Below are 57,671 nucleotides of genomic sequence, written 5' to 3' on the forward strand. Positions count from 1 at the left end.
TGACCTGAGAGTTTATGCACATTGGTTATGGTGGTGGGGGGCTCCAGCTAGTGGCGCTCTCTTGGTGGCGTTACTGGGACTGTGGCGTTGCCGCAGATTATTGAATAAATCATGTAGCGACTTATTAAGACTCGAATAAATATAAGGGAAGTGGGCAATTTTTCGCCAGCTGGCAATTGCCATACGGCGAAGTTTTTCCACCGATATAATAACTAGCCCCTCTTTAAATCTGTGGTGTTTATTAATTTTAAGCAATAAAAAGGGGAGCCTTAGCTCCCTTTTTCTTTTTAACCATACTATTTAATTCCACCAACCCTTTGCGGTGACAACTTCTAAGTGCTGCAACCCTGCAGGCAGTTGTTCTTTTTTGCGTTGAGGCTTGGAAAAACCCAGTACTTTTTTGATTGAGTTGATCATAGTCTTTTACCTCTTAGGCTACAGCTGTTTCAATTGTTTTCAGTTTGATGTATGGAACGCCAGCAACTTCAGTTGGTTTAAGTTTGATGTATGGAACGCCAGCAACTTCAGTTGGTTTAAGTTTGATGTATGGAACGCCAGCAACTTCGGTTGGTTTAAGTTTGATGTATGGAACGCCAGCAACTTCAGTTGGTTTAAGTTTGATGTATGGAACGCCAGCAACTTCAGTTGGTTTAAGTTTGATGTATGGAACGCCAGCAACTTCAGTTGGTTTGAGTTTTATATATGGAACACCAGCAACTTCAATTGGTTTGAGTTTGATGTACGGAACGCCAGCGACTTCAGTTGGTTTGAGTTTGATGTATGGAACACCAGCAACTTCAGTTGGTTTCAGTTTGATGTAGGGTACCCCTGTAAGTTCCGCTGTTTCTGCTGACTGAGAGCTAGTGACAGCAAAGGCAGAAACGCTGACAAACGCCAAAGCAGTTAAAAATATTCTTTTCATCATCTCTTTATCTCTCTTATTCAGTAAGTTACTCGGCTAGCGGTCAAGTTTTGACGCTGTACAAGAGAGATAAAGCAGATGTTATGCCAACTTTAATTTGACAGTTAAATCAACAATTAATTGGTTCCATTTTGTTGATCGGCGGCTTCGATACTATCAAGGCGTAGATATTCAGTAAAATCACTTTCCGAAATCGCTTTGCTGTATATAAATCCTTGTATTTCCTCACAATTAAGCGCTCGTAGGATATTAAGCTGAGCTGTTTGTTCGACACCCTCACCAACCACTGAAAGCCCCATGTTATGTGCAATTGTGATAATTGAGTCGACCATTTTTAAGTCACGATCCGATTTGTCGATATCATCCACAAAGGCTTTGTCAATTTTAAGTGTATGAATTGGAAAGCGTTTTAGATAAGAAAGCGATGAGTATCCGGTACCGAAGTCGTCTAGAGCCAAGCTGATACCCATTCGAGTCAATTGTTGCATAACTTTTATCGCTTTCTCAGGTTGTTTAATTACTGTCCCTTCAGTAATCTCCAATTCCAAATTTGCAGCCGGTAAGCGTGTTAGTCGTAAAATTGACTCTATTCGCGTTTGAAGATCAGGTAATGCAAATTGCCGTGACGATAAATTGACGGCCACCCGACCAGAAAATAGATTTTGCTCTCGCCATTTCTGCGCTGCGAAGCATGCTTTCTTAAGTACAAGATCACCTATCTCAACAATCAGGCCAGTTTCCTCTGCTAAAGGAATAAACTCTCCTGGTGGGATCATGCCATGTAGTGGGTGATTTAATCTTACTAACGCTTCCATTCCGGCGAGCTTGCCAGTACGTAAACTAATTTTAGGCTGGAAGTAAACTTCAAATAGATCGTCCTTTAATCCTTCTCGGATCAAGCTTTCGACTTCTAATTGCCTTAGCGCATTGCGGTTGAGCGATTCGGAATAAAACTGATAGCGGTTACCACCGGCTGATTTTGCATGATACATCGCGATATCGGCTTTTCTAAGCAACGCTTGCTCATTTTGTTCATCTTCAGGATACAGCACAATTCCAATGCTGACGCCAACGACAAGGCTTTCATCTGCGATAATAAAGGGTTCGTTGAATGCTTCAATTACGTCATTAGCAATTAATGCGCTGGAGCCAATATCCGGGTTTTTATCTACTAAAATTGCAAATTCATCGCCACCTAATCGATAGAGACTTGTATGTTTAGGAATAATATTAGCGATTCGTGAGGCAACCAAACAAAGCAATTCATCCCCAACTTGATGGCCAAGTGAGTCATTAATCTTCTTAAAGTTGTCCAAATCAAGGATCATTAATGTGTGGTGATGGTCTTTTTTCACCAAGTTTTCGAGTGTCACTTGCAGGTTTGAACGGTTAGGTAATCCAGTGAGCAGATCATTGTTAGTGAGACGTCGTAATTCCTCTTCTTGTTGTTTTCGATGCGAGATGTCAGAAAATACCCCAACATAATGAGTTAATACCCCTTGCTCATCATAAATCGCGTCAATGGTCAACTCCATCAGGAATATCGAATTGTCTCCTCGAATAGCTTCAATTTCGGTGTTCCACTGTCCCTGTTGTCTTAAAAGTTGCTTTATTTGTTTATTATATTCATCCGAATAGCGGCTAAAGTGTATAGTTGTACCGACAGTTTTTTCTCTTGTACTACGAGTAATATCACAGGCGGCTTCGTTAAGCTCTACAAATTGAAATTCAGTATCTAAAATAAACACGCCTTCAGAGATATTTTCTATTGCTCTTTCAAAAAGTCTTAACTGTTCTTCAGCTGTTTTAAAACTACTGATATTTTTGATGGTTCCGGTCATACGCGTAGCATGATCTTTATCGTCACGCTCAACAATTTTGGCTCTATCGAGGATCCATAACCATTCACCTGTTTTGCTTCTTACTCGGTAAGTTGCTTCGAAATGATCGGTTTCTCCGTAAAAGTGTTTATTCAGTGCTTCACGTACACGTTCTTGATCCTGAGGATGAATATTACTTTCTTCACCTTCTTTACCTGAGCGTTGGCCATCTCGCGGAAATTCTAATGCTCCCCAGATATTAGACCGGAAAATTTTACCGGATTCTATATCCCAGTCCCACATCTCGTCGCCGCTTCCCCACAACGAAAGTTTCAGACGTTCTTCACTTAATGCGATTTGTCTTTGAGTCTCTCTTTTCTTTAGGAATGCTTTTAGTAACATAAATAAAATTAGAGATGCTGTAAGAAAGTAAGCTGCTTTGGAATAGATTGAAAGCCACCACGGGGGGGTTACTTCGATATTTAATGAAGTAATATTACCTTTTTCAAGAGTTAAAGGATTTGTGGCATAGATGCTAAATACATAATTACCAGGTGATAAATTTGTATATGTTGCTGAATTGATGCCTTTTGATGATATCCAAGTGTCAGATAGACCATCCAGTTTGTAATTATATTCTATATCTTTTTTGTTAATATCTATATTGGGAGAGCTAAAGGTTAATGTGAAAGGGTAATCTGTATATTTTAGTTTTATTTTTTTTGTTTTTGATATTGAAGCGGTTAATATCCCATTTCCAACTTTCTCAGGGGCGTTAAATATCATTAGTTCATCGATTACTGTTGTGAGTATGGATTCCTTTTGCTTTTTGATGTAATCAAAAATCTGAGGGATGTTAATATAACTAATTCCTTCATTTCCCCCTAAGAGGAATCCGTTGTTATAGCCAATTATTCCCTGGGTATTATACTCTACTTGTGCGCCATAGTTAGTGTTTAATAATATTGAAGATTTATTTTTGGTGTCTAGTAAAACAATTTCTTTTATTGATGATGCTATAAGGAGATCATTTCTTATCATCATAGAGAAGATAGGTTTTTTGTTTAGATCAAATATTTTTTTTATGGTTCCATTGTCTTCTTTGTTATAAATTCCTGAACGCGTACCAAAGAAAAGTCCAGAATTATTATTTGCCAAGCAAAATATAATATCCTTGTCAAAAATATTTTTAACTAAACCATTTTTTAAAATAAATAGGCCAGCCTGGCTAGCGATATATATATCTTGTTTTTCTGGCAATATGTCAAATATTGGATTTAGTTTATATATTTCTGTTTTTTCCTCAATTTCTCCATTTGCAATATTTAATTTATATAAAACGCCATATGCTGTTCCTACATAGAGATAATCTGAAAAAACCTTTATCGCAGATATTGGTTCATTAATTATTATTTTTTTTTGGTTATCATCTATATTTATTTTAATTAATCCACTTTTTTCGCCAATATATAAATAGTTTTTTGTAAAAACAGCGGACTTTGCTCCAACATCATCTGCATTGTAGGCAGTGTTGATATTTAAGTTTTTATCATAGACATTAATGAGTTTTGAATTTCCTGCAATTACGATTTTTTCATCATTATCTTTTAATGACCAAACTTGACTTGGAGTATTTTTTAACATTTTAACAAGGTTTTTCGATTCTCTAATGTATATAAACCCGTTGCTGACGTTGGATATTAAAATTCCGTTAGACAGTTTTTTATATAAAATTAAATTAGATGAAGGAACGTTAGTTAAAGAGCCAATCAAGACTAATGATTGTCCATTATGTACTTTGTAAAAAGTATTGTCACGAGTTAAATAGACTTCATTTTTATCACTAAAAATGTGGTCAAATTTTTTATCCAATAATTTTTTTATGTGATTATCGCTAACGCTGTATAATAAATTGTTTTTTAATATAAAAATATTGTTTTTAGTCCAGGATATACTTGAGACATCGTTTGCAATAATTTCACCATTATAGATTAGTTTGTTTTCATATGTTGTGATATAAATATCATTGTTATGGAGTATTATATTTTTTATATCGGAATTTTTTACATTTATATCGAGTTTATTTTTTTTATATTCTTTATCTATTTTGTATTTAGAAGTGTCTGTTATAATTATTATGCTGTTGTAGAATTTATTTATACTTAATATGTTTTCATTTATTCCGAGGCCAGTAAATTTCTCTGTGTTTTTGTCAAAAAAATATAAGTCTTCATCTGTCGCTATAAATAATTTATCAAAATCACTTGAATATAAAACAGCTTTTATATAGGAACTCTTTAATCCAGAGTCTTCACTAGCGTAGTATCCCTTGAAGTCCTTACCATCAAAACGATTTAGTCCGTTCAATGTTCCGATCCAGATGTAGCCATCATCATCTTCTGTAATTGAGGTAACTGTACTTTGTGATAATCCATCAGTAACACCATAACTGTCATAATTAAGCAATACGTCAGCTTGGAATGACATTTCTTCCAAATTTTCGTCGGCGCGGCACGTTGCTGTCAGAAACAATGAGATCAGGGTGAATAGACACAGCAACTTTGAAAGTGAATTTTCAGGCATAATGTAATCTTTTATAGTGGATGCCAAGTCTCTGAAAGTTAACTCTTTCAGAAAGTAAAGTGTTTGTCAAAGTTTAACTTTTTCATGACACTATTTTGATGCTATCGTCGATACTAGCATTACTCGCAATACCGCTGATACTAAGCACACTGTTGTTGGATTAATTTTAATCACATTGCTTCAGTTGATGATCTTGTTCATCTAATCAATCACTTCCATTTCTCATTAACACGCACTAATTAACGTGGTTTTTAAGTGTTGAACTTATGGGCACCCAATTTGAATGATCTTAGATCTGTGATTATCTCTCCAGCCATCAACGGTTCATGTTGTTGATGTTGTTCCCCGGTGCTGAATAACACTAATCGGTCGCTGTGCTTAGTGCGCATTTTCTTCATCATGAATTTGATTAAATCCGCACGAGTTAGGCGTTGTAACTCTAAGACAACCTGTTCACGCTGATCGAAGTGATAGTCCTTATTGCCAACACTCACCCAATAGCGCTGGCTGCGAGTCTTGAGATTTGCATCATGTTCCATGACTTGATTGATCAGACCCTCTTTTGTGGATTCCCACTGTTCATTGGTAATCTGCATCACGGCGTAGTTGAAATCGGCAATGAACTGATCAATGGTTTCGAGCAGTTGTAAAGGTCCCGCAACCGGTGACTGAACGTAAAAAATCATACCTGGATGCCTGTTTAAAGGCAGATATCCGGTACCTACCATGTAACCTAATTGCTTTTGTGTCCGCAATTCATGGAAAAAGGGCGATGACATCGCGTGATTGAGCAAACTAAACAATGCCATTTGCGAAGGTTCAGCGGCTTCCGACTGGTAATACACAATGATTGCACTGTCGGGATGCGCAATATCAAGCTCCCGCAGCAGGGTTCCCGTGCCCTGTAAATTAATCAACTCACGCGCAGATTCCTGACTCGGCTTAGAGACCAACGATAAAATATGCTGCAGTCTTTTCGCTAATGCTCTGGCCTCATTTTCTAGCCAATCACCGTAAACCAACCCCTCAAGATAAATGCGCTGGTAAAAAGCGGTGATATGTTGATTAAGATCTTCTAGCGTACAGTCTTCAAGGGCTTCTGCCATTTTTAACGGCTCGTAACTGCGACGTTGCAAGGTAACGGTCAGACTGGTGAACAGCTGTGAGATGGGTTTCGCTCTGGCACTGTTGTACCAACTGCGCAGTACCTGTCGCTTTATATTGTGGAACTGTTGCTGAGTAAAATTGCTGTCCTTAGCTTTATCAATCAATAGACTTAGTAAGGTTTCCTGTTTACCGGTATAACCTGTCAGATGCAGTGTTATTCCACCTTGATGGGGATAGATGTTGTAGCTAAGTCCGGCCACTTCAGCTTGATAGGTATATTCAGTCAGATAATCCAGTAACATCTCGACATAAAGCCGTGTCAGCGCAGCATGTCTTACTGTCATGCTCGCTTGCTCTGAATCTAAAGAAAGGTATAAGTGTCCCTTAGGAACGTTAAATTCATCATCCTTGCGATGCCAAATGCGATAGCCTGCACCTTCGGCAACAATGATGGGAACGTCTGCGGTGGATTTTTCAGCGCGCGCTAAACTGTCTGCAACGATAAAGGGGTTAGGAGCAGGTAAATGAATTCCCTCTAATTTGTTTACATCTCGCCAGTTAGCCAATCGAGACAGAGAAATAGCCGACATACTATAAGGCGTGAAGTACCAAGCAGCCTGCTTATTCGTATCCAAATCTGGCGCAACGAGTTGTATCCGCATGTTTTGAGGTGTCATCAATGCCAACAATTCATCCATCTGTTGCAGGTGGTTTCCGTCCATGCGGTAATCCCCAAAGATGATATCCTCGGCCGGATAGTGCTGCATATTAATGCTGAGATGACTCGCGAGATCTAGCGGCTTTATCTGTTCTTGGTAGCGGAAGGCCAGTTTTAATAAATTGGCACGTTCTTGATAGCGCCAATTATCGCGGCCCTCTTGATGGATCAATTTTAGATATGAAAAGCAGGCAGCGATCACATCGTCCAGCGCAATCAAGCCAGCATCGGTTAATTGGATGCTGATGTTATATTCTTTAAAGTTGTAGCCGTTAATGCCGCCCCCAGCTGAAAGATTGCTGGCTAGTCCTTTATCCTTAAGCCAGGCCAGCAGACTGCCCGCACCCTCATTGCCTAACAGGTGACTGATGTAGGTCAGGGGTTTACTACGATAATATTCTTCAATTGCCGGCAAGCTGAAACTGATAGTGACCCGCTTTTGTTCTTTCAGTGGCAGGATTTGGATCTGGCTACTCAGCTGTTCATCATTAAAAAGCGGTGTATCTGGATAATCTTTTTGTAGTCGCTGATTGGCGATGTCACTGAAGTATTTATGTACATGAAACTCCAGTTCTTCAAGTGACAAGGGGGCTACCAGACATAACGTCATGAGATTGGCACTGTAGTGTGTCTGATAGAATGTCAACAATTCTTGCCGCAGAACTTCTTCATCACCCGCCAGCGTTTCAAGATTGCCCACGGAAAATTTGGCAAATGGATGAGCAGGATTAACGGTTTCTTTTAGGACTTGATAAATGCGTCTGATATCGTCTTTCTGTTTTAAGCGGAATTCAGATTCAATTGCGTGGCGTTCTCTATCAACTAACTCCTTATTAAATAAGGGAGCTATAAAAAACTGACTGAACCGATCTAATGATTCAGGGAATACTTGGGGCGGTACCGTGTAGAAAAAATTAGTCAGTTCAGTACCGGTCCAGGCATTGTTATTGCCACCGTTCTGGTTGATAAACGACAAAAAGCTTCCCGCATCTGGATACTTCGCTGTCCCCAGAAATAGCATATGCTCCAAAAAGTGCGCCATACCTGGACGGTTGACAGGATCGTCAAAGTGGCCCACATTGACCGCCATGGATGCAGCAGCCTGGGTGGCCAGAGGATCACTGACCATAAGGACCCTGAGGCTGTTTGTCAGTTCCAGATATCGGTAATCCCGGTGATCGTTAAGGCTGACAGTGATGGATTGCATTGAGGTCAAGCGTAAGCTTCCTTGGAGGATGATTCATTATATATTGATGGCCATTAGCTTTTTTGGCAAATACCTGAAGTAGTTTTCGCATAAAGATTGCGGACATGCGGTTTTTCTGCCAACAGAGAACAGGCTACAATAGAGAAATAATCAGAATAATATCTTCTGTAGTGAGTGATGTATGCAGCTATATTTGATGCGCCATGGGGAAGCTGGCCATGAAGCAAGGTACGACAGGGAACGGTCATTAACAGAAACGGGTTTTCATCATACTGCTTTAATGAGCGAGTGGTTGAAGTCTTCCGGGGTTAAATTTCAGTTGGTGTTGGTCAGCCCTTATGTTCGCGCCCAACAAACCTGGCAGGAAGTTTCAAGCCATTTTCCGACACCGCGGAAGAGTAAAGTATTAGATGAACTGGTGCCAGCTGCCGACCCTGAGATGGCGGCGCGGCTGGTGCTGGCGTATGCCGAGCAGTATCAGGCAGAAAACGTATTGGTGATCTCACATATGCCGTTGCTGGGTTATATGGTAAGTGAACTGGTTCCAGGTATTGAACCACCGCTGTTTGCGACATCCTCAGTCGCGATGGTTGATATTATTGGACACCATTCAGAACTGATGTGGCAGCAGACTGCACATAGCATCAGCTAACCTCAGAAATAGCACTGTAGCGCCGAAAGGCGCTTTTTTATCACAAAATCAGCAGTTAACGTCGATGTGGTTGGTCACCAATATCAACTAATATCAATAACGCTGCATCTCCACCCCATTCGCGCGGCGCTTGGTGAAATGCTTTTACCTGCGGATGCTGTGCTAACCATAAGGGAACTTGTTGTTTTAGAATTCCCGTGCCATGTCCATGCATCACACTGCAACATAATTGACACTCCTGGACACAGGCTTGAATTAGCGCTGCGAGCTCCAATTTTGCTTCAGTTTGTCGGTAGCCATGTAAATCCAGCAATAATTCGGGAATGTAATCTCCCCGACGTAATCGCTTGAGTTCCATCGTATTAACATCTTCCCGACGCCAGCGCATAGGGCCGGTTATCGGCAGTAACGGCTGATATATATCGGAAAAATAGCTGTCGGCTTGGTTGTGAACTTCTTTTTCAATCAGCTGCTTACGACTTTTTACTGGCGGTTTAAAGTGGCGCTTATCTTGAGAGAATGGGGTGATCCCCTCAACGAGCTGTTGAAATTCAGTCAGTCCATCTTTGTCATATTTAATGTTCATCAATGCATTTTATTCAATTCTGTTTTTTCTGAACAGAGTTCAGTTACAATGGGATAGTTTTGATTAAGCCGGAGTGCAATTTTGGATAAGATCTTTGTTGACGAAGCGGTTACAGAATTAAGAACCGTAGGCGACATGTTGCGCTGGGCCGTCAGCCGTTTCAACGATGCAGGTATCTATTACGGTCACGGTACCGATAATGCGTGGGATGAAGCAATTTCTCTAGTTTTTCATGCGTTACATCTGCCAGATGAGATTGGGCAGCAAGTTATTCATGCAAACCTTACCAGCAGTGAAAAGCACAAGATTGTCGAGCTGATCATTCGTCGCGTGCGTGAACGCTTACCTGTGCCATATCTGACTCATAGAGCAACATTTGCAGGATTGGATTTCTATGTGGATGAGCGCGTACTGGTACCGCGTTCGCCGATCGCGGAAATGATTGAAAATCGATTTAGTCCTTGGCTGTACAACAAGCCGGTAAATCGAGTGTTGGATTTGTGTACCGGTAGTGGATGTATTGCGGTAGCTTGTGCTTACGCGTTTGAAGATGCAGAAGTTGATGCGCTGGACATCAGTAGCGATGCTCTGGAAGTGGCACAAATCAATATTGAAACTTTAGGGGTCATGGATCGTGTGTATCCGATGCAGTCTGATTTATTCAGTTCCATTCCCGAAGGCCCTCAATACGATTTGATTGTGTCAAATCCACCTTATGTAGACGCGGTCGATTTGGCCAATATGCCGGAAGAATACCATCACGAGCCAAAGTTGGGCTTAGCTTCAGGCAATGATGGTCTGGATATCACTCGCCGCATTCTCGCCCAGGCGGCCGATTATATGACCGATACGGGTCTGCTGGTGATAGAAGTGGGTAATTCCATGGTGCATTTGGTTGAGCAATTCCCAGAAGTCCCGTTCACTTGGGTCAGTTTTGAGCGGGGTGGCGATGGTGTGTTTGTGCTCACCAAAGATCAGTTAATGGAATATCAAGATACGTTTTCTCCCTGGAGAGATAACGCTAAATAATTATTTGTAATTCAGCATATCAGGGGTAGAGCAGTTCGATGTCGGGAAACAGCATAGGTCAGAATTTTGTTGTCACTAGTTTTGGCGAGAGCCACGGTCCGGCACTGGGCTGTATCGTAGATGGTTGCCCGCCAGGGCTGGAATTAACGGAAGCCGATATGCAGCGCGATCTTGATCGCCGTCGCCCAGGCACTTCCCGTTACACTACGGCTCGGCGTGAGCCTGATGAAGTGAAAATTCTCTCGGGTGTATTTGAAGGTAAAACTACCGGGACTTCCATTGGCTTACTGATCCAGAATACTGATCAACGCAGTCAGGATTATTCCAACATCAAGGATCTATTCCGTCCCGGGCATGCTGACTACACCTATCAACAAAAATATGGTACCCGCGATTACCGCGGGGGTGGTCGTTCTTCTGCAAGAGAAACGGCTATGCGCGTTGCGGCAGGCGCTATCGCCAAAAAATATCTGTTCCAACATTTCGGAATCGAGATCCGTGGTTATCTATCCCAACTCGGTCCAGTCATTGCTGAGCAGGTGGATTGGGATGAGATTGAACGTAATGATTTCTTTTTCCCGGATGCCAGTAAAATCCCGGCACTTGATGAGTATATGCGTGAGCTGAAAAAATCAGGTGATTCTATTGGGGCTAAAGTGAGTGTGGTTGCCACTAATGTTCCTGTTGGTCTCGGAGAGCCTGTATTTGATCGTCTGGATGCCGACATTGCCCATGCATTAATGGGAATTAATGCCGTTAAGGGCGTTGAGATCGGTGATGGTTTCGCGGTGGTGACTCAGCATGGCTCAGAGCATAGAGATTTGATGTCGCCTGCTGGATTTGAATCCAATCACGCGGGCGGTGTGCTAGGCGGCATTTCTTCCGGGCAACCCGTCGTGGCTCATATTGCCATGAAGCCCACATCCAGTATCAGTGTTCCGGGTAAGAGTATGACGGTGCAGGGTGACGAAGTGGAAATGGTGACTAAAGGCCGTCATGACCCCTGTGTCGGTATTCGAGCAGTGCCCATCGCAGAAGCGATGCTCGCAATTGTGCTTATGGATCATCTGTTGCGTCACCGAGCACAGAATCTGGATGTTGTTAGTCCCACCCCTGTGTTGGGCATGCGATAAACACCATGATGAATTCTTTTCTCCCAGAGGGCCAACTGCGTTGGCTCTCGGGATGTTATTTTTTCTTTTTCGCCATTCTTGGCGCATTAATTCCGTATTTAGGCCTGTTTCTGGAACATCGCGGTTTTAACGCCGCTGAGATCGGTTTCCTGATGGCGATATTTATGGGTACTCGTATTATTGCACCCAATATTTGGGCCATGGTCGCTGATCGCACCGGACGTCGTTCGGAGTTAGTTAAGCTTGGGAGCCTCACTGCGGCTGTAGGATATCTGAGCTTTTTCTATAACGGCGGTTTTATCTATCTGGCGCTTAGTCTGACGTTTTATACTTTTTTCTGGAATGCCATTCTGGCACAGATGGAAGTGATCACGCTTGAGACGCTTGGTGATAAATCCAATCGTTACGGCAGTATCCGCAGTTATGGTAGCGTCGGTTACATTATCTGGGTGATAGCGACCGGTGCCATTGTCAATTGGTTTGGACCCGAAGCGGTGCTCTATGTCGGCTTGGTGTTGTTTGCCGGATTGTTTTTTTGCTCAATGCCGTTGACTGCAAGCGCCTCAACGGCGGTTAGAGACGACAAGAGTTCGCCGTTGAAATTAACCAAACCCATCATCTGGTTCCTGCTTTCGGCGATGCTATTGCAAGCCAGTGTCGGGCCTTTTTATGGCTTCTTTGTGTTGTATCTCAAACAGGTGGGATATTCCGAGGCGTTAGCCGGCATCTTTGTCGCGATGGGTGCCTTTGCCGAGATTTTTATGTTTGCCATAGCGCCCAAATTATTGGGTCGCTTTTCGGTTCGGACACTACTGATGACAGGAATGGCCGTTACGGCGATACGCTGGGTGCTGGTGGCTTTTCTTCCAGAAAAAATGCCGATTTTGGCACTTAGTCAGGTCATGCATGCTTTTACCTTTGGCTTGGTCCATGCGTCATCTATTCAGTTTGTGCACCGCCATTTTGAGAAAGCGCATCGTAGTAAAGGGCAGGCGTTATACGCCAGCCTCAGCTTTGGTGTGGGTGGCGCATTAGGCAACTGGATCAGTGGTCATATCTGGGGCGACGGTAGCAGTGCTTGGATGGTTTGGATATTTGCCGCAATATGTGCGGTTGCTGCGATGTTAGTTGTGCTGGCGCTCCCCCCAGAAGATCAGAATTCTTCGGATAATCGTAAGCTCGCAGTTGCCGCCTAAGCAGGAGAATCATTGATGCAACCAACATTCCGCTTAGGACTGATTATTAATCCCCTTGCCGGGCTTGGCGGCAGTGTCGCGCTTAAAGGCAGTGATAATGTTGCTGAGGAAGCGTTGCGGCTTGGGGCAATCCCTAAAGCGACTGACAGGATGCGGCAGGCGCTAGACGTCATTATGCCTTATGCAGAAAAACTACAGATCATCACTGCCGCCGGCAGTATGGGACAGACATTAGTTGAGGAAATGGGTTTTCCTGTCAGCTGTTGTTACCAACCGGCTGAAAATACGACGGCTGAAGATACCTGTAAGGTGGCATCTATCATTCTTGCGCAAAAACCAGATTTGCTGTTATTTGCGGGGGGCGATGGCACTGCTCGGGATATCTTCCGCGTAGTTGACGATGGTTTTCCGGTACTCGGGGTTCCTGCGGGAGTGAAAATTCATTCCGGCGTCTATGGCATCACTCCACATGCGTCAGGCATGGTACTGAAAATGCTGTTAGATGGGCAGCTGGTGAGCCTGATGCAAGCCGATGTAATGGATATTGATGAAGTCGCGTTTCGAGCTGGAACCGTTCGCGCCAAACGCTATGGTGAAATGACTGTTCCTGCGGCACCCCGTTATATTCAGTCTGTGAAGATGGGCGGGCGTGAGGTTGATGAACTGGTGCTGGCTGACATTGCCGCTGAAGTCATCGAGCATATGGAAGATGAGCGTTACATCATGGGGTCTGGGTCGACCGTTGCAGCCATTATGGAAGAACTTGGATTAGATAATACATTGCTTGGTGTCGATCTTGTCCAAGATAGGCAGTTAATTGGCCGTGACCTCAATGCGTCAGAGCTATTGGCCGCGACTGATGGCTTTCCGGTTAAGCTGGTGATCACACTTATCGGTGGCCAGGGGCATATTCTCGGACGGGGTAACCAGCAATTATCTCCCGAACTTATCCGGCGAATTGGTAAAGACAATATCATTATTGTTGCCACCAAAACCAAGTTGAAAGCACTTGCAGGAAAACCGCTAATCGTGGATAGTGGCGACCCGGCGCTGGATGCTGAACTCAGTGGCTATTTTCGAATCATTACCGGCTATCGTGATTATGTGATGTATCAGGTAGCTAACCCGGATCTTGCGGAGTAAAACATGCTGGAAAAATATGAACAGGCACTGGAACACTGGCTGGCGGACATTGTAGCCAACGGCGACGACGATGCGTTGTTTGCCAGCGGTTATTTGCAGGGGCATTTTGCTGTGGTATTGGCAGAACTGGAAGCTGAGTCAGAGCAGGGCACAGAGGCTTTGGCGATTAAAATGCAACACTGTTTAAAGCAAGCCGCAAAAGAGCTGGAAGATCCCGATTATCGGTTAGTCGAACATGCCTGGCTTGAGTTACAACGCCGCATTGATGATTAAAACAATAACCCCCGTATTACACGGGGGTTATTGTTTTAATACGTTATAATGTTTTTCCTTTCAATAACTTTCTCAGCCACATGCGATTAGCACTAAGGCGTTCAAGCTCCGATAATGATAATGGCAGAGGCTGATGAGTTAATTCTGCCGCCAGCATTTCTGCTGCTAAAGGCCCACTGCATAATCCTCGTGAACCGAGCGCTCCCAAAACATAGAGTCCGTTGTGTATCGGTGCTGCTGTTTCTCGCCAGAAGTTGATGTCATTGGCTTGTTTTATCGCTAAAGACTGAATTAACTTAACGTCCGGCACGACGCTTGCCATCGGCAGGTGGTCACGAGTCACCATGCGCACGCCTACGCGTGCTTGGCTTCCAACATTGATGCCGAAAGGCCATTCAGCATCTGCATAACTCTGCTGAATTTTCTCGAGATTCTCCTGCTGCTCGATTTCACTATAAGCCAGCGTTTGCGGATCCTTGATATAACTGGCGCCCAAACAATGGGTGTTTTGCCAAGCGGGCGTCAGGTAGCCTTTGGCACACAGTACCGTCTTGATTTTAGCCAGTCCGGCTTGAGTCGGCACCTCGCTGACTTGTCCGCGAAATGGCGTGGCTTGTAGCTCGGAGGTTTGTGAAAATTGCGCCATATTACTCCCGCTGGCGACCACCACAGCGGTAAATGGCCCGTAGCAGATATCATGTTTATCGGTGAGCATCCATTGACCGGCGTTATTCGGCATAAGCTTACAGATCTCACTATCAAATGTGAGGTTGGCAAATCCAAGTTCCTGAGCCTGTTGCAGGCTTGCCTGTGTCAGCTTTTTCGGATTGACCCAACCGCCAAGCGGATAATAGATCCCTGCTTCATTAACATCGACGCCCGCTTGTGCATTGGCTGCCTCAGTGGATAACCACTGCAACAATTGTGTCGGCCAAGGCTGGCCTTCTGCTATTTTGCGAAGTCTCGCGCGACTACGCGCATCAAAACCGGTAACCAGCACACCGCAAAAATCGTGTGGCACATCCATCCCCATCTGTGCCAGTTGGATAATTCGTTGGCGGCTGAACAAAAAGCCTTTTTGGAAAAAGGTGTTTAATGGATCTGCTTCTGGTGTCAGTAGCGGGTAGAGTGCGCCCTGTCGGTTGCCACTGGCACTATCTCCCGCCTCTTGGTCACTACAGAAAACGTGAGTTCGCATACCTCTTTCCGCTAAAGACAAAGCTAACGACGCGCCAGCAATGCCGGCCCCAATAATTGCTACCTGCTGATCACGTGCGAGGGGTTGCCAGCAATAGCGGGGAAAGGGTAAAAGTTGCGCCAAAGCTTGGTGTCGAAGCGCTTGTCGTTCCGAGATTGCGATATCATCTGCAGCGAGCTTTGTGGTGACTTCCTTATCGCCGTGGAAATATTGAAATCCGGCGGTAACAAAATGTTGTTTCAATGTGGTATCGGGTTCCGATAGCCGAATCACACAATGATCTTGGCTTAATCGTGCCAACTGCCATACCAGTGCCATCTCCGGCAAAAATGAGGTATGCCAGAACCATTGTGAGATCCACGTAGCTGGTACAACGATATCTTTTAGGGTGTGAGTGTTGCAGCTTAGATAAAGGTCGATAGTTATACGACCACGTTCCAGTGCTAATCTTTGACAACCAGAAATGGGAAGTATCGTCAGCTGCAATAATTCAGCAATAAGTGTAGCTGGCTGCATGTTTTGTAGCAGCGTTTGCAGTGTTTGCCAATGTTGTGCTGGCGCATCCGCGTTATCATCTGCCGCAAATACCAGCAGATGAAACTTTTGTGTCGGATGGTGCTGCATTTCTTTGCCACAATATTGCAGTAGCGCAGGTAATGCCTTGCTACCACAGCCGCCGAGATAGCTTATGGAGTGAGTTATAATTGTTTGTAACGATAGATTTGCAGCAGGCAAGGGCAGATAAATCTCCTGTAACAACCACAAGGATGTTATATAGGTTCTGAAATTGGCATTATTTTATCTATATTTATGGAAAGCTGACCACTTAAGCGTGTTAAAACAGCTAACATTGCGTCAGCAAATCGAAAGTACTTACAGTACGGAATGGATAGTAAAACATGAAAAGAGTTGTGATCACCGGTATCGGCATTGTTTCCAGCATCGGCAATAACAAGCAGGAAGTTACCGATTCCCTGCGTGCCGGTCGCAGTGGGATTACCCACTCTGCACAGTTTGAAGAAATGCAACTGCGCAGTCAGGTATGGGGCAATGTCAAACTTGATCCAAGTGAATTGATCGATCGTAAAGCATTGCGTTTTATGGGTGATGCCGCCGCATATGCTTATCTGGCGATGAAAGAAGCCATTGAGGACGCTAATCTCACCGAAGAGCAATATTCAAATCCTCGTGTAGGTTTGATTGCCGGAACCGGTGGTGCTTCATCTGCGAATCAGGTACAGGCTGCGGATACTTTGCGTACCAAAGGTGTCAAGCGTGTCGGGCCCTATATTGTCCCGCGGATTATGTCCAGCACAGCCAGTGCGTGTTTGGCAACCCCATTCAAAATTAAAGGCATGAACTATTCTATTAGCTCAGCCTGTGCGACCAGCGCGCATTGTATTGGCCATGCCGTGGAACTGATCCAGATGGGCAAACAGGACATGGTATTTGCCGGTGGTGCCGAAGAGATTGACTGGACGCTGACCATGGGCTTTGATGCGATGGGCGCGTTGTCTACTAAATACAACGATACGCCAGAAAAAGCCTCTCGTACCTATGATGCGGATCGCGATGGTTTTGTGATCTCCGGTGGTGGCGGCATTGTGGTGGTTGAAGAGCTGGAACATGCGCTGGCGCGTGGTGCCAAGATTTATGCGGAAGTTATCGGCTACGGTGCATCATCAGATGGTTATGACATGGTGGCTCCAAGTGGTGAAGGTGCGGTTCGGTGTATGAAAATGGCGCTGGAAACTGTTGATACGCCTATTGATTACCTCAACACCCATGGTACTTCTACCCCGGTTGGCGATGTGCGCGAGTTGGAAGCCATTCGTGAAGTGTTTACTGATCACGTACCACCTATTGCTTCAACTAAATCATTGACTGGTCACGCCTTGGGCGCGGCTGGTGTGCATGAAGCGATTTACAGTTTGTTGATGTTGCAGAATGGTTTTATTGCCCCTTCTATCAACATCGAAACGTTGGATGAGAAAGCTGAAGGCTTGCCAATTGTGCGTGAATATCGCGATGCTGATCTGAAAACTGTAATGAGCAACAGTTTCGGTTTCGGTGGCACCAACGCTACGCTGGTGATGCGTAAATATCAGGGATAATTCCCGTTTAATGAATAATCAAAAAGGAGGCTGCGGCTTCCTTTTTTGTTTTTGAGTCTTGGGATGACAACGGACGCTATCCCGGATTTAAGGTAAACTAATCCTTCCCCAGGATCCTGTACTGGAAAGAACGAGATAATGAAACTGGTCGTAGATGAGAATATGCCCTACGTGCAGCAATTATTTGCACCTATGGGCGACATCGTTGCTGTCAACGGTCGGAAGCTTGATGCCGCGACAGTTGCCGATGCTGATGTACTGTTAGTTCGCTCCGTTACCCGTGTAAACGAAGCCCTGCTGCGCGATAACCACCAACTCCAATTTGTCGGTAGTGCAACGATAGGTACCGATCACATCGATATGGCTTATCTGGCTTCCAGGAATATCCCCTTCACTAATGCTCCTGGCTGTAATGCCACTTCTGTAGGGGAATATGTGTTTATTGCACTGTTGGAACTGGCGGCTAAATTTGGCACATCACTGAAACAGCGTAAGGTTGGCATTGTTGGCGCAGGTAATACCGGTAGCGCTGTTGCCAAATGCCTTAAGGCCTACGGCGTTTCGACTGTATTGTGTGACCCACCTAAAGCACGAAATGGCGACTCTCGCGAGTTTGCTTCACTGGAAACGTTATTGGCTGATTGTGATGTCATTACGCTGCATGTGCCGCTGACGGTTGATGGCCAAGACGCCACGTTTCATCTTCTGGATGAAACACGTTTGCGCAGTTTAAGGCCCGACACGTGGCTCATAAACGCGTGTCGCGGTGAGGTGATTGATAATCACGCCCTTATCAGCGTAAAAAGCGAGCGCTCCGATTTGGCATTGGTCATGGATGTTTGGGAAGGGGAACCAAATCCTATCAAAGCGCTGGTTGATATGGCCGATATCGCGACACCGCATATCGCCGGCTACAGTTTGGAAGGCCGTGCTAGAGGCACATTGATGCTGTATCAGCAATTGCAGCAGATGATGGGCATGCCAGCCAGCAAATCACTTGATGATCTGTTACCAAAGCGTTGGAATCCTCGGTTGCTGATGAATGCTGCGCCCACCGAAAAAGAGTTGCTATCGCTTTGCCGCTTCATTTATGACCTGCGTGATGATGATCGGCAATTCAGGAAAATTCATCAAATTCCTGGGGAATTTGACAATATGAGAAAAAATCACCGTCATCGGCGGGAATTCAGCGCTTTGGCTCTGGAAAACCTGAGTGGTTATGGGGTAGATTGGTTGTCCGAATTAGGTTTTTCTGGAGTCCATCGGTAAATGTCGCAAAAATATAATGTCGTTGTGTTAGGTGCATCGGGTGCTGTGGGTCAAACCATGATTGAGATCCTCGAAGAGCGTAACTTCCCGGTCGCTAACCTGTATCCACTCGCCAGCAGCCGCAGTGCCGGCAAAACCGTTACGTTTCACGGTAAAAATCTGGACATTCTTGATGTGGAAACCTTCGACTGGAGTAAGGCCCAGATTGGTTTCTTCTCTGCTGGTGGCGATGTTTCTGCTAAGTGGGCACCAATTGCCGCTGACGCTGGTTGTGTGGTGATCGATAACACCTCACATTTCCGTTACGAAGCGGATATTCCATTGGTCGTGCCGGAAGTGAACCCTCAGGCAATTGCGGATTTTCGTAACCGTAATATTATCGCCAATCCTAACTGTTCCACCATTCAGATGCTGGTTGCCCTGAAACCGATTTATGATAACTTCGGGATCTCTCGCATTAACGTAGCGACCTATCAGTCTGTTTCTGGTACTGGTAAAAAAGCCATTGAAGAATTGGCGCAGCAGAGCGCTAAGCTATTGTCTGGCACCCCATCTGAGCCAAAAGTTTACCCTAAGCAGATTGCGTTTAACGTGCTACCGCATATCGATAAGTTTATGGATAACGGTTACACCAAAGAAGAGATGAAAATGGTCTGGGAAACCCGCAAAATTTTGGGTGATGACAGCATTTTGGTCAATCCGACTGCGGTGCGTGTGCCAGTGTTTTATAGCCATTCTGAAGCCGTTCACATTGAGACTGTACAGCCCACTGATGCCGCATCTGTGAAAGCGGTATTGCGTGATGCCCCGGGGATTGTGTTGTTTGAAGATGACGATGATTACCCAACTGCGGTGACAGAAGGTGCCGGGACTGATCCGGTTTATGTCGGACGAGTGCGCAAGGACATTTCCCATGAACAGGGTATCAATTTATGGGTGGTATCGGACAATATCCGTAAAGGTGCGGCATTAAACAGTGTGCAAATCGGTGAATTATTGATTCGCGATTATCTGTAACGGCTTAGTTACCGTTCGGTTTATGTTAAAAAGCCTGCGCTGCCGCAGGCTTTTTTTGTTTTGCAAATGTGAACAGTAGCAGCTACTACATTTCTAGTTTATAGTAATCCCAATAAATACAAATGCCTAAAGCCAGTCATTTACAGGCGAATATCAGCGCTTGGAAGGGAATAGTTGATGAACTTTCGCACTTCATATCTCGTAGGCCTCACGGCCGCTTTTTTGGCCCTTAGCTCGCAGTTTGTAACTCCGTCGGTGCACGGGCAAGATTTGAAAGTTACCGGTCCCGACGGGCAAAGCAGGGAACAACCTCGGCAATATGGCCCGACGTCCACAAAAGATACCTTTTGGAGTATCGCAAATCAGGTTCGACCTGACAGCTCAGTCAGTATTTATCAGGTAATGGCCGCCATTTACGACGCAAATCCACAGGCCTTTACCAGTAATAATTACAACAGCCTTGAAAAAGGCATGTACCTGTTAATTCCCTCAAAAGAGGTGATGCTGGCTATCCCCAGAAGTCTTGCCCAGCAGCGAGCTGAAGCAGACGATAATGCGTGGAAACGGCATACATCCACATCTGCCCATGGCGCCGCTCCAGTGGCAAAATCTGCGCCTGTTGCTGCGGTAGCCACACCTAAAAAGACAACCACTAAATCTTTACCCGCTCTTGATGTTGATAATCTGCAGACAGAAAATCTGAAACTCACTAATGAACTGAGCCAGGTCAAAAGTCAGTTAACAGCGGCTGGTGTTGAGAAAACACAGCTGCAATCGCAACTTGAGGAACTGCAACAACGCGTCACAGTGTTGGAAGCGTCATTAAAAGCCGCCAGATCGCAGGTGGAGCAGTTACAAAGTGATTTAGCTGCTGCGAAGACAGTTAATGAAAATGTGGCGCCAGCAGCTCCTGTGGCGGCGAAACAAGATACCCCCGCAGTAACTGACAGTGCCAAAGCAGAAGCGACTGCTGAGAATGCTGAAGTTGCATCCGCTCCAGCACCTAAGCCTGTTGCTGCAAAAATTGCTGAAGCAGCAGTTAAGCAGCCACAACAACCGCAAGTTGCTCAAAGTGAACAGCCAGGAACGTTGTGGCGTACCATCATGGGGAATCCGTTGTATCTGGCGGTTGTTGCACTCATCCCTGCCGGATTATTGGGCTTCCTTGGCTGGTTCTTCTTCGGAAGACGTAAGGTCAGTACTGCTGCACCTGCCGCGCAAGGGAATTTGACCGCAGAGGACAGCATTCCGTCCCTGAATGCCCATGACGATGCAGCTGATTTGGATAGTGAAGATATTAGTGCCATTCACTTAGATGAACAAAATGAGCTGGATGAACAACTTAAAGATTTAGCGCAGTTACAGCCTGAACCTAAGACTTTGGATGAAGTTTCTTTTACCGGTGATATGCCTGAACATGAAATGTTCATTGACGAGGGAAGTGAGAAAGCTGAAGCGGAATTCAGTAGCGATGATGCGCAGTCGCTAGATGATTTGTGGGCGGAAGCGATGGGTGAGCAGGCTGAAGATACTGACACATCGCTTAAAGATGATGATTTTGAGTCGTTGTTAGAAGGACTGGAAGACACTGAAGAAAGTAAACCTGTGTCCCAAGAAGATATTTCTTTGGCGGATACGTTGCCAGAAGATGTGACTGCTGCACTGGAGCAAGAGTTTGGTGAGCAGGAAGTCGTGACTGCAACAGACTCTTTCGCTGAAACTGCAGAACCAGAGCCAGAGCCAGAGCCAGAGCCAGAGCAAGAGCCAGAGGCAAAAGCTAAAGATAATTTTGTGATTGATTTCGAGCCTGATCCGGCGTTTGCACCTAAGGCTTCAGCGGTCGATGAAAATGCGGCTACCGCGCTGACGAAATCTACTGAAGAAGATCTTGATGCCGTCATCGCCGCTGAATTGGGGCTGGACGATGACAATGAACCGGAAGATACCGATGTAGATGCGCTGCTGGCAGCGCTGGAAACTAAACCACCGATTGAACCCCAATCCGCGCCTGATGACAGTTTGCAAGATGAGATCGCGGCTGAATTAGCGCAAGACCTGGCGGCTAGTGATGACGATGAACAAGATGCGGACGTGCTGTTAGCCGAACTTGAACGCGATGCTGAAACTGAAGATGACACCGACGATTTGTTGAAGGCTGCGCCAACGATTGCCGCCACTGTCGATGAAGAAGAGACAGAACTTTCGTTGGAAGACGAATTGTCAAAATCCACTACAGCGAGGGATGACGATTTGGATGCGCTGCTGGCAGAACTCAGCGCCGTTGAAAAGAAAAAGCCAGTTGCCGATAGCCGTCGACTCAAGGAAAAGGATGCTGGCTTTTTTGATGATCTTAAAGCTCCAAAATCAGCTCAGGAAGAGGAGATTGAAGACTATGACTTGTCATTGGATGCCGAACCGCTGGATGTCAGTGATGACGAACTATTAAAGCGTTTTGCCAAAGAAGAACCGTCATTACCGGAAGATGATGGCTATGACCTGCATTTTGATGATGAGCAAGACAGTAAGTTAACCGTGGACGAAGCCCTTGCGGCGTTGGATGCAGATGAAATTGCTAAAAGGCCTCTTAAATCGGTATCTGATGCCGATCTATCTGCATTTCAAAAAGAGAACGGTTTTATCGATATTGATAAGTTGTTGAACGATGCCAGCGACGAACCGCAGGAATCTGATCCTTACAAGGCATTAGATGTCGATATGGGTGATTTAAATGCTTTGGTAAACGAACAAGATCTCGTTGATGTCGATGACGAAGAAAATTCTGTCAATGCCAAATTGGACCTCGCCAGAGCCTATATCGAAATTGATGACCGCGATGCCGCCATGGCACTATTGAAAGAGGTGCAGATGGACGGCAATGAACGGCAGCAAGAGGAAGCGGAATCCCTAATGAAGGAAATTGAGTAGATCCGCAAGTTAACTGACGGCACCTGCGGGTGCCGTTTTTGTATACAAATGATAAAGGTAATGCTTATTCGGATACTCGCGAGGTCTTTTTGCAGCGGTTTCCGATTAGCGGATATGGTAGAATCCGCGGCCTTGAAAGTAAGGAGAAAATGATGCGGATTGCGCTAGGCGTAGAGTATGACGGCAGTGGGTATTTTGGCTGGCAGAAACAAGCTGAAGTGGATTCAGTACAAGGGCAGTTAGAACGCGCATTATCGATAGTGGCCAACGAACCTATTGAATTACAATGTGCTGGTCGCACTGATGCCGGTGTCCATGCTACCGGGCAGGTGGTCCATTTTGACACTACGGCTATCCGTAACGATGGCGCTTGGACCTTAGGTGTAAACGCTAATCTGCCTGATAATATCGCGGTGCGTTGGATGAAGGTGGTGCCAGAAGATTTTCATGCGCGATTCTCCGCGACTGCCAGACGTTATCGTTACATTATCTACAATCATAATTTTCGTCCTGGTATTTTGCGTCTTGGGGTGAGTCATTACCACGGTGAACTGGATGTCGCTAAGATGCATGAAGCTGCGCAATATCTGCTTGGCGAAAACGATTTCACCAGTTTTCGGGCGGTACAGTGCCAGTCAAAAACTCCGTTTCGTAACCTGCACCGGATCAGTGTCAGTCGCCAAGGAATGTATGTCATCGTTGACGTTGAGGCGAACGCTTTTCTTCATCATATGGTGCGGAATATTGTGGGTTCCCTGTTGGAGGTGGGCTTGGGCAATCAACCCGTTGATTGGCTTGGTCAATTGCTGGCACTTAAAGATCGTACTAAAGCGGCTGCCACTGCCAAACCTCACGGTTTATATTTGGTGCATGTGACTTATCCTGAACATTTTAACCTGCCTACTGTTGCTGCTGGCCCGTTATTTTTGGCGGATTGATTCAATTTTTTGTTAAATTTTAGCTAATACAACAGGTTATAAGAGTATAAAATGAACTCATCTGATTCCGTTAATGTCATTACCCCTCCCGCTGAAGACGCAGCTTTGCAGTGTTGGCTAGACTACTTGTTAGCCATCCATCCGCAGGAAATTGAGATGGGATTGGACCGTGTGGCGACGGTTGCTGGTCGCATGCAGCTGTTGGATTTAGCGCCAGCTAAAGTGATTACCGTTGGTGGGACCAATGGTAAGGGCACCACTTGTCGGATGCTGGAGCTGATCTTGCAAAATGCCGGATATCGGGTAGGGGTTTACAGTTCCCCCCATCTGCTGCGTTACAACGAACGGGTGAGAATACAAGGTAAAGATGCCTGCGATGAAGCATTTATCGCCGCCTTTAGCGAAATTGAAAAAGCCCGTGGCGAGGTATCACTGAGTTTTTTCGAATATGGCACGCTCGCCGCATTTAAGCTGTTTAAGCAAGCCGCTCTGGATGTCGTAATTCTCGAAGTTGGACTGGGTGGCCGTTTGGATGCCACCAATATTATTGATGCGGATGTCAGCGTCATTACTGCGGTTGACTTGGATCATCAGGCATTTTTGGGTAGTACCCGCGAACAGATTGGCTACGAAAAAGCGGGTATTTTCCGTCACCAACGCCCCGCGATAGTGGGTGAGCCCGATATGCCCATCACGGTGGCTGACGTAGCAGCAGCAAAAGGTGCCATCCTCAAACGCGTCGGACAACAATTTGACTGGCAACAAACCAGTTCACAACATTGGTGTTTTAAGGGGGAGCATTGGCACCTGACTGATCTGCCAGTCCCTCAGTTACCGTTACCAAACGCTGCGACCGCATTGGCAGCATTGGAGTCACTGTTTGGGCAGATACCGCTAAAAGCGATAGTGCAGGGCTTGCAACAAGCCACACTGACGGGGCGCATGGAACATTTCCGCGAGCATCCATTGATCTTATTGGACGTTGCACACAATCCCCATGCCGCTCGCTATCTGGCCTCGCAACTTAACCAGTTACCTCGCCAAGGAAAACTTTATGGACTCTGTGGCATGTTGAAGGATAAAGATATTCACGGGGTTCTAAGTGTGCTGTCGCCGGTTGTTGATGAATGGTTTCTGGTCAGCTTACATAATGCTCGTGGCGCGACTGCTACAACTTTACATGAGGCTTTGCCTGCCACAACGCTCAGTCATCAATATAAGGACATGATGTCCGCCTGGCACGATTTATCATCACGCTTGCAACACTCTGATGTGGTAATTGTCTTTGGCTCCTTTTACACTGTTTCAGGATTCAAAGAAGTTGTCCAAGCTATTGGAAAGGAATAAGGATTTGTCGTCTCAATTTCACAACCGTTTGGTAGGCACAGTGGTGCTGATGGCGTTAGGGGTAATTTTTTTGCCGGATATTCTGGACGGTAAAAAGGAGCACCAGCAGGAGCAATTTACCGAAATTCCATTGCGGCCTCAGACAGACGTCGTGACGTCAGACGCAGCCAACAATAAAGTGTTGGATGAGCCCAAGTCGGCGCCAGCAGTTGTAGAACAAACTGTTGTTGATGAGTCGCCCAAAATTGCACCATCGCAGACAGCTGCAGTGGTAGAGACCAAAGTAACCCAAACAGAAAACAGTGTTCCAAAGGATGCACAACCTGCTCCAGAGGTGCAAAAGCAGCCGCAACCTCAGCCTAAAAAAGCAACGCAAGTGAGCTGGACAATTCAGCTCGGGGCCTTTAGTAATGCAGCTAATGTGAAAGGCTTAGTCCAACGGCTGCGCAGCAGTGGATATGCCGCTTACACGCTGCCTGACAAGCCGGTTGATGGCAAATTAACGCGGGTTTTTGTTGGTCCAGAAATATCGCTTGATAGGCTAAAGGAGCAGCAAGGCAAGATTGAAGCGCAGACTAAATTAAAGGGAAAAATCATTCAGTTTAATCCGCTAGAGCGCTGATGTTGGACTGCAAATATTTGTGTTACCGGGGGTGAGAATCAACTCACTCTCTGGTAAAATCCTCGCGAAATTAATCACTGCTGGACACTTCTACCCATGGTTTGGATAGATTACGCCATCATCTTTGTTATTGGGCTTTCGACCCTAGTGAGCCTGATCCGCGGTTTTGCCAAGGAAGCGATGTCACTGGTCGTCTGGTTTGCGGCATTTTTTATCGCCAGCCAGTTTTACTTAGATCTCGCAAAACACATCACCCAAATTAACGATGAAATGCTGCGAAATGGGGTGGCGGTAGCCATTCTGTTTGTGGTTACGCTGATCATCGGTGCCATGGTGAATTACCTGCTGGGGCAATTAGTATCAAAAACAGGATTGTCTGGAACCGACCGCGTCTTAGGCGCGTGTTTTGGTATCTTGCGTGGCGTACTGATCGTCAGTGCAATACTGTTTTTCCTGGATGCTTTTACCGGCGCGCCTAATACCACTTGGTGGAAAAGTTCACAGTTGGTTCCGGAATTTGGCGTGGTGATCCAGTGGTTCTTTGATTATATGGAGCATGCCTCCAGCTTTGTACCCAAAATATAAAAATACTGTTATCAAAACATCTTACAGTGAGGAACCTTACCCATGTGTGGTATCGTCGGAATAGTTGGCCGCTCATCGGTTAATCAAACCATTTATGATGCACTTACCGTGCTTCAACATCGTGGCCAGGATGCGGCGGGTATAGTGACCGTTGATGGACAGGCATTTCGTCTGCGTAAGGCAAATGGTCTGGTGAAGGATGTGTTTGAACCCAAACACATGCAGCGGTTGCAGGGTAATGCCGGTATCGGACATTGCCGTTATCCAACGGCTGGTAGTTCCAGTGCCTCAGAAGCACAACCCTTTTATGTGAATTCTCCATTTGGTCTGGCGTTAGCTCATAACGGCAACCTGACCAATACCGTGGAACTGAGAGAAACGCTGTTAAAGAAACGTCGCCATGTCAACACAACGTCAGACTCTGAAGTGTTGCTGAACTTGCTGGCAGACGAATTGGATAAGACTGACAGCCTGATTCTGTCGGCAGATGAAGTTTTTGATGCCGTGACTCGGTTACACAATCAAACTCGTGGCGCTTATGCCGTTGCTGCGATGATTATCGGTAACGGCCTACTGGCATTTCGTGATCCTTTTGGCATTCGCCCGCTGATCCTAGGTAAGCATGAAACTGCTACTGGTACCGAATATATGGTTGCTTCTGAAAGCGTAGCATTGGATGCGGTCGGCTTTGAAGTGATGCGCGATGTGGCACCTGGTGAAGCGGTTTACATCACCTTAGATGGTGAGCTCTACACCCGTCAGTGTGCTGAAGCGCCGGTGTATTCTCCATGTATTTTTGAGTTTGTGTATTTTGCTCGCCCGGATTCCACCATCGATAAGATTTCTGTGTATGCCAGTCGTGTACATATGGGAACTAAGCTTGGCGAAAAAATTAAGAAGGAATGGTACGACCATGACATCGACGTGGTTATCCCGATCCCAGAGACTTCTGTTGACGTAGCGCTTGAAATTGCACGTTGCATGAACCTGCCGTACCGCCAAGGTTTTGTGAAAAACCGCTATATCGGTCGTACCTTCATCATGCCTGGGCAGCAACAACGTAAGAAATCTGTACGTCGCAAGCTCAATGCTATCAATGCAGAATTCAAAGATAAGAATGTATTGCTGGTAGATGACTCGATTGTGCGTGGCACTACTTCAGAACAGATCATCGAGATGGCTCGTGAAGCTGGCGCTAAAAAGGTTTATTTTGCGTCTGCTGCCCCAGAGATCCGCTTCCCGAACGTCTATGGTATTGATATGCCGACGTCAAATGAGCTGATTGCGTACGGGCGTGATGCGGATGAAATTGCCAAAATCATTGGTGCCGATGGCATCATTTTCCAGGATCTGCAGGACTTGGTCGATGCGGTGCGTATGGAAAATCCGGATATCAAACGCTTTGAAACATCAGTATTCGATGGTCATTACATCACTAAGGATGTGGATCAGGCTTATTTGGACCACCTCACTCAGCTTCGCAATGATGATGCTAAGGCAAACCGTAACCACGATATCGGCACTAATTTAGAGCTGCACAACGTTTGCCACCCATAACGTTAGTGTGTTAGCGGGTTAATTTACCAACATCAAGTCCCTGTATCTGTCCGGATACGGGGATTTTTTATGCAACATTTTTATAACTTGTATGTTATAACCCTTGTTCTGTTCACTTAATGCACACGCTTTGACCCGGAATGGATTATTTCTACGCAATGCTGCTGTTTGCTGTGTCGTCGTCCGTGACGCCGGGCCCTAATAACCTGATGGTCATGGCCTCGGGTGTCAATTTGGGTGTGCGGCGCAGCTTACCGCTATTAACCGGCATTTGTCTTGGCTTTACCTTGATGTTACTGCTAGTCAGTTTCGGTTTTTACCGGCTATTCATCATATTTCCAGTATTGCAGGTGGGGTTAAAACTTATCGGCTGTCTCTATCTACTTTATCTTTCATGGCTTATTGCCAGTAGTCATCGTGAGGTTTCATCTGATAGAGAAAATCAGCCATTCGGATTTATTAAGGGATTGCTGTTTCAGTGGGTCAATGCCAAAGCATGGATAGTCGCTGTAGGTGCTATTGCTGCTTTTACTGGCGGACAAGACGCAGGCATGACGCCCCAATTGCTGTTGGCGAGTGTTTTTCTGGTGGTTTCATTTCCCTGCGTTGGCGTTTGGCTACTGTTCGGAACTGTATTGGAAAAATGGTTGGATAATGATGTACGTCGCAGAGGATTTAATGTAGCGATGGGGAGCCTGTTAGCACTATCCGTATTGCCAGTGTTGCGTGAACTTATCACCATGGAGTTTACTCACGGATGACGCCAAGATATCGTATGGCAAATGTGGCAAAATGGTTACTCATATCTGCTTTGATATTATTGGTCGTTATTGCCGCATTATTTCTTGTATCGCGCTCACGGAATTATCAGTTATTTGGAGATCTGGTATCTCATGTTGATACTGATAAGCCTCTAGTAGCACTCACATTTGATGATGGACCTTCGAAACGTTATACCGCAGAGATATTAGCGGTATTAAATCAATATCAGGTACATGCCACTTTCTTCGTGACCGGACGCGAAGCGTCACGGCATAGCGCTGAAGCCCACGCAATTGTCGATGCTGGACACGACTTGGGAAATCATTCATGGTCACATTCACGGATGTTGTTACGCTCACCATCGTTTATCGCCACGGAAATTGAACTGACAGACGCGGTTATTCGACAAGCGGGGTACTCGGGTGACATTTATTTTCGGCCACCCTATGGCAAGAAGTTGTTTTTGTTACCTTGGTATTTGGCGTCGCATCACCGCACAACCGTTACCTGGAATATGGAACCTGACTCAGATTTAAATGCCAATGCCCAAACGATTGCACAGAAGGTATTGGCAGAGGTCACTCCGGGCAGCATTATTCTACTTCATGTGATGTATGCGAGTAGGGATGCTTCCAGAGGTGCATTACCTTTGATTATTGAGGGTATTCAGGGCAAAGGTTATCAGCTGGTAACGCTTTCCCAATTGTTGATGTCAGCTCAATAAAAAACGGCGCCAGATTGACGCCGTTTTATCGCAGGAATTACTTACATCGATCGTTAATTGCTGCTTTGTGCTTGGTTATGAATTTCGATTACACCATAGGCTTTGCCTTCAGCATGGCAGTAATAGCAGGTTTCATCTCCGGCATTGTAGATACGGCCGCCACTGGCATCAGCCTCATAAACACCACCAAATTCTCTGGCGTGACCGGCCCAGTCAGCAACGTTGGTATGACAACCGGCACAAGTCGCAACTGTTGGCGATAATTCAGCGACTTGACCATCTGCTGTTGCATCTGGAGTGGCCACAATCTCTGAATTTTCGGTCTTCAACCCGGCAAAGTCCAACTGTCCTTCGTCATGACACGCACGGCAATTAGTTGCTGGTTGCGGATAAGTTGCTTCTTCACGCGTTGCGCCCATAGCCTTCACTGTGCGAGTTCCAGCATGCAGCGAGTGCACCATTTCGCGATAGTTAAGAGTATTGTTGACCGTACGGATCGATTTGATGTGATCAATACCAGCGGTGTGGTACATGTTGGCACCCATGTACGCCACGGTGTCGTTGTTGTGACAACTATTACAACTGCCATCAGTCAGTGAAGTTGCACTGACAGGGTTGTGACATGAACCACAGCTGTCATTGCCAGCAGCAAAGTTTGTGGCCAAAGTATGCGCATCCACAATCCGTTGCTGCATTTCACTGTCGTGACAGGATTTACACAGTGCTTCATCAGCCACTGCGGTGCGACTAGAAGCGGCACCAGTTAAATCCAGTCCATTATCGGAAATCACTTCAACATCAGTGTCTGCATCATCTGAACTACAGGCGACTGATGTGCGGCTGCTGCGATCAGCACAAACAACCATCTTCGCTTTAACCACGGCAGATGCTGTATCACCAAAATCAGCAGGAGTAATCCCAGAAATGGTAGCAGTTAATATATTAGCACTGCTGCTTACTGTAACGTTGTCACTGTTTTTGCTGATATCCCACAACTTATGTTGACCGTTGTTTTCTGGTCGTACTAATACATCGGGATTGCCATTGACTACCAACCACAATGCACTAATAGCAGTATCAGTGGTTGGCAACACGTTGCTCTTGGCAAAATTAACGGTCACGGTGAGCGAATCAACGCCTAAACTCACAGTTCCCATTGTCATGGCATACTCTGCTTTCACCGCGCTGCGGGTCTCAAATAATTGGTCATGAATGAGACCGGCACCTTTAGGATTGGTGTCGTCAGGGTGACATCCGGCACAGCTATTTGCCCAAGCATTCGGGAACAAATCCCTATCGTGGAATAATGACGCTGCTGTACCGTCCCAGTCACTCGGTGCTTCGCTGATTTTATCTTTATGACAGCTCAGACAACTGTTATTGGTTGGGATGTAGTACTGGCTAGCTTGTGCGGTGGCATCGCTAATATGACAGCTCTGGCAGTCCGCAATTTCACCTGGGTAGTGCACACCACTGAAATTGTTAACGCTGGCGTTATGTCCCACGATTTTATAGTCAGCTTGATGGATCTTATGTACCAAGGTCGCCATATCAATGGGATTACCTGTCTCAGGATCAGCTGAATAGGTAGTGTGGCACATTACACAGCCTTCAAACGCATAACGTTTACCACCATGCATCAGCAGACGTTTTTCTGTGTCACTACGATCGGCAGTATGACAACGATAACAGGCTTGCTCCGGATCAATCACTTGTCTGTCTTCATCTGCCTCAGCAACCGCGCCGGTAGCTGGAATAAAGTCATAAGTCGTATTGATCAACATAGTGCTGGGATCGCTATCACTGCTTGGCAACAGTTCCAGATAAACACGTGTTGTCGCGTTGGCATCATAGCTGGTATCCAAGCCGTCAAACTGAGAATAGTCACCCAGCGCTTTACTGAATGTATAGCGATAATGGCCACTGCCAAGGTTTTCAATACAATCCAGTTTGCAGCTGGTTTCTATTCCGGCTTGCCATTCAGTAGCCGCTTTAGTGCCAGCACCAGTTCCTGGTTCAACTTCATTATTGATGTAGCTGATCCATTCCTTGCTCTCTGCCATCTCATCTTTAGTATTGTAATCGGCCACTGCATCTTTGTTGGTACGCAGAGGTTGTGGTGTCCCGAGTTTGGCGATACCTACACCTAAAGAGGCAATGCTATCGAGCTTATCTAAGCCTATAACTGCCACACCATTTGCATTGCTCAAGTAAAAGTCCACACTGACGTTTTTACTATCATCAATGCTGACAGATTCAATCTGAGCACTTAATGTTGTGGCGTCGCTGATATCAACTCCAACATCTGTGACGGGGGTTGTAGTATCAGTATCCGTTTGGTCATTATTACTATCATTATTATTGTCATCGGAACAACCTGCTAATATTCCAAAACCTAATGATAATAATGCCAACCACAAAATATGGTATTTGGTCTTCATATATTCCATTCCTTTTATAGAAATTTGTCGGGCTCTAAATAGGAATGCATCCGCGAATATACTCTATTAATTTATATGGGTATGTGTGTGATGAATCTCAGGTATTTTACTTGTTGATTTTATGTAATGCTTATTTCATAACATATTCGTTTTGTGGAAAAAGGATTTGCAATATATGCAAAACATAAAAAATAAATTTGAGGACCGCTGCAAAGGTTTTTATTAAAGCGCATATATTACGTTAAGTGTGACTTTGGTAAGAAAAAAGTAACTTTTTATTTAATTATTATGACTCGTCGGGAATATATCAGGATGCATATTTTTATTATATTTCTTTAGCTAATAAAGGGAAATAAGATGATCACCAGACGAGGAATGCTGAAAGGTAGTATGGGAGTAGCTGTAGGTACAGTATACAGCGGCACTCTCATCAGCTTTTTAACAGGCTGTAACAGCGATAACAACGATACCACTAAAGATAACACAGGTAACGGTGACTCCGTAACTGTAACCCCCGGCGGCTTAATGGTCGTAAATCCAATACTTTGCGTCGGCTGTCGTCGTTGCGAAGCTGCATGTGGATGGAACCATGAGGGCGATGTCGGCCCAGTGATTTCAAGGGTAAAAGTTGCACATAATATGAACTATGGACCATTGGGTGTACAAGCTGATTATTATGAACAATGTGGCGATGCGGGTAATTTTGCATGTGTTCCGCAGACTTGTCACCAATGTAACGTATGTATGGAAGTTTGTCCGCAAGGGGCAATTTCTGTTAATGAAACAACCGGTGCAAGAGTAGTTGACGAATCACTTTGTGTGGGTTGTGGCTATTGTGCTGATAAATGTCCGCAACAAACTATTAAAGTTGTTAAAAGTAAAATGAAATCTGTTAAATGCGATCTCTGCGGAGGCGATCCTAATTGCGCACAAGTTTGTGCAACTGGTGCGATTAAATTTTATACCTGGGATGAAGCAGAGGAAGCATTAGAAATTTATAACAACTATACCGGTTTGGTCGAATAAGAGGTAAAACAAATGACTATTAATTACGGCGGATGGGCGGGTAAAATTTTATGGGTAAATTTAACTACCAATGAAATTTGGACTGAGTCCACTGAAAATTATCTCGATTATCTTGGGGGTTCAGGTATTGGTTATAAAATCCTGTGGGATCACCATGTGGATGGCCAATTAGGAACCGATCCTGAAAACGTTATTGTATATTCCGTAGGTCCATTAACCGGTTCAGGGGCTATTTGCTCCGGTCGTATGACGGTAACTTCTCGTAGTCCTGCAGTACCTGGTCATCTGATCACCGATGGTCACATCGGTGGTCATATCGGTCCTGAACTGAAATATGCTGGTTATGATGCGTTAGCTGTTGTTGGCGCCGCGAGTGAACCTGTCTGGATCAGTATCGCGGATGATAAGGTCAGTATTGAGTCAGCTTCTGGTATTTGGGGCAAAGGCATTTTTGACAGCTTAGCTGCTATCACCAAGGCGATGGGGGCTGCTTCACAGTGCTTCGCGATTGGGCAAGCTGGTGAAAACCTGGTTCCTATGTCTGGGTTTATGTGCCCAGGCGGCCACGCTGCAGGTGGTCACGGTGCCGTAATGGGTTCTAAAAACCTGAAAGGTGTCGGTATCTTGGGTACTGGAACCTGTAAGATTAACGCTACTCGTGATGAAATGCGTGATTTGGATGATCATATTCTCGGCATCATTGGTTCTAACAACAACAACGTCGTGCCTTCTACTCCGCAATCTTGGACTGAATATTACAGCTCTGGCAGCCGTTGGAAAGCCCGTGATGAAATCACCTGGGGGGCAGCGGATGAGCCTGTTGAATTAGGTGAAGTTGCCTGGGATGAACGTAACCGCATCGGTTATCGCTGTTCAATGGCAGAAATGTATGTTGGGGTTGAATATACCAACAAGTGGCTGAAACGTATGGGTGGCTGCCACGCTTGTCCTATCCGCTGCTACTGTGAACTGAAAGTGCCAGAACTCAAGAGCCGTTTCAATTTCAAAACTGAATACTACACCAATACTTGCGGTGGCTTTATTTGGGGTAACTACCTGATGCCAACCACCAGCGGTACTGAAGAATACGCGTTAACCGCAACAGTAGGTGGTTATCTGCGTGATGACTACGGTATCTTCAGTGGTTACGGGTTGACTCACCACATGTTTAAAGACATGAAGAAAGCTGATCTGTTCAAGAATCTGCTGTCAGCTGAAGAGTATGCCGACGTACCATGGGAACTTTGGGATAATAATGAACCTGAATTCCTGGTGGATCTGTATCCACGTATCGCGTTCCCGGACAATTATGCTCATGAAAATATCCTGGGTCGTATGATGGGCGACCCGGCAACCTATATTGATGTGCTGAAGCTGGATGGAACTAACCCTGCAATCGATAACTGGAATATTTATGCAGAGTCCGGTGTGCATCTGTTTAACCGCAGCATGAAACATGCACTGCACCATGCCAGTGAATGTGCCGGACAGGTGGGTTCTTTGATCAACGTGATCTTTAACCGTGACCCAATGTGCCACTCTCATATCAATATTGTGAACGCCGGTTTGCCGCATGACTTAATTGCAGAAATTTGCGCTGAACAGTTTGGTGAAGGGGCTTTTGACCCGGTTAAAGCCTACACCCCAATCAATGAAGCCAAGGTGAAGTTTGCCAAGTGGTGTATTGTGAAGAATATGCTGCATGACTCTCTGACCATCTGTAACTGGGTATTCCCATTAGTAACCTCACCTGATGTCAACAAGAACTATCGCGGTGATACTACTATTGAAGCACAGATGTATAGCTTGATTACTGGTGATGAAGTTACTGAAGCCGAATTAGACACAATGGCTGAACGCACCGTACAGTTGCACCGAGCATTTACCGCATTGGAAATGAATTCTACCAACTTACGTACTGATCACGATGTCTTGTCCGACTGGGTGTATGACATAAATCCAGACTTGGCATTCGGCGATGCCGGGACCATTAAGATGGACCGTGATGATATGCAGACTGCATTGACCATGTTCTATGAAGCTTGGGGCTGGGATAGTGAAACAGGTATTCCAACCCGTGCTACTCTGGAATCATTCGGCCTGGGTTATGCGGCTGACAAACTGGAATCCAAAGGTCTGTTACCGGGGTAAACGATGATGCAGGATCTGGTGAAATACATCAGACTCTTCAGTCAACACGGTCGGCTGGTGACGCTGCCACAAGTGGTAGCGGTCATCGGTCAGTCGGACGATGAAGAAGAGACCGAAGATGTTGTAGGACAGTACATTCAGTTGGTACTGGCACCGGAATATGCAGATATCTGTATGCGGCAGTCAGCGGACGAGTATTATTTCTTTTCGAGGAAACATATCGTTGAGAGTTATGCGAACCGTTGGCTGGCCATCCGGCGAGGTGAAGTGCTTCAGACGTTAGTCAATCAGGTACGAGATTTCAGTTGTCGACATAAAGCGGTTGTCGAGGAAATTGTGCTACGTAGTAAGCCATATGAGCTCGACAACGAGAGTCAGCAAGCTTTACGCGAACAACTGGATGCAGACCCTGAATGTTGTGATATCGCTTATGCGATTAATGCTAAAGGCGAGGGCTACTACTACTCCACCCGAGGCTTAACGGCAAGATATGCTAAAGTGCTCGCAAACTATGATCCCTATGAGTGGTCATGTTGAAATTGCTGGTAAATATTACTCATCATTGCTAACTATGCTATTAAGAGCATAAGTCCCAGTTATTGGCCACTCCTTCACCAGAGTGGCCTTTTTTATTACGGATTCTTACTGTAATTTTTCCACTAAATCCAACTGCGCCTGTTGAGGATCTGCTACTGCTGCGGTCGCAGATTTACCTTGTGGTGCCACCCAGAGGATCTCGTCAGCCGCGGTGTTATATTTTGGCCACAAGGGTAAATCAGCACCATTGGGATTACCGGTTTTCGCAAAATTGACCCAGTAGGCTTGCATCATGCTGGCCACGGCTTTGTCATCCGTTGATGTTTGAGCACCATAAACAGCATCAAGCGTATTAAAAATATAAGGAATTTCGCTGGCATGTGGCGCTCCTTGCCAAGCGTTTCGGCGACTGCTAGCCACATAACCGAAACGATATTGCCATACTGGTGTGCCGCGTTCGGCAAATGCGCGAGCGACAAAACGGGCAGGTTCCAGCATCAATTTTTGCATAGCGATATGCTGTGCCAAGGCGTCTGTGTCTGCAATTTCTTGATAAGCACTTGTGGCTGCAGCTGTCTTAGCAGCGAACTGCGCTAATACCGTCTCCCGATGGTCAGGCTTTTGCAATACAAACCCTAAATCAGCACTGTTGGCACCGATCAGTAACGGGACTCTGGCAAAATCGCCTTTGAGATAAGCTTCTTGCGGCTCTTTTTCAACGACCTGTCCATCGGTCATCGGCCCTGAGTAAGTTTGGCGATTTTGCGACATGGTCTGAAGGTTTAGATCCCTCGTGACGTCTGCTGCCGGTAATGCGCGCAATTTTTCTAACGCCGCCTTATCTGTGCCCATTACCCCGTGCGCTTGAGCAAACGCCATTCCCATCGCGGCTGCTTGTGACCAGCTTTGCTCTCCGTTGAGACTATGGCGCCCGTTACCGGATTGAATGATCGCTTTTTGGAATAAATCTCGTCCGAAACGGCTGCTAAGCAGGGCATTGATGGCATAACCCCCGGCTGATTCACCAAACAGCGTCACATTGCGTGGATCGCCGCCAAACTGGATGATATTGTCCTGTACCCATCGTAATGCTTTGATTTGATCAGTAAGTCCGAAATTGCCAACAAACATGTTGCCGTCCATTGCTGGATGGGCAAAAAATCCCAGTCGTCCAAGACGATAATTGAAACTGACAAATATCACCCCAGCTCTGGCAAACGCCGCACCATCATATACAGGAGATGCACTTCCTCCATTGACGAAGCCTCCGCCGTGAACCCACACCATGACCGGTGTCGGTCCCCTAAACTGGCTGGGACGCCAGATATTGAGCGTCAGACAGTCTTCGCTGTAATTGTCAGGCAAGGGCGCTGCATCACCAAGAAATGTTGCCTGCATACAACTTGGGCCAAACGCGTCGGCTTTACGGATCCCACGCCACGACGGTGCGGTAAGCGGTCGCTGCCAGCGTAATTCGCCTAACGGGGGTTTTGCATAAGGAATACCTAAAAAGACATCAATGCCCTGTTGCTGTATACCTTCTAAACGTCCTGATTGAATTTGCACGATAGGACCGGACTGTGCGTTTGCCAATATTGCAAAACACAAACAGCCGCAGGCTGCCATCCATTTCACCAGATTCATGCCATCCCCTTATGTTGTCTTAGCTTATGGCGGTAATAAACCGCCACATGATACCGCAAAGCTGACATAAATGTGGTGTGGACGCGAGGAGGATTATTTGAGTTGTTGGCTTAACTGCGACTAGCAAGCGCCAGTTTTATCCCTAGAGATATAAATAGGGTGCCGACGACTTTGTTGATAAGCATTCCAATCTGTTGGTGGCTTTTCAAACGCTTTCCCGCAGTGGCAGCCAACAGCGCCAATAGCAGGCAATAAATCATGCTGTTGAATTCAAAAATGAGTCCTAACAACAAAAATGCCCAGGCTTTATGATCGGCATCATGGCTGATAAATTGCGGTACAAATGCCAGGAAAAACAACGCTACTTTTGGATTCAAGGCGTTGGTAAAGAAACCTTGTACATAGATCTGTCGCAAAGATTCTGTTCTGTGCGGTGCCGCTTGGTCTACCGCTTCATGGCTAACTTTGGGTCGGTGCCACAGTGCTTTGATACCGATGTAGATCAGGTAAGCGGCCCCGATGATTTTCACAATGGTGAAGGCGGTAGCTGAGCTGGCTAAAATGGCGGAGAGTCCCAGTGCAGCAGCAAAAATATGCACCAATAAGCCACTGCCAATCCCTATCGCCGCAATACAGCCAGCACGCCATCCTTGTGCGGCACTTTTGGTGACAATCAACAGCGAATCTGGCCCAGGAGTGAGATTGAGCAGAAAACCGGACAAAATGAAGATAGCAAGATCGTGTGTCCCTAGCATAAGTGCCGTATTCCTATGTTAATCATTGTTGACTGGCGATTCGGTAACTGCGAAGGCAACCGCCTTTTCGGCGTGAATTGCGGTAGTATCAAGCAGTTTTACCTCGGTATCCTGTTGCTGCACTAACAAACCGATTTCAGTGCAGCCAAGGATCACGGCCTGCGCTCCTCGCTGTGCCAAGTCATGAATGATATCGAGATAGGCGGCTTTGGACTCAGACAGAATTTTCCCGGCACAAAGCTCGTCGTAAATGATCCGGTGCACAGTTTGCCGAGCCTCAGTGTCTGGCACCAATACTTCCAGTCCAAATTTTTGCTGCAGACGCTCGCGATAAAATTCCTGCTCCATGGTAAAAGCGGTTCCCAGCAAACCAACGGTGTGGATCCCTTGTTGCTGTAATACTTCACCGGTGGCGTCAGCAATATGCAGCAGCGGAATATCGATTTCTGCGGCGACCTGATCGGCGACCTTATGCATGGTGTTGGTACAGATCAGCAGTGCGTCAGCCCCAGCTTTTTCAATAGATTGTGCGGCATTTATCAGAATCTTTGCCATCGCATCCCAGTCGCCCAGTTTTTGCAACTGTTCAATTGGGGCAAAGTCGATGCTGTACAGCACCATTTCTGCTGAATGCAGGCCGCCCAGTTTGGCATTTACGCCTTGATTGATTATTCGATAATAACTTTGGGTACTTTCCCAACTCATGCCGCCGAGTAAACCTATCTTATTCATACCGTTCCTGGACTGATTGGTTGTCTTATTTTAGGTCTTTGCGCAGCAGATAGTCGGTTTGTGGATCATCACCCATGTTAAATATATGCTGCCCAATACGATAAAACCCATTTCGCTGATAAAAGGCAAGTGCTTTCTGGTTATGTTCCCAGACCCCTAAAAATAACCACTGCTTTTGCTGCTCGTTGGCGATATTAATGACAGCGTTCAGTAGTTGCTGACCGAGTCCTTGCCCTTGATATCGACGTAAAACATAAATGCGTTCTAATTCGAGCGCGTTGGGGTCATTGAATTCCGTTTGCGCAGATCCGTTATTAATTTTGAAATAGCCTGTGACTTGGTCGTGCTTATATGCCAGAAAAAATTGGCTGTGCGGCTCGGCCAATTCATCGCTGAGTCTTTGTGTATTAAATGCCTGTTGCAAATAGCTTTGCATATTGGCAGGCGTATTAGCTGCCTCAAAGGTTTCGACGTAGGTTGCAAGGCTAATTTGGCGCAGTAATGTAAGGTCTTTGGGGTGGCAGGGATTAAGTATCACTGGGTTAAATCCTTAGCGACTGCGGGCAATGTTGATAAAGGATTGAAATCGATACGATATATCGCCATTGGGACTCGCAGATCCTGACTGTTATGGCGCATTTCTTCGGCAATCTTCTTCATCCCCACATGTTGCATGACTTTACCTGACGCGGGATTACTCACAAGGTGAACTGCACTGACGGCAGTCAGTTGGTAAATGCGCTGAGCGTTCTCTAACAGAGCTTGGAGTGCTTCAGAACAGTATCCTTGATTACGATAAAGCTTACCGATCCAGTAGCCGGTTTCTGCCTGATTATCTTCAGTCGCGGTCAGACTGATGGCACCAATTAAGGTGCCTGAACTTCTCAAGCTAATCGCCCAGGCATAACTGTCATAACATTGTGCCAGTTGTTGCTGAAGTTCCAACCACACTCTGGCATCGTCTTCGTCATAGGGGGATGGAATGTTTAAGGTGTTTTCGGCAATCACGGGGTCATTTGCCAACTGCGTTATCGCCGGAATATCACTGAATGAAAAAGGCCGTAACAGCAGCCGTTCGCTACTGATAAAGGCGTGTTGCTTAGCCCTAAACATTTTAAATATCTCAAATATGCGGTTTTGGTGTGTTCTGCACAGCTGAATTATGCCAACTTACCATCGTGACAGATAACAAATTGTAACTCTTCACAGGTTTCTCCTTTGTATTGAGCCTGGCGACATAACTCAAGTTGCATGCCGGCATGTTGTAGCGCTTTTATACACGCACGGTTGCGACGGTCAGTACAAGCAATGACGCGAGTGACCGGCGTCGTGCTAAAGATCAATTCGAGTAGCGAGCCACAAACTTCACGGCCATAACCTTGTCCTTGGGCATCATGGGTAATGCTTAAGCCGAATTCTGCTTCATCAAGCGCCTCGGAAAGCCAGATCCCGACATCACCAATCAGTTGTTGGTCCGAAAGTCTGACAACAGCCAATTGTTGCCATTGACCCGCCACCGGGAATGATAATTGGCTTTGCGCGTCTACAAATTGTTGGCTCTGTTCAAGTGTATGTGGTTCCCAGCCCTGAAGTTGTGCCACTCTGGGATCACTGCGATACCCGTGAAAATGATGTAGGTCCTCAGGACAAAACGAACGCAACATGACCCGTTGTGCACGCCAAGGGAGCGGGGAGGTGTTCACGATTTACGAAATCCCGTCAGCAAGAACACCGGATAATCACCATAGGGTTTACGCGCCACGCTGGCATTGATCACTTGAACCTGTTCAAAACCTGCCCTACGGGCTGCTGCGGCAATCTCTTCGTGTTCAAAACCAAAATGAAAAACACCGGTATCATCCGTATGGAAACTGCCATCTTCTTTATCCAAATCAGCGATGGCGATAAAGCCACCTGGATGTACCATTCGCTCAAATTTGGAAAACATGGCATCAATGTTTTGGATGTGGTGCATGGTCATGGAGGAAATAATGCCATCGAACTGCCCGTCAATGTCTGTCTGCTCCAGATTGGCCTGGATCATTTCAAGCTCACAGGGCAAATTCGCCTGCTTTTCCGCGAGTTGTTGATTCATTGAGGCAGAGATATCTACGGCAGTAATTTTGCGCACATTGGGTGCAATACGTTCCAGCAATAAACCTGTGCCTGAGCCAAAATCCACCAGATGCATCTCGTCGCTGAGGGCTACCTGACGCCGAATCGCATCTGCAATATTGCCAACGTTGTCCACTCGGTTGTTATCTTGTTCGTATATATGTGCTTTGTGGGAAAAGTAATCTTTACTCATGTTGTCTATCCGTTGTTCAGAATTCCGGTCAACAAAACCGCAGCAGGATGTCCGCTGTTATAGCAGGCGTCTTTATCGACAATCAAGGCAATCAGCCCGAAATCGCTCTTTTTAATCGGTAATAGGCGGCAGTTGTGAAAACGCAGGGATTGACGCGCATTCTTGCGCCCAGTTGGCTTGACTGGCGGTAAAAATATGCGCTTGGGGCTTTATGGGGACTTTACCGTCGATACATCCGGCAGGCACCATGAGCAAATTTTGCTGGGACAATACTGTCGGTACCGCTGCCCCACAAATACTGCAAAAGCTTTTTTGGTGTCGTGTCAGCGGGTGTTGATAGAACGAAATTTTTTCAGCACCTGACAACCATTTTAGCTGTGCTTGCGTTGAAAACAGATTGGCGGCATGCACTGAGCCGGTGTCTTTTTGGCAACGATGACAATGACACAACAGAAATTGTTCGAAATCACCTGAGATTTCAAAGGTAATGGCACCACACAGACAAGATCCGCGGGTTATTTGCATGATGTCTTACTCCGTGTTGCCACAAAAAAGCGTCAGTTCACCGATGCTTTTTATAAAACAGAACTCTGTTTATAAAGAAATCGGTAACTGGAACCATTCAGTCCATTAAAAATAACACTTTGCTGTACAGCATCCCAAAGATATGGCTGATCAGTGTAGGGATTATGCAGTGTGGATTGCGACAGTTGCTGTTGTAGTTCGGAGGCACTTAAGCCGCGGCTACGAAATTCTGCCAACATCACTGACATGCGGCGCAGACCCTCAAGATCGGCAACTTTTGCGGCATAACTTCCCAGTGCGACATGATTTCCCGCCAACATGAGTTCTCCTACGGGGTTGTATAGCTTGAATGGCACGCCTGCGGCAATTTTGTTGGGAGGCAGATTATTCAAATGCTCAATCGCCGCGGGTAGCTGTTCATAAGTCACTTGTAAGGTATCGTTGATTGACAATACGAGGTCAGCGTAGCGATTGGCGGATTCTTGCTTTTGTATCAAGGGTTTGAGCAGCAGTATGCTTAAGTCATTAGCAATGGAACTGTCCATTTGCTGTGAGCGTAAATCGTGCTTAATGGTGTTATTAAAAAGTGCCCATTCGCCTGCCAGCGCAGGCAACATCGCGCGTTCTTCATCATTGAATGGCAATGCCCAGATTTGCGGTGTCGCGGCGGCAACATTGTCGGGGGTTAATTGTTGTAAGATCAAATTAGCCCAACCCAAGTCATTCTTAATCAAACCGGTAATCACTAATTTACTCAGCAGGGTATCTGCGTCAGCCAATGCTTTACGCCAGAAATGGATATCGGCAGTCAACAACCGATTTACGGCAATTGCGTCCTGCTGGGTTGCTAATAACCAAGCGTGAGTCATCAGCAGCGTCTGTGCTTTGGTAATCAGTCGATAATCAGGCATCGGTGTTTGCGTGCTTACAGGCACATTTTCGTGCCATTCGTTGAATGCCAGCAATTTCTGGTAGCGCGCTAATAGCCAATCTTGTTGCTGTAGCAATGATGTTAGCTGATCCTGCTCTGCGATAAGCTGTTGCTGGCAGGTCAAATTCTGGAATTGGCAGGTAGTGGCAAGTTGGGTGAAGACCTCTGGAAACATAGGCGTTGGGCTATAAATGGTTTTATCAGCCTCACGGACGTTGCCATCAGTATTAAATGTCTGATTAATTACTTTGATACGGTCATTGCCAAAGTGGAGCGGATCGATATCCGATGCGGCAGCAAAGCCCATGACATAGGCATAGGCATTATTGCCTGTTGCCGCTTGCATGCGTTGTTCGGTAAATCTTTGGAGTTGGAGGGCGGAAGCTGAAGGCTCGCTATCTCGCATATTGGCAGCAAGTAGGAGCAGATAAGCACAAACGACAAATGCCAGCAACGACAGTAAAATCCACGAGAGTCCTTTCATAACGCCTTTAATCATTTTCATCATATCTCCCTGATGATGATGTCGTAGCGGGTGTAAATTCTGTACCACGACAATATAACGGCTCTGACCAAAATTTATACACAAATTCTTATTAAATAGCAATCTAACAAAATATTAACCATATGAAAATGCAATAGATTTAGAAGCACGATAATTAACAGATTTATGCGGGTGGCCAAGGATATTGGCGCTAAATTTAACGCTATAATAGCGCCGTGGTAATTCAAGATATAAAGATGAGCAAAGATGATGACAGAAGTAAAAGTGGAAGAGCTAGCACTAGGTCAAGGTAAAACTGCTGTAAAAGGAGCATTGATCACCGCGCATTACCGTGGTTGGCTCGAAGATGGCACCGAGTTTGACTCCTCCTATAAGCGCGGTCAGCCTTTTCAAACAGTCCTGAGCAATAAGAAAGTGATCGCCGGATGGGTAGAAGGGATCACCGGGATGCAAGCGGGGGGAAAGCGACGGCTATGGGTGCCAGCGCATCTGGCCTATGGTGAACGCCAGATGGGCAACATGATCCCGGCAAACAGCAATTTGAATTTTGAAATTGAACTGTTAGAAGTCCTGACTCGGGATGATTAGTGTTGATAATCAGAGGGATTTATATCCCTCTGATCCTCTCACATCAGGCAAAACTGAACTTAAGTTCAAAATTCACATTGGCCATCTGCTTTTGTTCCCGTTGCAGATCTTTGACAAAAAGACTGATGCGATGCTTGGGCTCTTTTAAGGCAAGTGTTAAGCCTCGTTCCGTGCAACTGACATTGCTGATGTGCACACTGCTGGCAATGCGACCAAGATTGAGCAGCACCGCCAGGCGTAATAACGAAATCAGGCGGATTGACAGCAGCTTTTCTGACGGTTCCAGTAACGTTAGACGCTCCAGATCCAGCTTTTTACGCTGATTACCAATCAATCGAGCCAGTAACTGTTGCTGCTGCTCGCCAAACCCCGGCATATCACTGTTTGCAATGATATAGGCGCCATGTTTGTGATGCGCGCGGGAGCTGATATGAATACCGGTTTCATGCAGAATTGCCGCATATTCCAGGGTATGACGATGATTTTGTAAGCCCCAGCTTTCCGCAACGCCATTAAATAGTGTGATCGCTGTATTACGGACTTTCTCCGCATGTTGATGGTCGATATGGTAAAGCTGCGCCAAGCTATCAACGGTTCGTTGGCGCACGTCACTGTAAGTGCCGATCCCCGCTAATTCATACAGCACACCTTCTCTTAGTGCGCCATTGGCAAACTCCAGCGAGATGACGGGCAACCGACGGAAAAAGCTGATCAGTATTGCCAGCCCGGCTGGCAGTAGTGGTGTTCGTTTGCTATCCACATTATCCAGCTGAATTTTATTGATATGTCCCCACGCAATCAGTTTTTGTTTTAACTGTTTCAACCGCGCCATGGTAACCGTGTCATCGCCGAAAAATTGCAATAACGCTTCGCAGATGGCTTTGACACTGCCGGAACTACCGAGCGTGAGGTCCCAGTTACCCGTAAAGTATTCCTTAGAGAGTGAAGCAAACTGTTTATCTGCGGCACTGAGCGCGGCATTAAATGCTGCAGCACTGATAACGCCATCTTTAAAAAACCGCTGATTATAACTGACACAGCCGCAACGCAGACTGGACAACGAACTGGCTCGAGTGCGACTGCCTACCACAACCTCGGTGGAACCACCTCCAATATCAATTATCAGATTCCTGGCCGCTAATACTTGAGTGTGGGCAATACCGCTGTATATGAGTCGTGCTTCCTCATGACCGGATACTACTTCAATTGGGTAGGGCAGTACTTGTTGCGCAGCCTGAAGAAATGCGTCGCGATTTTTGGCAACCCTCAAGGTGTAAGTAGCAACCATGCGGACCTGCGGAATGGGTAAACTGGAAAAGCGCTGTTTGAATTCTTGCAGACAGGCAATGCCGCGGGTAATTGCGGCATCACTAAGAACATTGTCATTATCCAAGCCGTCGGCTAGTTGTACCAGTTGTTTCTCTTTATGCAGTATCTGAATACTACCGTCTTGTTCTCTGGCAATCACCAGATGAAAACTGTTGGAACCCATGTCGATGGCAACAAAGTGTTTGGCAACCTCGCTCAAATGACTCCTCTCCCGTTACGCTTTTGGTTCACTAGCGTTTTGTTGATTGATCAATTGCTGACATTTTTTTTCATAATTGACCAGATATTGGTATACCGCAATTTGCGATCTTACCTTACGCCGGTTACCGCGTTCACGGTAGGGGTTAGATTGATCTTTGTTGATGATGCGAGCCTTGGTGTTGTCACTAAACTGAATGGTCAAAATATCCATCAACATCTTTTTCAGTTGTGGATCTCGAATGGGTACGCCTACTTCAACACGATTATCAATATTACGCGCCATCCAGTCGGCAGAAGACAGGTAGAGATTATTCTGTCCTCCAGCATAAAACAGCATTACCCGGGCGTGTTCTAAAAAGCGGTCAACAATACTGATAACCGAGATATTGTCACTAATCCCCGGGATTTGAGGGATCAACGAACACATCCCACGAATAAGTAAACGAATTTTGACACCGGCTGCAGATGCTTCATACAACTTCTGTATCAGCAGTTCATCTACCAGATTATTGAGCTTGAGTGTAATCGCTGCCTTACGTTTGGCTTTAGCACGTTTAATCTCTTCATCCATCAGCGCCATCAACTTGCTACGCGCGTTATAGGGAGAGACCAGTAGCTGGTTAAAGTCGAAACGGCGGTATGGATGTTCTATCAGCTCGAACACCTGATCGACTTCTCGGCCAATTTCCTGGTCGGCGGTAAACAGTGACATATCGGTATAGATTTTCGCCGTGCTTTCGTTGAAATTTCCTGAGCCGATATGACTGTAGATTTTTAATTCACCCTGTTCTTCACGCCCGACCATAAATAGTTTTGAGTGAATTTTCAGGCTGGGAATACCGTGATGCACTCGTACACCGGCTTCGGCCAAAACCCGGCTCCACTCAATATTGGCCTGTTCATCAAAACGCGCCCGAAGCTCAATAACTACGGTCACTTGTTTGCCATTTTTGACTGCATCGATCAGTGACTGGATCACTCGCGATTTTTTGGCCGCCCGGTAGAGACTGATTTTGATAAATTTTACTGCCGGATCGTAGGCTGCCTGCCGCACCAGCTCTGTAAAATGGGAGAATTTGTGGTAGGGATAATACAGCAGGATATCCTGTTGGCGGATCGCCTCAAAATAGTTATGGCTGCGATTGAATAGCACGCTGTCGAGGGCGGTAATTTTGGTGTTTTCCAGATATTTCCGACCGGGATTCGGAAAACCGATGAAATCTTTAAAGCTGTGGTAACGTCCACCGGGAATAATGCATTCGGTATTTGAGATGTTGAGCTGCTCAGTCAACATTGCCAACATATGTTCGGGCATGTCGCGATCATAAACTAACCGCACCGGTTCCGCTGTCAGACGTTGTTTTAGCCCTTTGGTGAGTTTTTCTAGCTGGCTTTGTTCTAATTCATCGTTCAGGTCAAAGTCGGCATCACGGGTAAATTTCATCGAATACACATCCATGCTTTCGTATTCGAAAAACGGCGAGAACAGTGAATCCATACAATGACGAATTATATTGTCAAGTAAAATCAGATATTTACGTGATTTTGTTTTCTCTGGGGGTAACAGTACAAAGCGTTCGACATTTTTAGTCGGCACTTCTACTAACGCATATTGCCGATGTTCTTTGGTGTAAAAGCATACCGCTAAGTAGGTGGTATCGTCGTTGATGTGTTTTACCAGATCGGAATTTTTGTGCACGATCAGTGGCGTAATATGACGTTTAAGATGGTCTTTGAAGTAGTTTTTTAGCCATTGGCTGTGAAATTCACTGAGCTGCTGTTCATTGATCAGAAAAATATTACGTCGTGCCAGCTCGCGCATCAGCTCAACATAGATCGCATCAAAGCGGTCCTGCAGCACTAATACTTTGGTCTGGATTTTTGCCATCAGGTGGCGACTGTAGTTACGACCTTCTTTGAGACTGGAAAGCAGGGTAGAGCGCCGGACTTCAGCCACTCTTACGCGGAAGAATTCGTCCATGTTATTAGAGTAAATTCCCAGAAATCGCACGCGTTCCACCAACGGCACTGAACTATCAGCAGCTTCCTGCAGTACGCGCTCATTGAATGACAACCAGGATAACTCTTTATCCAGAGAAAACTTTTCAGTGGAAGGGGACACCGCACTCTCCTTACGGGCATATTTTTCAGCACAGAACGGCTAAGTTGCATTACTGTGCTGAATTAACATATAGCAGATGTTATCTGGGAAAAGGCGTCATAAATCACAGATATGCAGCACCTAGCGAGTCCGCAGATATAAAGCTATGAGGCTAGCAATTTTTTATGAATGAAAGATGACAAATTCACTGGAAATGACATTTTTGTTGCAACAGTATGACGGCCTAAACTCTGGCGTGCAGTGTCCACAAGTCTGACGCCGGTTGGCGGTACCAATATGCAGGAATGAATCAATGAAAACGATAGTGTGTGGTGGAATTGGCTTGTTAGTCGGATTGCTGACGGGCTGTGGCGATGATGTTGGCAAGGTAAGTCTCGGCTGGTTTACTACCAAGGACGTGGTTATTGACGCAATTACCGATCCTAAGATCGCTGGCGTAACCTGCCATGTGAGCCGTATAGAGGCTAATCTGAATTTGGCCGATCCTTCTGATATGAGCATTGCCTGTCGGCAAACCGGTCCGATTACTAAGGCGGATATTGCGACCATAGATAAAAGTAAGTCGGGTGAAGTGGTGTTCAGTGAATCGCTAAGTGTGCTGTTTAAAAGCCTCAAAGTAAGGCGAATTTATGACAGTGAACACCAGACGCTGCTGTATCTTTCATACTCTACCAAAGAAACCAATGGCAGCCATAAACATGCGTTGTCCAGTGTGCCGCTATGGCGTACTCAAGCGTGGGAAGAGCGCCCCCATACGGTGATGCAGCCGGATAAATCCTGAGTGGGGATTTGCAATCGTCAAAAAATGGAATAATCTGTATTTCTGATAAATCCTTACACAATTTATAATAAATGGAAGTTTTGACTAATGATAAGCCACGTTTTAAGTGGCAGATTACTGCAATTAATGCATTGCTAATCGTATTACCTCCACTGTTCTGGGCCGGTAATTTTATTGCGGCTCGTGGTATTCGTAACGACTTGCCGCCGGTGACCTTGGCTTTCTACCGTTGGATTATCGCGGTGATAGTATTATTGCCGTTTTCGATAGCCGCTTTTCGGCGAGATTGGCGCAAATATCGTGAACATCCCTGGTTGATTCTGGGGCTATCTATCACCGGCATTACTGCATTTAACACCTTAATTTATGTCGGCTTGCAAACCACCGCCGCAGCTAATGGTCTGATCATCAATGCCTGTCTTCCCTTAATGATTTTATTGCTGGGGGCATTGTTTTATGGACAACCACTGCGTTTGCGGCAGAGTTTGGGGATGTTACTTTCCTTTGGCGGAGTCCTGACGATTGTTACCCGAGGTGATCTGCATGTGCTGACCGCAATGGGTTTTGGTCATGGTGATATTTATATTCTCAGTGGCTTACTTTGCTGGGCGTTTTATACCCACTGGCTTAAGTATGTTCCCGCGGAGGTGAGCCGCGTCGGGTTGATGTCAGTACAAATGATTGTCGGTTTGGTGTTTTTAGCCCCCTTTTACGGTTGGGAAGTGGAGGGTGGCGGGGTTGCTAACTGGAATATGCATGCTTTTCTAGCGTTAGCCTATGTCGGCATCATTCCTTCGGTAATGGCATATCTGCTCTATAACGCCTGCGTTGACCGTATGGGACCTGCACCGGCCGGCATGTCTATCTACCTCATGCCGGTGTTCGGCGTGATGTTGTCAGTGTTCGTGCTGGGGGAAATGCTCCACTGGTATCAGTTGCTTGGTGTGGCACTTATTTTCTTTGGTATCTTTGTTGCGGGGATGATGCCGACATGGCGTCGTGACAAGGTCTAGTCACGAAACTTTGAGCCATCGTAAAGTAAACTCCGGGAATTTCGCGACTTAAGGCATCAATCAGCGGGTTTGTGACTCAGGTTGTATTCTTGCAAGTTAATGCAGATACCGCGGTCGCTTATGGATGACGACAGTCATGGCTGAGTGCTATCGTGTATTACGAATTTTATTTTTGTAATATCGACGCTGCTCGTCGCCGATGCAACTTCCCGGAGTTTCTGATGTTGCGATATCTGCTATTGACGTTATCTTCCGCCATCTGTTTATGCTCGTTTAGTGCCAGTGCCCATTTTCAAGAACTGATCCCATCTCACGATATTGTTTCCACTCCGGCTGAGAGTCAGTTATCGCTATCGTTAAAATTTACCCACCCGATGTCTCGTGGTCCGTTAATGAATATGGCCACCCCATTACAATTTGGTGTCGTTGGACCTCAAGGACGTCAGAATTTGTTGGATACGCTGCAGGCTCAGCAGACGCAAGGTGTTCAGACGTTTAATGCGATTTACCAGATTAAGCGTCCTGGCGATTACCTGTTTTACCTGGAACCTGCCCCCTACTGGGAGCCAGCCGAAGGCAAAATGATTGTGCATTACACCAAAGTGGTGGTAGATGCTTTCGGAATGGAAGACAACTGGGCTGCCGAGGTCGGTTTGCCGGTGGAAATCGTGCCCTTAACGCGGCCTTTTGGATTATGGAGCGGCAATCTGTTTCAAGGCGTGGTGAAACGCCAGGGTAAGCCGGTGCCTTTTGCCGAAGTTGAAGTGGAATGGCTTAATGATGGCAGTATTACGCCGCCCTCAGATCCCTATATCACCCAGATAGTTCATGCAGATGCCAATGGTACTTTCAGTTATGTGATGCCAAAAGCGGGCTGGTGGGGGTTCGCCGCATTGTTGGACGGTAAAAAACCGATGAAAAATCCGCAAGGGAAAGAGGTGCCGGTGGAACGCGGCGGACTTATCTGGGTGTTTACCCGAGACATGAAATAGGAGCGCGTAGTCATGGCCCATATTCCTGAAGGCGTGCTATCTGCGCCAGTGTTAATTGCTGGTGCTGTAGTGACCGCAGCGTCGGTGGCTTATGCCATTCGGCAACTAGATTACGACCGCTTGCCTCAGGCCGCAGTGTTGGCAGCCTGCTTTTTTGTCGCATCCCTGGTGGCCGTTCCTGCCGGGCCCAGCAGTGTGCATCTCTTGCTCAATGGCTTGATGGGATTAATGCTGGGCTGGCTGGCAGTACCCGCACTGTTGGTCGCGTTATTGTTACAGGCTGTGTTTTTTGGCTTTGGTGGCTTGTTGGTGCTCGGCGTTAACTGCCTCGATATAGCCTTGCCAGCGCTACTCAGTTATTACCTGGTATCGCCATGGCTTAATCGGGCGCTGCTAGCGAATAACCGGCGGCAGCTGTTTATCAGTGGGATGGTCGCCGGTACTATTGGGGTTGCTGGAACGGGTTCCTTGGTGTGCCTGGCACTGGTGCTAAGTGGTCCGCAGTATCTTGCTGCTGGCAAAGTGATCCTGCTGACTTATCTGCCGCTACTGTTGGTGGAGTCGCTGATCACTGGTGCCATCGTCGGCTTTGTTGCTAAAGTCGCTCCTGAGTTGCTGCTAAAACAATTACCACAACCTTTGGTGGCGGAGGAATCCCATGCCACTCGCTAATAAATCCATAGTAATCGGGCTACTGTTGATGTTGTCTGGGGTTTGCAGCCTGCCGGCATCGGCACATCTGTTAAAGGTATTTGCATGGGCTGAAGGCCATGAGATTGTGGGCAATGCCTATTTTGCTGGTGGCATTGCGGCTGGTGGCGCGCATATAAAGGTGTTTGACCAACAGCATCAGTTGGTGGCTGAAGTTAGTCCCGATCACAAAGGTGATTTTCGGGTGAAAGTGCCGGGTGCAGCGGACTATAGTATCGTGGCCGACACTGAAGATGGTCATGTGGCACACTGGGAGATAAAAGCCGCTGAAGTTGCTGCACCTGCCGTGGCCTCTGCAACTGTGGCAGAACCTAAGGTTGCCGATAACGCTGTGACTAACAGCCCCGCGGTGTCGGCAACCGCTGCCATTGATAAAGCCCAACTTGAGCAGCTAGTACAAACGGCTGTCGCCCAAGAAATCGGTCCGTTACGGATGGAACTGCAGCAGTATGCTGATCGGCTAAGATTGTCGGATCTGCTTGGCGGCATCGGTTTTATCTTCGGTCTTACTGGTAGCTCCTTATGGTGGCGCAGCCGTAAACTGCAACAATGAATAGTTTCTCTCTACAACATCAGGCACTGGAGCCCGACTGGTTTTCGGTGCTGGATCCCCGCAGTCGGCTGTTAGCCGCAGTGTTTTTTACGTTGGTTTCCCTGTGTTTATCCGCCGTACCGCCATTGATTTTAATGTTGGCATTGGCGCTGTTACTCACAACGTTACTGGGGTGTCAGTGGCGGCTGATCATCAAGCGCCTGTTGGCATTTGAAGGCTTTATGGTACTGGTGTTGTTGTTTTTACCTTTTAACGTCGCGGGTGAGCGCTGGTTTTCCGTGGGGGGGATGGACGCGAGCTATCAGGGCGTAACTCAAGCGCTGGTGATCCTGCTGCGTGGTAACGCAGTCGTGCTGGCGCTACTCGCGCTTGTCGGGTCGATGGAGCCGGTAAAACTTGGTTATGCGTTGGCGGGCCTGGGATTACCAGAAAAGCTAGTACAGCTGTTTATGATGACAGTGCGCTATATCGGCGTGTTATTTGATGAGCACCAACGGTTACGTACTGCCATGAAGGCTCGCGGTTTTGTGGCTGGCAGTAACTGGCATACCTGGCGCAGCTATGGGCATCTACTGGGCATGTTGCTGGTGCGCAGTATGGAGCGGGCGCAGCGGATCAGTGGTGCCATGCGTTGCCGCGGGTTTAACGGCAAGTTTCATTTATTGACGCCAGTACAGTGGTGTTTGCGAGATACCGCAGCACTCACCATTGCCATCTTGCTATTTTTAATGCCGCTAATTTGGCAGTGGGGGCAATATGGCTTTTGAGCATATCGACCAACAGGATAAGTGCGTGACTGATACTCCGCAGACGGCATTACTCAAAGTTGCCGGATTGGGTTTTGCCTATGGTGCTAAGCCGGTTTTCAGTGAAGTAAATTTTGAATTACAGAGCGGTGACCGGTTGGCGTTAATCGGTGCCAACGGTGCCGGAAAATCAACGCTGCTGCGGGTGTTAGTGGGTTTAGCCAAGCCCAACAGCGGCAGTATCACGGCTTTCGGTCAGCACTGTGTCGGAGAAGACAGTTTCCAGCGGGTGCGACAGCGAATGGGCTTGCTGTTTCAAGATTCTGACGATCAATTATTTTGTCCGACAGTGTTGGAAGACGTTGCCTTTGGGCCATTAAATCAGGGATTAGCTGCTGAGCTGGCGGTTGCTAAAGCGCATCAGACGTTAGCGTCATTGGGCATGGCCCAGTTTGCCGAGCGGATAACGTATCGGCTCTCGGGCGGTGAAAAACGCATGGTGGCACTGGCCACTGTGCTGGCGATGTCACCGGAAATACTACTGCTGGATGAGCCTACAAATGGTCTGGATGCTGATGCCGAAGAACGTTTGTTACAGCACTTACAGGCATTACCGCAGGCGATGGTGATTGTTTCCCATGACCGAGCCGTACTGGAACGGCTGGCAAATCGCGCGGTGATCCTGCAATCGGGACAACTGGATGATGCGGTGATGCATCGGCATCCACATCATCATGCCCATGAACATCTGCATATACATCCTTCCTCCGAAGTGCAAGCGGGCAAGCATGGTGATGCCGAACATCATTCGGCAAGCGTGAATACATAAAAACAAGCCAGTCTCGCACGATTGCAAGGCTGGCTTGTGGCTTTATATCAGCTCATCAACCCTTAGGGATCTGCTGGGTGATACAGTGGATATTGCCACCACCCAACAGAATTTCCCGTGCGGCGACACCCACCACTTCGTGTTCCGGGAAAATCTGCTGTAGTTTGGCTTTGGCAATGTCATCGGTGGCCGGATCCAGCAGCGGGAACACTATCCGCTGGTTACTGATAAGGAAGTTCACATAAGAACCGGCCAAACGATCACCGGCTTCTCGTGGCACCCCTGAGCCTTTGGTAACCCCCGCCGCTTCCTGCTCACTACAATACAATGGACCAGGTTGTGGCAATTTATGGATCGTCAGTTTGCGTCCTTTGGCATCCACCGCATTTTTCAGGACTTCATAAGCGGCTTGTGAACGCGGATACTGCGGGTCATTTTCATCCTCGCACCAGTGCAGGATCACTTCGCCGGGTCGGGCAAAACAGCACATGTTGTCGATATGACCGTCGGTTTCATCCATATAGACGCCTTGTGGCAACAAGATGAAGTGACTGACGCCAAGATATTCGGCCAGACAGGCTTCAATCTGTTGTTGGCTAAGATGCGGATTGCGGTTGGGATTCAGCAGGCATTCGGCGGTGGTCAGCAAGGTGCCTTCACCATCGACATGGATTGAGCCGCCTTCCAGGATCAGCGGTGCGGCGTAACGGTCAAAGCCGTGCTCAGCCAGCATCTGTTGTGCTACCAATTCATCCTTATCCCACGGTGCATAGAGGCCGCCATTGTCACCGCCCCAAGCATTAAAGCCCCAGTCGATGCCACGGCATTGTCCCTGACCATTGATCACGATGGTCGGACCGGTATCCCGTGCCCAGCAGTCATCGCTGGCCATTGGCACCAGTGTTACTGAAGCAGGCATAACGGCTTGTGCTTTGGACATTTCCACGTTAGGCACTGCCATAAACACCGGCGTTGCTGCACTGATGGCACTGGCAACCGCCGCAAAGGTTTGCTGAGCATAACGGCCTTCTTCGCGCCAGTTGTCGGGACGGTACGGCCAAATCATCCACACCGCTTGCTGTGGTGCCCATTCCGCGGGCATATAAAAACCGTGTTGTTGTGGTGCACCCTGTAAGGTATTACTGCTCATGGATTGTTCCTTACCAGACGTTTTCGCCATCAGAAGTCAGTAGGGTTTCGTACATCGCCGGACGTCGGTCACGGAACAACCCCCAACTGATACGCTGTTTGTCGATTTCTGTCAGGTCGAACTCATGCACCAACACACATTCGCTGGTTTTGTCAGCCTGAGCGACCAATGCGCCAGTCTGATCGGCAATGAACGAGGAACCATAGAAAGTCATTTCCAGTCCTTCAATAAATTTGCTCTTTTCAGTACCGATGCGGTTGGAGGCAATGACGGGCACTAAGTTGGCGGCGGCATGACCTTGTTGTACGCGAGTCCAGTGGGGTTGTGAGTCGATTTCCGGATAAGCCGGTTCAGATCCGATAGCCGTTGGGAAGAAAATCAGTTCCGCACCCATTAACGCCAGACTACGTGCGGTTTCCGGGAACCATTGATCCCAGCAGATGCCCACACCGATTTTGGCATAGCGAGTCTGCCACACCCTAAAGCCGGTATCACCCGGGGTGAAAAACTGTTTTTCCTGATAAGCCGGGCCATTAGGAATATGGGTTTTGCGGTACACATCCAACAGACTGCCGTCGGCATCGATAACCACCAGCGAGTTGTAATGGGCATTGCCGCGTCGTTCAAAGAATGACAGTGGCAGCACCACTTGTAGTTCTCTGGCGATATTCTGGAAATATTTGATCAGCGTGCTATCTTCCAGCGTTTGCGCCAGCGCAAAGTGTTCCGGGCTCTGGTCGATGCAGAAATAGGGGGCTTCGAACAGTTCCTGGATCAAAATGATCTGTGCGCCTTCAGCGGCGGCTTGCCGTACCAGTTTCTCGGCACGGATGACGTTCGATTCAATATCCCAGGAACAGGCCATCTGAGTGGCGGCAACTTTCACTTTTGCCATAGCAACGACTCCTTTTGGTAAGAGGGGGAAGCATTTGATGTTCCCCAGAATAGCGCAAAGTGTATGAAGTTGTTATGTATCCATCAAATGAATATTATAAATCTACTTATTCATATGATGAATTTAAGATGAAGCTGAATCAGCTGGATCTCAATCTGTTGTTGGCACTTGATGCTTTAATGTTGGAGCGTAATGTTACTCGTGCTGCAGAACGTCTATTTATCAGTCAACCCGCGATGAGTCATGCGCTGAATCGCTTGCGAACCGCCTTTAATGATCCGCTGCTGGTCCGTACCCCACAGGGAATGTTGCCAAGTCCGCGGGCAGAAACACTTTATCGTGGGGTACAACAAGCGCTAAAACTGCTCGAACAGCAGTTAAGCGAGCCGGAGCTATTTGATCCGTCCAGTTCTCAGCGGCGATTTGTTATCAGTACCACGGATTATGTCGAGTGCGTGTTGATCCCCCCGCTTATCGCCCAGTTGAATCAGATAGCGCCCGGCATCAATATTGAAATTCTGATCCTGCGCGATCAGTTGCCGGAAGCCGAACTGGCGAGCGGTGATATAGACTTGGTATTGGGGTTTGACGAATACATGAAAGTGCCGCCACATCTCAGCCGTGAAACCTGGTTGACTGAACCGTTGAGTGGTTTGGTGCGCAAAGGCCATCCCAGTATTACTAGCGCCGTGGATTTGCAGCAACTGGTAACCACGCCGCATGTGTTTCACTCCCCGTTGGGAACGCGAGATTCCATTGTGGATCGGTTTTTGGCCAGGCAGGGACTAAAACGGCAAATATCGGTTAACAGTCAGAGTTATATGTCTGCGGCGGCGATTGTCAGTCAGACCGATCATCTGCTGGTATTGCCGCAGCGGGTAGCCAGTATGTTGGCAGCAAACTGGTCGTTGCAGCAAGTGCCGTTACCCGCTGCCATGCCCAGTTATCATCTTAATTGTGTCTGGCATCCAGTGCAGCAGTCGCAACCGGCATTACAATGGCTGAAAGGATTGATGCAACAGTTGGTAACGGCGTAAAGTGGCGAGCAGCCGATCACATCATAAGGGGATTATCTTGGAACTACAGCAGGGCCAGTCGTCAGCAGCATTTAAGGTGGTTTTGGCTGATTACCACCAACCTCTGCACGCGGAGGCGATTGTGGCGTTAATGCAGCATTACGCTCAAGAACCTACCGGCGGCGGCGAGGCATTACCCACCGCAGTTATCACTAATTTGGTATCCACCATGGCTAAACTGGATTATGTGTTTAGCCTGTTGATTTTTAGTGGGGAGCAACCCGTTGCACTGGCTAATTGTGTGCTTGGCTTCTCCACCTTTAAATGCGCGCCATTACTCAATATCCATGATCTGGTGGTTCACTGTGAGTGGCGCGGTTGTGGGCTCAGCCAGATGTTATTACGGGCAATAGAGCAGCAAGCCGTTCAGCGTGGTTGCTGCAAAGTGACACTGGAAGTGTTGGAAGGCAACACGGTGGCCCGTAATGCCTATCTCAAAGCGGGATTTGCACCTTATCAGTTACGGCCTGAAACTGGTTCAGCCATGTTCTGGCAAAAACTGCTGTAATCGCAACGTGTTACCGGCTGGGTTCTGATGCATGTTTTTGGCGCCAGCTAAGGCTCAGTGCCAGCAACAGGGCGATTAGCGCCAACATGGCACCCGCCAACGGTAATTCTCTCAGCGCCGTGCCAAAGGCTAGCAATGTACCGGAAATCCACGCACCAATCGCGTTGCCGAGATTGAACGCGCTTTGGTTAAAGGCCGATGCCAGAAGCGGGGCTTCGGCTGCATGTTTCACTACCAACATCTGTAACATCGGGCCGAAGGCAAAGCCGATGATTGACCACAGGAACAATAAGGCGACGGTAATATTCAGATGTGGCAGGGCGAAATAACTCAATAGCAATACCATGATCAGACCGAGGCTTAAGCGAGTTAACCAGGGCAACATCTGTCGATCGCCTAGTTTACCTCCGCAGTAGGTACCAATCGTGAGTCCCAGACCCAGTACAAATAAAATGTAGGTGATTTGAGTCGGACTGGCGCCACTGACCTGACCGAGGATCGGGGCGACATAAGTAAACAGACAAAACAGACTGGCGTTACATAACACCGACAGTGCCAGGCCACTGATGACTTTAGGGTGCCGTAATGCTTGGACTTCATTGCGAACCGAAACTGGCTGTTGTTTTAAATTGCGGGGCAGAAAACGCCACAGACCAAACAGTGCCAGTACGCCAATTATCGCCACGGCAACGAAAGCACTACGCCAACCCAAGGCTTGCCCAATAGCCGTACCCACAGGGACCCCGAGAATATTGGCGAGTGATACGCCCATGAACACCAGTGCAATCGCTTGAGTACGTTTCTCCTCTTTCACCAGATCCGTGGCAACAATTGACGCTAGGCCAAAGAACGTGCCATGACAGAGTGACGTTAGCACTCTTGCCACCATCAACGTGCTATAGCCACTGGCGCAGGCACAACACAAGTTGCCGATGACAAACAACATCAGCAAACCAATGAGTGTTTTCTTTCGGGAGATACTGGCGGTTGCCAGGGATAAAATCGGACCGCCAATGACGACGCCAAGTGCGTAAACAGTGACTAATAATCCTGCTCTGGGAAGATCAACTTTTAAAGAGGAAGCGACTTCTGGCATCAGCCCCATAATAATAAATTCGCTGGTACCGATGGCAAAGCCTGCCAAGGTCAGCGCGATAATGGCGATGGGCATCAAGAATCCTGACAAACGCGCAAA

The 57,671-nt window shown here is 46.8% G+C and carries 51 protein-coding genes (1 of these 51 only partly in view); 31 read left to right on the forward strand and 20 right to left on the reverse strand.

Annotation, left to right across the window (positions count from 1 at the left end; translation table 11 throughout):
• A protein-coding gene (locus KDN34_RS07105) for an ABC transporter permease (protein WP_212596558.1) crosses the window boundary here: on the forward strand, nt 1-139 show its 3' end. It extends 2,315 nt beyond the left edge of the window; the window shows 139 of its 2,454 coding nt (coding positions 2,316-2,454); the start codon falls outside the window, past its left edge; its stop codon occupies nt 137-139.
• A gap of 291 nt (nt 140-430) precedes the next feature.
• Here the strand turns inward: KDN34_RS07105 and KDN34_RS07110 are convergent, their stop codons facing one another.
• The 3 genes from KDN34_RS07110 to KDN34_RS07120 all read right to left on the reverse strand — a co-directional run bounded on the left by KDN34_RS07110 (nt 431) and on the right by KDN34_RS07120 (nt 8,366).
• Nucleotides 431-925, reverse strand: coding sequence for a hypothetical protein (locus tag KDN34_RS07110; RefSeq protein WP_212596191.1), 495 nt, complete (start codon nt 923-925; stop codon nt 431-433).
• Nucleotides 926-1,038: 113 nt separating this feature from the next.
• Nucleotides 1,039-5,325, reverse strand: a complete 4,287-nt coding sequence (locus tag KDN34_RS07115; RefSeq protein ID WP_228730443.1) for an EAL domain-containing protein — start codon at nt 5,323-5,325, stop codon at nt 1,039-1,041.
• A gap of 251 nt (nt 5,326-5,576) precedes the next feature.
• Nucleotides 5,577-8,366 carry an insulinase family protein gene (locus tag KDN34_RS07120; RefSeq protein WP_212596193.1) on the reverse strand — a complete coding sequence of 930 codons (2,790 nt, stop codon included), beginning with the start codon at nt 8,364-8,366 and terminating at the stop codon, nt 5,577-5,579.
• 172 nt (nt 8,367-8,538) lie between these two features.
• Between KDN34_RS07120 and sixA the strand changes: the two genes are divergently transcribed.
• Nucleotides 8,539-9,009, forward strand: a complete 471-nt coding sequence (gene sixA / locus KDN34_RS07125) for a phosphohistidine phosphatase SixA (RefSeq protein WP_212596194.1) — start codon at nt 8,539-8,541, stop codon at nt 9,007-9,009.
• A 55-nt stretch (nt 9,010-9,064) separates the two neighbouring features.
• Here the strand turns inward: sixA and smrB are convergent, their stop codons facing one another.
• A complete protein-coding gene (gene smrB / locus KDN34_RS07130) occupies nt 9,065-9,595 on the reverse strand; it encodes an endonuclease SmrB (protein WP_212596195.1) in 531 nt (176 codons plus the stop codon).
• Nucleotides 9,596-9,676: 81 nt separating this feature from the next.
• Between smrB and prmB the strand changes: the two genes are divergently transcribed.
• From prmB to KDN34_RS07155, 5 genes are read left to right on the forward strand one after another with little or no spacing between them, the layout of a single operon-like run.
• Nucleotides 9,677-10,624 carry a 50S ribosomal protein L3 N(5)-glutamine methyltransferase gene (prmB, locus tag KDN34_RS07135; protein WP_212596196.1) on the forward strand — a complete coding sequence of 316 codons (948 nt, stop codon included), beginning with the start codon at nt 9,677-9,679 and terminating at the stop codon, nt 10,622-10,624.
• Between the two features lie 38 nt (nt 10,625-10,662).
• Complete coding sequence (aroC, locus tag KDN34_RS07140; protein WP_212596197.1) at nt 10,663-11,757, forward strand: chorismate synthase; 1,095 nt, start codon at nt 10,663-10,665, stop codon at nt 11,755-11,757.
• 5 nt (nt 11,758-11,762) lie between these two features.
• Nucleotides 11,763-12,953, forward strand: a complete 1,191-nt coding sequence (locus KDN34_RS07145) for an MFS transporter (protein WP_212596198.1) — start codon at nt 11,763-11,765, stop codon at nt 12,951-12,953.
• Between the two features lie 15 nt (nt 12,954-12,968).
• Complete coding sequence (locus KDN34_RS07150; RefSeq protein ID WP_212596199.1) at nt 12,969-14,096, forward strand: ATP-NAD kinase family protein; 1,128 nt, start codon at nt 12,969-12,971, stop codon at nt 14,094-14,096.
• A gap of 3 nt (nt 14,097-14,099) precedes the next feature.
• Nucleotides 14,100-14,369, forward strand: coding sequence for a YfcL family protein (locus KDN34_RS07155; protein ID WP_212596200.1), 270 nt, complete (start codon nt 14,100-14,102; stop codon nt 14,367-14,369).
• 43 nt (nt 14,370-14,412) lie between these two features.
• Here the strand turns inward: KDN34_RS07155 and mnmC are convergent, their stop codons facing one another.
• On the reverse strand, nt 14,413-16,302 hold the full coding sequence (gene mnmC, locus KDN34_RS07160; protein ID WP_212596201.1) for an FAD-dependent 5-carboxymethylaminomethyl-2-thiouridine(34) oxidoreductase MnmC: 1,890 nt from the start codon (nt 16,300-16,302) through the stop codon (nt 14,413-14,415).
• A 164-nt stretch (nt 16,303-16,466) separates the two neighbouring features.
• Here mnmC and fabB point away from each other — a divergent pair, with 164 nt between their 5' ends.
• From fabB to KDN34_RS07215, 11 genes are all read left to right on the forward strand, one after another.
• Complete coding sequence (fabB, locus tag KDN34_RS07165) at nt 16,467-17,681, forward strand: beta-ketoacyl-ACP synthase I (protein ID WP_212596202.1); 1,215 nt, start codon at nt 16,467-16,469, stop codon at nt 17,679-17,681.
• A gap of 138 nt (nt 17,682-17,819) precedes the next feature.
• A complete protein-coding gene (gene pdxB, locus KDN34_RS07170) occupies nt 17,820-18,950 on the forward strand; it encodes a 4-phosphoerythronate dehydrogenase PdxB (RefSeq protein ID WP_212596203.1) in 1,131 nt (376 codons plus the stop codon).
• The gene (locus KDN34_RS07175; RefSeq protein ID WP_212596204.1) at nt 18,951-19,967 is read left to right on the forward strand and encodes an aspartate-semialdehyde dehydrogenase; all 1,017 of its coding nucleotides are present in this window, start codon (nt 18,951-18,953) and stop codon (nt 19,965-19,967) included.
• Between the two features lie 177 nt (nt 19,968-20,144).
• Nucleotides 20,145-22,892 carry a FimV/HubP family polar landmark protein gene (locus tag KDN34_RS07180; RefSeq protein ID WP_212596205.1) on the forward strand — a complete coding sequence of 916 codons (2,748 nt, stop codon included), beginning with the start codon at nt 20,145-20,147 and terminating at the stop codon, nt 22,890-22,892.
• Nucleotides 22,893-23,044: 152 nt separating this feature from the next.
• Nucleotides 23,045-23,830 (forward strand): tRNA pseudouridine(38-40) synthase TruA, encoded by a 786-nt coding sequence (gene truA, locus KDN34_RS07185; RefSeq protein WP_212596559.1) that lies wholly within the window; start codon nt 23,045-23,047, stop codon nt 23,828-23,830.
• 51 nt (nt 23,831-23,881) lie between these two features.
• Nucleotides 23,882-25,177, forward strand: coding sequence for a bifunctional tetrahydrofolate synthase/dihydrofolate synthase (gene folC / locus KDN34_RS07190; RefSeq protein WP_212596206.1), 1,296 nt, complete (start codon nt 23,882-23,884; stop codon nt 25,175-25,177).
• A gap of 4 nt (nt 25,178-25,181) precedes the next feature.
• Complete coding sequence (locus KDN34_RS07195; RefSeq protein WP_212596207.1) at nt 25,182-25,799, forward strand: SPOR domain-containing protein; 618 nt, start codon at nt 25,182-25,184, stop codon at nt 25,797-25,799.
• A 96-nt stretch (nt 25,800-25,895) separates the two neighbouring features.
• On the forward strand, nt 25,896-26,384 hold the full coding sequence (locus KDN34_RS07200; RefSeq protein ID WP_212596208.1) for a CvpA family protein: 489 nt from the start codon (nt 25,896-25,898) through the stop codon (nt 26,382-26,384).
• 42 nt (nt 26,385-26,426) lie between these two features.
• The gene (gene purF / locus KDN34_RS07205; protein WP_212596209.1) at nt 26,427-27,941 is read left to right on the forward strand and encodes an amidophosphoribosyltransferase; all 1,515 of its coding nucleotides are present in this window, start codon (nt 26,427-26,429) and stop codon (nt 27,939-27,941) included.
• 140 nt (nt 27,942-28,081) lie between these two features.
• Nucleotides 28,082-28,702, forward strand: coding sequence for a LysE family translocator (locus KDN34_RS07210; RefSeq protein WP_212596210.1), 621 nt, complete (start codon nt 28,082-28,084; stop codon nt 28,700-28,702).
• Nucleotides 28,699-29,427, forward strand: a complete 729-nt coding sequence (locus KDN34_RS07215; RefSeq protein ID WP_228730444.1) for a polysaccharide deacetylase family protein — start codon at nt 28,699-28,701, stop codon at nt 29,425-29,427. The genes KDN34_RS07210 and KDN34_RS07215 overlap by 4 nt, the downstream gene beginning before the upstream one ends.
• A 53-nt stretch (nt 29,428-29,480) precedes the next feature.
• Here KDN34_RS07215 and KDN34_RS07220 read toward each other — a convergent pair whose 3' ends face one another.
• On the reverse strand, nt 29,481-31,868 hold the full coding sequence (locus KDN34_RS07220; protein ID WP_212596211.1) for an OmcA/MtrC family decaheme c-type cytochrome: 2,388 nt from the start codon (nt 31,866-31,868) through the stop codon (nt 29,481-29,483).
• Nucleotides 31,869-32,225: 357 nt separating this feature from the next.
• Here KDN34_RS07220 and KDN34_RS07225 point away from each other — a divergent pair, with 357 nt between their 5' ends.
• From KDN34_RS07225 to KDN34_RS07235, 3 genes are read left to right on the forward strand one after another with little or no spacing between them, the layout of a single operon-like run.
• Nucleotides 32,226-32,894 carry a 4Fe-4S dicluster domain-containing protein gene (locus KDN34_RS07225; RefSeq protein WP_212596212.1) on the forward strand — a complete coding sequence of 223 codons (669 nt, stop codon included), beginning with the start codon at nt 32,226-32,228 and terminating at the stop codon, nt 32,892-32,894.
• Between the two features lie 12 nt (nt 32,895-32,906).
• Nucleotides 32,907-35,045 carry an aldehyde ferredoxin oxidoreductase gene (locus KDN34_RS07230; RefSeq protein ID WP_212596213.1) on the forward strand — a complete coding sequence of 713 codons (2,139 nt, stop codon included), beginning with the start codon at nt 32,907-32,909 and terminating at the stop codon, nt 35,043-35,045.
• Between the two features lie 3 nt (nt 35,046-35,048).
• On the forward strand, nt 35,049-35,582 hold the full coding sequence (locus KDN34_RS07235; RefSeq protein WP_228730445.1) for a hypothetical protein: 534 nt from the start codon (nt 35,049-35,051) through the stop codon (nt 35,580-35,582).
• A 105-nt stretch (nt 35,583-35,687) separates the two neighbouring features.
• Here KDN34_RS07235 and KDN34_RS07240 read toward each other — a convergent pair whose 3' ends face one another.
• The 9 genes from KDN34_RS07240 to KDN34_RS07280 all read right to left on the reverse strand — a co-directional run bounded on the left by KDN34_RS07240 (nt 35,688) and on the right by KDN34_RS07280 (nt 42,985).
• Nucleotides 35,688-37,226: a carboxylesterase/lipase family protein gene (locus tag KDN34_RS07240; RefSeq protein WP_212596214.1), complete on the reverse strand. Its 1,539-nt coding sequence runs from the start codon at nt 37,224-37,226 to the stop codon at nt 35,688-35,690.
• Between the two features lie 110 nt (nt 37,227-37,336).
• Nucleotides 37,337-37,981, reverse strand: coding sequence for a LysE family translocator (locus tag KDN34_RS07245; protein WP_212596215.1), 645 nt, complete (start codon nt 37,979-37,981; stop codon nt 37,337-37,339).
• A gap of 18 nt (nt 37,982-37,999) precedes the next feature.
• Nucleotides 38,000-38,713 carry an aspartate/glutamate racemase family protein gene (locus KDN34_RS07250; protein ID WP_212596216.1) on the reverse strand — a complete coding sequence of 238 codons (714 nt, stop codon included), beginning with the start codon at nt 38,711-38,713 and terminating at the stop codon, nt 38,000-38,002.
• 25 nt (nt 38,714-38,738) lie between these two features.
• Complete coding sequence (locus KDN34_RS07255) at nt 38,739-39,251, reverse strand: GNAT family N-acetyltransferase (protein WP_212596217.1); 513 nt, start codon at nt 39,249-39,251, stop codon at nt 38,739-38,741.
• Nucleotides 39,248-39,826, reverse strand: coding sequence for a GNAT family N-acetyltransferase (locus KDN34_RS07260; RefSeq protein ID WP_212596218.1), 579 nt, complete (start codon nt 39,824-39,826; stop codon nt 39,248-39,250). Before KDN34_RS07260 ends, KDN34_RS07255 begins: the two co-directional genes overlap by 4 nt.
• Before the next feature lie 47 nt (nt 39,827-39,873).
• Nucleotides 39,874-40,416, reverse strand: coding sequence for a GNAT family N-acetyltransferase (locus tag KDN34_RS07265; RefSeq protein WP_212596219.1), 543 nt, complete (start codon nt 40,414-40,416; stop codon nt 39,874-39,876).
• The gene (locus KDN34_RS07270; protein ID WP_212596220.1) at nt 40,413-41,021 is read right to left on the reverse strand and encodes a class I SAM-dependent methyltransferase; all 609 of its coding nucleotides are present in this window, start codon (nt 41,019-41,021) and stop codon (nt 40,413-40,415) included. The genes KDN34_RS07265 and KDN34_RS07270 overlap by 4 nt, the downstream gene beginning before the upstream one ends.
• Before the next feature lie 111 nt (nt 41,022-41,132).
• Nucleotides 41,133-41,546, reverse strand: a complete 414-nt coding sequence (locus KDN34_RS07275; RefSeq protein ID WP_212596221.1) for a GFA family protein — start codon at nt 41,544-41,546, stop codon at nt 41,133-41,135.
• Nucleotides 41,547-41,596: 50 nt separating this feature from the next.
• Complete coding sequence (locus KDN34_RS07280) at nt 41,597-42,985, reverse strand: hypothetical protein (protein ID WP_212596222.1); 1,389 nt, start codon at nt 42,983-42,985, stop codon at nt 41,597-41,599.
• Nucleotides 42,986-43,231: 246 nt separating this feature from the next.
• Here KDN34_RS07280 and KDN34_RS07285 point away from each other — a divergent pair, with 246 nt between their 5' ends.
• A complete protein-coding gene (locus tag KDN34_RS07285; protein ID WP_212596562.1) occupies nt 43,232-43,570 on the forward strand; it encodes an FKBP-type peptidyl-prolyl cis-trans isomerase in 339 nt (112 codons plus the stop codon).
• Nucleotides 43,571-43,613: 43 nt separating this feature from the next.
• On the opposite strand, the gene KDN34_RS07290 is transcribed toward KDN34_RS07285, so the two are convergent.
• Together KDN34_RS07290 and ppk1 are read right to left on the reverse strand one after the other, a co-directional pair.
• On the reverse strand, nt 43,614-45,062 hold the full coding sequence (locus KDN34_RS07290; RefSeq protein WP_212596563.1) for a Ppx/GppA phosphatase family protein: 1,449 nt from the start codon (nt 45,060-45,062) through the stop codon (nt 43,614-43,616).
• Between the two features lie 51 nt (nt 45,063-45,113).
• Nucleotides 45,114-47,222, reverse strand: coding sequence for a polyphosphate kinase 1 (gene ppk1, locus KDN34_RS07295; RefSeq protein ID WP_212596223.1), 2,109 nt, complete (start codon nt 47,220-47,222; stop codon nt 45,114-45,116).
• Between the two features lie 292 nt (nt 47,223-47,514).
• Here ppk1 and KDN34_RS07300 point away from each other — a divergent pair, with 292 nt between their 5' ends.
• From KDN34_RS07300 to KDN34_RS07330, 7 genes are all read left to right on the forward strand, one after another.
• Nucleotides 47,515-48,003: a CreA family protein gene (locus KDN34_RS07300; protein ID WP_212596224.1), complete on the forward strand. Its 489-nt coding sequence runs from the start codon at nt 47,515-47,517 to the stop codon at nt 48,001-48,003.
• 80 nt (nt 48,004-48,083) lie between these two features.
• Complete coding sequence (locus KDN34_RS07305) at nt 48,084-49,016, forward strand: DMT family transporter (protein WP_212596225.1); 933 nt, start codon at nt 48,084-48,086, stop codon at nt 49,014-49,016.
• A 221-nt stretch (nt 49,017-49,237) separates the two neighbouring features.
• Nucleotides 49,238-50,008 (forward strand): DUF4198 domain-containing protein, encoded by a 771-nt coding sequence (locus KDN34_RS07310; RefSeq protein WP_212596226.1) that lies wholly within the window; start codon nt 49,238-49,240, stop codon nt 50,006-50,008.
• Between the two features lie 12 nt (nt 50,009-50,020).
• Entirely contained in the window at nt 50,021-50,680 is a 660-nt protein-coding gene (gene cbiM, locus KDN34_RS07315) for a cobalt transporter CbiM (protein WP_212596227.1), read from the forward strand.
• Nucleotides 50,667-51,272 (forward strand): hypothetical protein, encoded by a 606-nt coding sequence (locus KDN34_RS07320; protein ID WP_212596228.1) that lies wholly within the window; start codon nt 50,667-50,669, stop codon nt 51,270-51,272. Before cbiM ends, KDN34_RS07320 begins: the two co-directional genes overlap by 14 nt.
• Nucleotides 51,269-52,039 (forward strand): cobalt ECF transporter T component CbiQ, encoded by a 771-nt coding sequence (cbiQ, locus tag KDN34_RS07325; RefSeq protein WP_212596229.1) that lies wholly within the window; start codon nt 51,269-51,271, stop codon nt 52,037-52,039. Before KDN34_RS07320 ends, cbiQ begins: the two co-directional genes overlap by 4 nt.
• Nucleotides 52,029-52,847 (forward strand): energy-coupling factor ABC transporter ATP-binding protein, encoded by an 819-nt coding sequence (locus KDN34_RS07330; protein ID WP_212596230.1) that lies wholly within the window; start codon nt 52,029-52,031, stop codon nt 52,845-52,847. Before cbiQ ends, KDN34_RS07330 begins: the two co-directional genes overlap by 11 nt.
• A gap of 55 nt (nt 52,848-52,902) precedes the next feature.
• Here the strand turns inward: KDN34_RS07330 and aguA are convergent, their stop codons facing one another.
• Together aguA and aguB are read right to left on the reverse strand one after the other, a co-directional pair.
• Nucleotides 52,903-53,997 carry an agmatine deiminase gene (gene aguA, locus KDN34_RS07335; RefSeq protein WP_212596231.1) on the reverse strand — a complete coding sequence of 365 codons (1,095 nt, stop codon included), beginning with the start codon at nt 53,995-53,997 and terminating at the stop codon, nt 52,903-52,905.
• Nucleotides 53,998-54,007: 10 nt separating this feature from the next.
• Complete coding sequence (gene aguB / locus KDN34_RS07340; RefSeq protein WP_212596232.1) at nt 54,008-54,892, reverse strand: N-carbamoylputrescine amidase; 885 nt, start codon at nt 54,890-54,892, stop codon at nt 54,008-54,010.
• 128 nt (nt 54,893-55,020) lie between these two features.
• On the opposite strand from aguB, the gene KDN34_RS07345 reads away from it, so the two are divergent.
• Nucleotides 55,021-55,929 carry a LysR family transcriptional regulator gene (locus KDN34_RS07345; protein ID WP_212596233.1) on the forward strand — a complete coding sequence of 303 codons (909 nt, stop codon included), beginning with the start codon at nt 55,021-55,023 and terminating at the stop codon, nt 55,927-55,929.
• 37 nt (nt 55,930-55,966) lie between these two features.
• A complete protein-coding gene (locus KDN34_RS07350; protein ID WP_228730447.1) occupies nt 55,967-56,476 on the forward strand; it encodes a GNAT family N-acetyltransferase in 510 nt (169 codons plus the stop codon).
• A gap of 10 nt (nt 56,477-56,486) precedes the next feature.
• Here the strand turns inward: KDN34_RS07350 and KDN34_RS07355 are convergent, their stop codons facing one another.
• A complete protein-coding gene (locus KDN34_RS07355; protein WP_212596234.1) occupies nt 56,487-57,647 on the reverse strand; it encodes an MFS transporter in 1,161 nt (386 codons plus the stop codon).
• Nucleotides 57,648-57,671: the final 24 nt, after the last annotated feature.

Source organism: Shewanella yunxiaonensis, assembly GCF_018223345.1.
Taxonomy (GTDB): Bacteria; Pseudomonadota; Gammaproteobacteria; order Enterobacterales; family Shewanellaceae; genus Shewanella; species Shewanella yunxiaonensis.

Coding starts and splice junctions, on each gene's coding strand:
- KDN34_RS07110 (WP_212596191.1), bottom strand. CDS start 925: ATGATGAAAAGAATATTTTTAACTGCTTTGGCGTTTGTCAGCGTTTCT.
- KDN34_RS07115 (WP_228730443.1), bottom strand. CDS start 5,325: ATGCCTGAAAATTCACTTTCAAAGTTGCTGTGTCTATTCACCCTGATC.
- sixA (WP_212596194.1), top strand. CDS start 8,539: ATGCAGCTATATTTGATGCGCCATGGGGAAGCTGGCCATGAAGCAAGG.
- smrB (WP_212596195.1), bottom strand. CDS start 9,595: ATGAACATTAAATATGACAAAGATGGACTGACTGAATTTCAACAGCTC.
- aroC (WP_212596197.1), top strand. CDS start 10,663: ATGTCGGGAAACAGCATAGGTCAGAATTTTGTTGTCACTAGTTTTGGC.
- KDN34_RS07145 (WP_212596198.1), top strand. CDS start 11,763: ATGATGAATTCTTTTCTCCCAGAGGGCCAACTGCGTTGGCTCTCGGGA.
- KDN34_RS07150 (WP_212596199.1), top strand. CDS start 12,969: ATGCAACCAACATTCCGCTTAGGACTGATTATTAATCCCCTTGCCGGG.
- KDN34_RS07155 (WP_212596200.1), top strand. CDS start 14,100: ATGCTGGAAAAATATGAACAGGCACTGGAACACTGGCTGGCGGACATT.
- fabB (WP_212596202.1), top strand. CDS start 16,467: ATGAAAAGAGTTGTGATCACCGGTATCGGCATTGTTTCCAGCATCGGC.
- pdxB (WP_212596203.1), top strand. CDS start 17,820: ATGAAACTGGTCGTAGATGAGAATATGCCCTACGTGCAGCAATTATTT.
- KDN34_RS07175 (WP_212596204.1), top strand. CDS start 18,951: ATGTCGCAAAAATATAATGTCGTTGTGTTAGGTGCATCGGGTGCTGTG.
- KDN34_RS07180 (WP_212596205.1), top strand. CDS start 20,145: ATGAACTTTCGCACTTCATATCTCGTAGGCCTCACGGCCGCTTTTTTG.
- truA (WP_212596559.1), top strand. CDS start 23,045: ATGCGGATTGCGCTAGGCGTAGAGTATGACGGCAGTGGGTATTTTGGC.
- folC (WP_212596206.1), top strand. CDS start 23,882: ATGAACTCATCTGATTCCGTTAATGTCATTACCCCTCCCGCTGAAGAC.
- KDN34_RS07200 (WP_212596208.1), top strand. CDS start 25,896: ATGGTTTGGATAGATTACGCCATCATCTTTGTTATTGGGCTTTCGACC.
- purF (WP_212596209.1), top strand. CDS start 26,427: ATGTGTGGTATCGTCGGAATAGTTGGCCGCTCATCGGTTAATCAAACC.
- KDN34_RS07210 (WP_212596210.1), top strand. CDS start 28,082: ATGGATTATTTCTACGCAATGCTGCTGTTTGCTGTGTCGTCGTCCGTG.
- KDN34_RS07215 (WP_228730444.1), top strand. CDS start 28,699: ATGACGCCAAGATATCGTATGGCAAATGTGGCAAAATGGTTACTCATA.
- KDN34_RS07220 (WP_212596211.1), bottom strand. CDS start 31,868: ATGAAGACCAAATACCATATTTTGTGGTTGGCATTATTATCATTAGGT.
- KDN34_RS07225 (WP_212596212.1), top strand. CDS start 32,226: ATGATCACCAGACGAGGAATGCTGAAAGGTAGTATGGGAGTAGCTGTA.
- KDN34_RS07230 (WP_212596213.1), top strand. CDS start 32,907: ATGACTATTAATTACGGCGGATGGGCGGGTAAAATTTTATGGGTAAAT.
- KDN34_RS07235 (WP_228730445.1), top strand. CDS start 35,049: ATGATGCAGGATCTGGTGAAATACATCAGACTCTTCAGTCAACACGGT.
- KDN34_RS07240 (WP_212596214.1), bottom strand. CDS start 37,226: ATGAATCTGGTGAAATGGATGGCAGCCTGCGGCTGTTTGTGTTTTGCA.
- KDN34_RS07245 (WP_212596215.1), bottom strand. CDS start 37,981: ATGCTAGGGACACACGATCTTGCTATCTTCATTTTGTCCGGTTTTCTG.
- KDN34_RS07250 (WP_212596216.1), bottom strand. CDS start 38,713: ATGAATAAGATAGGTTTACTCGGCGGCATGAGTTGGGAAAGTACCCAA.
- KDN34_RS07260 (WP_212596218.1), bottom strand. CDS start 39,826: ATGTTTAGGGCTAAGCAACACGCCTTTATCAGTAGCGAACGGCTGCTG.
- KDN34_RS07270 (WP_212596220.1), bottom strand. CDS start 41,021: ATGAGTAAAGATTACTTTTCCCACAAAGCACATATATACGAACAAGAT.
- KDN34_RS07275 (WP_212596221.1), bottom strand. CDS start 41,546: ATGCAAATAACCCGCGGATCTTGTCTGTGTGGTGCCATTACCTTTGAA.
- KDN34_RS07280 (WP_212596222.1), bottom strand. CDS start 42,985: ATGATGAAAATGATTAAAGGCGTTATGAAAGGACTCTCGTGGATTTTA.
- KDN34_RS07285 (WP_212596562.1), top strand. CDS start 43,232: ATGACAGAAGTAAAAGTGGAAGAGCTAGCACTAGGTCAAGGTAAAACT.
- KDN34_RS07290 (WP_212596563.1), bottom strand. CDS start 45,062: ATGGGTTCCAACAGTTTTCATCTGGTGATTGCCAGAGAACAAGACGGT.
- KDN34_RS07300 (WP_212596224.1), top strand. CDS start 47,515: ATGAAAACGATAGTGTGTGGTGGAATTGGCTTGTTAGTCGGATTGCTG.
- KDN34_RS07310 (WP_212596226.1), top strand. CDS start 49,238: ATGTTGCGATATCTGCTATTGACGTTATCTTCCGCCATCTGTTTATGC.
- cbiM (WP_212596227.1), top strand. CDS start 50,021: ATGGCCCATATTCCTGAAGGCGTGCTATCTGCGCCAGTGTTAATTGCT.
- KDN34_RS07320 (WP_212596228.1), top strand. CDS start 50,667: ATGCCACTCGCTAATAAATCCATAGTAATCGGGCTACTGTTGATGTTG.
- cbiQ (WP_212596229.1), top strand. CDS start 51,269: ATGAATAGTTTCTCTCTACAACATCAGGCACTGGAGCCCGACTGGTTT.
- KDN34_RS07330 (WP_212596230.1), top strand. CDS start 52,029: ATGGCTTTTGAGCATATCGACCAACAGGATAAGTGCGTGACTGATACT.
- aguA (WP_212596231.1), bottom strand. CDS start 53,997: ATGAGCAGTAATACCTTACAGGGTGCACCACAACAACACGGTTTTTAT.
- aguB (WP_212596232.1), bottom strand. CDS start 54,892: ATGGCAAAAGTGAAAGTTGCCGCCACTCAGATGGCCTGTTCCTGGGAT.
- KDN34_RS07345 (WP_212596233.1), top strand. CDS start 55,021: ATGAAGCTGAATCAGCTGGATCTCAATCTGTTGTTGGCACTTGATGCT.
- KDN34_RS07355 (WP_212596234.1), bottom strand. CDS start 57,647: ATGCCCATCGCCATTATCGCGCTGACCTTGGCAGGCTTTGCCATCGGT.